The organism is Arsukibacterium perlucidum DSM 18276, from assembly GCF_000382165.1.
GTDB lineage: Bacteria > Pseudomonadota > Gammaproteobacteria > Enterobacterales > Alteromonadaceae > Alishewanella > Alishewanella perlucidum.
The window spans coordinates 1-41,111 of sequence record NZ_KB907733.1; the positions used below are offsets into that span (position 1 = coordinate 1).

The window sequence follows — 41,111 nt, forward strand, 5'->3', positions numbered from 1 at the left end:
TGTTCTTGGCATGATGGGTTGTCATGGTTAGTTTTTGGCGAAAGTAATTATACCAGCCCATCATGCTGTCTAATAATCCATCACGAAAGATCAACAAGCCCTAATAGTTCTGTAATGATTCAAGCAGCTTAAAGGCTCCGCAGCGCGGGGCCTTTTTGTATTTACGATGTTAAGTCTCCTCCCGAATTTTCTATTCAGGTTAATTTATACGGCCCAGTGTTAATTTGCTGTTTTTTATGCTAAACCATGGTTGCAATCAAAGCTGTATCACGCAACGAAAATAACAATAAGGAAGCATATGAACACGTTATTTAAATATTCCCTCTGTGCGCTGGCAGTAAACTCCCTGATTTATAGTGGGATGAGTACAGCTCAGCAGAATAGTGAGCAAGCTACTTCTGAGCAGGTTGAAAGAATAGAAGTTACTGGTTCCCGCATTAAACGGAATGATATGGAAGGCGCTGCGCCAATTGATGTCATTAGCCGGGATGACATTGCCAAGTCGGGTTTCGCAAATTTGCAGCAACTGTTGGAGAGAACCCCAGTTGCCGGTACAGGCACCTTCTCTACCCGCGGTAATAATCAGGATTCTACCGCCAATGGTGGGGCTGCCATTAGTTTGCGTGGCTTTGGATCTGATGCAACGCTGGTGCTAATCAACGGTCGTCGGGTAGCTGTCAGCGCTTTTGCAGAAAACATTGCCAACTCTTTTGTTGATATTAACTCTATACCGGTTGCCGCCATTGAACGCATTGAAATTCTGAAGGATGGTGCGTCAGCTGTTTACGGTTCAGATGCTGTCGCTGGCGTTGTTAACATTATTTTGCGCAAAGATTTTGATGGCGCTGAGCTGAGTGTTAGTCATGGTGGTACTACCGGTCCATCTTATGATGAAACATCGGCAAGTTTAGTCTGGGGCACTGAAACAGATGACGCAAATGCCACCCTTATTCTTGATTACTTTAAAAATACTGTGATTACCGGGGCAGAGATGGGCCGGTTCGGTACCGCTAACCAGGCGCCATATGGCGGAAATGATTTCCGTTCATCGCGCGGTTTTCCTGGTAATTTTATTGTAAATGGCGAAACCCGAATTGATCCGGGCTGCCCGGCAGGTCAGGCATTTGGCCAAACCTGTGTATTTGACTATGGTCCTTTTGGCATGGTTGTGCCTGAAGCTGAAAGGGTTGGTGCAATTTTTCAGGGCAGTCAGCAATTTACTACTGACTTACAGGGTTATGTCGAGCTGGCTGTGCAACATAACCGTTCGCAGGCTTCCGGAGCTGCGACCCCGCTAGACGGTGATGCCGGTTTGACTGTGCCTGGATCTCACCCAAACAACCCTTTTGATGAAGACATCGCAATAAACCGTTTCCGTACAGTAGATGCCGGGCCACGAGTCTGGGATATAGAATCTGATTCATTAAGGCTGGTGGTGGGATTGCGCGGTCAGTTGCAAAACTGGGACTGGGATGTCTCTGCTCAGAAAGGCCGTAGTGAGTCTATGCAGACCGGCAGTAAGCAGCAAGGCTGGGTAAGAACTGACTTCCTGCAAGAACAAATTAATCTTGGTAATTATAATCCGTTTGGTGGCGTGTACAACTCGCCAGAGGTGATTGACGCGATAACCACGTCATTGGTTCGTCGGGGCGAGTCGCATATTACTGCATATGACGCCAGCATTAGTGGTGAAGCCTTTGCACTGGGCGACCAGATGGTTTCACTAGCTGCCGGTTTGGAGTACCGCGAAGAAGATGCGTTTGATCAACCTGATGACCAATTCCAACGAGGTCTTATATTTGGTACCGAGTCTGTTTCTGCCCAGGCCCAGCGGGATCAATATGCAGCATATGTTGAGTTACTTATTCCGATTGATGACACGCTGGAGTTCACCGTCGCGGGCCGATACGACCACTACAGTGATTTTGGATCTACCACAAACCCGCAATTCACCATGAAATGGCGACCAATGGATAATTTTACGTTGCGCGCATCATTTGGTCAGGGTTTCCGGGCGCCTTCTCTGGCTCAAATCGGTCTGGGGCCATCTCAGGAGTCGGTATTTTTTACCGATACATTTCGCTGTCCAACAGCTGACCCGACTAACCCGGCGTGTGCGGCTACTGACTACACTATAGTCTTTGTTGGCAGTGAGGGCCTGCAGCCAGAAGAGTCAGAAACCTTTAACATAGGGGCGGTATGGCAGGTTAATGATGAGTTTGATATCACGGTAGATATCTGGAGCATTACTCAGGACAACAAAATTGATAAGAATGATTTTGAGAATGTGTATAACGCCGAGTGTAATAATCAGAACAGTACTGTATGTGTTCGTTTAGATCCTTTGCCAGGTCAAACTCTGGGTGAACTATCACGTCTTTTTAACAGTTACGTTAATGTCAGTTCGCAGGAAGCGACAGGACTTGATCTTTCTACATCATACCGATTAGCTTTGCAGGATATGGGGCAGGTCCGTTTTAATCTGGATTGGTCATTCATCAGTAAATTTGAAAAGAACGGTATCGACTACGCCGGAGAATATAACTACCCGCAACACCGCTGGTTAGCAGCTGCCGACTGGAGCCATGGGGACTGGGGTGTTGTTACCAGCCTTAGTTACATTGGTGAGTTTGAAGACTATGCCGCGCCAAGTGAAGTTGAAAGCACGTCAACTCGTTCGATTAGTGCACAAATGCTATTGGATGTGCAGCTTCGTTACAATCTGAACGACAAAACGCAACTTGTGCTGGGAATGAATAATGCAATGGATGAAGATCCGCCGTTTGCAATTGGCGATGGTGATGCCGACCTGTATGGTTATGTATCACGTGTTCATAACCCTCGCGGTCAGTTTGTTTACGGCAAGGTCAGCTATCGTTTTTAGTTGTAACTAAAGGTTTAATAACAAAAATAAAAACAGCGCTATAACGCGCTGTTTTCTTGTCAGTTTGCTATCGGTGAATTCTATTCAACAATAGGCTCTATATGAATTTCGACCCGGCGGTTTTGCGCCCGGTTGGCATCAGAGGTATTGGCTACTGCCGGATAGTTAGGACCATAACCCTGGGTCTCCAGTCGGATAGATTGCACGTTTTGGGCCATTAAGTAGTTTTTAACTGCATCAGCGCGGGCCATCGACAGATTCATATTGTATTGGTATGGTCCGGTATCATCAGTATGGCCGGCGATAACCAACATAGTCTTTTCATAATCGCGCAGTACTTTGGCAATATCATTAAATACCGGATACAAATTAGATTTAATATCAGAGCGGTTAATATCAAAAGTAAGCTGGGCCGGAATATCCAGTTTTAATATGTCGCCATCCCGGATAACTTTTACCCCAGAGCCGCTAAGCTCTTCCCGCATGGCCTTTTCCTGATTGTCCATGTAGCTGCCAACAGCTGCACCAGCTAAAGCGCCAACAGCAGCTCCAATCACTAAACGCTTATCTTTATGATTGCCGGTAGCTTTACCGGCAATGGCTCCGGCTACAGCACCAATAGCTGCCCCTCTGGTAGCGTTAGACTGATTAGCACAACCCGCTAATACCAAGCTGGCAACGAGGGTAGTAACTGCAAAAGACATCAATTTCATAACATACTCCTTAGAATTATGAAACGAGCATAACACTGTTCTCTGAATTGCTGCTGAACTTAATAAATTACTCAAGTGTTAGTGAATTCTTTACACTCTTCTAAAAAGATATCATGTAGATTTAATGTAAATAGAATTCCCTTTCGCAGGTTTTTTGGGTAAGGTAACCGGGTTTTGGGTAGCAAGAATGGCTGCCCGCAGTTTAAAACAATCAGGACATACAGTAATGATAATTATAATTCGTTGTTTTTGTTTGTTATTAGGTTTGGGGTTAACTCAGGCAGCGCATGCCAGCGTGTTTAAATGCACTGCAGCAGATGGCAGTGTGGTATTTCAGGGATCGGCTTGTATCACTGGTGACGAAGCGCAAATTGATATGCTGTTCGGCGAACAGAAAAAGCACGAGCCTATGGCAATGCTCGATGGTAGCTGGTGTGAACTGGGTACTTCCAAAGTGCTGGACGGTACCGTATACCGGGATGAGACGTTTAGCAAAACCTGGGTGTTTGCTGAAAATCGGATGACCCAGCATATTCAGCAAGGGCAGCGCCAGGACACGTTTAATTACAATATCCGGCAACGGACGGGCAATTTTGTTATTGACCATCCCGCTTTTGGCAGTGGCCAGGTTAGCTGGCACGTTCGACGTCATAACGAGCGCGAGCTGGTTATTGCGGCTTACGGCAACTTTACCCATCTGACTGCCGGCGAATGTGACGTGGCGATGGCTCGGAATTAAAAATTTATAGACATATAGACGCCTAAATCGTAAGCTGCTGCCATCATTCAGCGGGAGTATGTTATGGCTTTTACGTCCTGGCGTCGTATCGTTATTAAAGTAGGCAGTGCGTTAATTGCCCCGTCAGCACATGGCTGCTCTACCCGCTACCTGTTAACAATTGCCCGCTTTATTGCCGAGTGCCGGTTAGCTGGAAAGGAAGTGGTACTGGTGTCCTCAGGCAGTGTCGCTGCGGGGCGCAACGCCATCACTGCTAAGCAGCAGCCATTACCAATTAATGTTAAACAAGCTATGGCCGCCGTAGGGCAAAGCCGGATGATGGCCAGCTGGAGCCAGCTGTTTGACTTTGACTGTGCCCAAATCCTGCTGACTCATGACGACCTGCAAGACCGCCGCCGTTATCTGAACATCGACAATACCCTGCGTACCCTGCTGGCAAATCAGGTTTTACCCATTGTTAATGAGAACGATTCGGTGGCAACAGCGGAGCTGAAAGTGGGTGACAACGACAACTTAGCCGCTTTAGTGGCGATAGTTGTCGATGCCGATGTGCTGCTAATCTGTTCTGACATTGATGGTTTATATACGGCCAACCCCAGGCTGGAACCGAACGCCCAACATATTGCTGAAGTGGCTCAGGTAACCAGTGCCATATACGCCATGGCTGGCGGCAGTCACCATGCCATTGGCACCGGTGGCATGCAGACCAAAATTCAGGCGGCAGACAAAGCCACTAAAGCGGGTATTGACACTCTAATCATCAATGGCCAGGATGCTGGTAGCTTCGAACGCTTGCTGGCTGGCTTAACAGCGGGAACCCGCTTTGTCCGGCAGCAAGACCGGTTGAGTGCGAAAAAACACTGGTTATTAAATACCTTGAAGCAGCAGGGCGTGGTTGAGGTTGATGCTGGCGCTTGTATTGCTTTACAGCAAAATGGCGCTTCATTGCTTGCCAGTGGTATTGTCAGTAGCAGCGGCAATTTTGATAAGGGCGATGCAGTACTGATTACCGGCGCTTTGCAACAGCCCCTTGCTAAAGGGATTAGTCAGTACAGTTCGCAGGAACTGGCCAAAATTAAGGGCTTGCATAGCAAAGACATCGCTGCAGTGCTTGGTTACTGTCCCAGTGAAGTAGTGGTACACCGAAACGATTTAGTATTGCTTAACAGCTAGTGCTCGCTGTAACGTGGTTATCAGATATGCTGCTACTTAAATAAGTTAAGGAATACTGATGAAGCTGGCGATAGTGGGGGGAGGCATTAATGGCTTATCCAGTGCCTGGCAATTAGCACTGGCCGGTCACCAGGTCACATTGTTTGAACGTGACACCTTAATGGCGGCAACCAGCAGCGCATCTTCTAAGCTGTTGCATGGTGGTTTGCGCTATCTGGAGCAGGGCGAGTTCCGACTGGTGCGTGAAGCGTTGCAGGAGCGGCGCTGGTGGTTGAAGAAAGCCCCGCAGCTTACCAGGCGTCTGCCCATTCTTTACCCTATTTACCGCGATTCCCGTCGACCCCGCTGGCAACTTAAAATTGGCTTATGGCTGTATGATACTTTTGCCGGTCGCAAAGGTATTGGCCGCCATCGCTGGCTCACACCGCAACAGACATTGCGCTGTTCACCTCATTTAGCCGCCGCAGGATTAACCGGCGCTTATCTGTTTTTCGATGGCCAGATGGATGACCGGAAACTGGGGTTGTGGATGGCGCAGCAATGCACTAAAGCCGGGGTGCAACTGGTTGAGCATAGCCCGGTACTAAAAGTAACTGCTGAGGGCAGGGTATTACTTAGCAGCGGCTGGCAGCAATTTGACCGGGTGGTAAACGTTGCCGGGCCCTGGAGCCAGCAATTATTGCAGCAATCAGGCTTACCCCAGCAAGCGCTGGATTTAGTGCGCGGCAGCCATTTACTGTTACCGCCAATCAGTCGTTACGGTCATATGCTGGAAGTGCCGGGTGAAGCGCGCATCGTTTTCGTATTGCCTTATCAGTGTAATACCCTACTTGGTACCACAGAAGTCAGGCAGCAACTGGATGAGGCTATCAAGTGCTCTGCCGCTGAGCGTGAGTATTTACTGAACCTATATAACCATTACTTTCAACCGTCAGCCGACAGTTCCACTGTGCTGGCCGATTTTGCCGGAGTGCGGCCGCTACTCGCTGGCAGTGCCAATGCCAGCAAAGCCAGTCGTGAGTACCAGCTTAACTGGCAAGGCCAGCTGTTGACCGTATCGGGTGGCAAATGGACCACCGCCCGGGCGCTGGGAAAACAGGTTAGCCAGGCGGTTGCCAGCAATTAAAGAGCGTAGCAAACGGCGATAAAAACTCGCTTTGTCATATAAAATCAGTATTATTTTCAATAATTAAATTTACTGACAGGGGTCAGGATGTTTTCAGCTTTTAATAAAATGGCCGTAAAACAACAGTTTGTATTGGTGCTGGTGTTATTGATTTTGCTTAGTTCAGTGTTGAGTGGCGTGCTGGCGTATCGCCAGTCCAAGCAACTGGTACTCGACCGGATGCTGCAACATGAAATGCCGGCAGTGGTGCGGCAGGTTAGCCAGACGCTGGAAGGGCAAATCGTTCAGATGACCACAGCCACCCAGCAACTGGCAGAAAACCCATATATTTTACGTTGGGCTGAACAGGGCTTTGCGGCAGAAGGCGAAGCGTTATTGCTGCAGCAAATTAATCAGGTGAAGCAGCAACTTGGGCTGGATGCAGCGTCGTGGGCCGATCGGCAAACTGGCCGCTACTGGAAATTTGACGGCTTTTTAAGGGTATTGAACCCTGAGCAAGACGGCTGGTTTTTTGCTTTTCGTGATTCTGGTGCGGCGACTAATGTCAGCCTGTACACTGAGCCTGATGGACAGGTACTGATGTTTGTTAACTATCAGCAACTTAATGGCCGTGGGCTTTCCGGTATTGCTGTGTCTCTGGATCAGATGGTGGAGTTTCTGAAAAGTATCCGTATTGCTGACAGCGGTCTGGCTTATCTGGCCGATCGCGATGGCAATATTGCCATTCATCCCGAAAGCAGCTTGATTGGCAAACAAACCATGGCAGAGCTATATGGCAACGAGGTGGCGCAGCGACTGGCAGACGACAATCGTTTGCGCAGCGAGATCACCGACGACTTATTGCTGGTTAGCGTGCCTGTGGCAGGAACCATCTGGTCAGTTGTTGCCCAGGTGCCACTGGCTGAAGTGTTAGCGCCGGTAAAAAAGCTACGCACAACTTTAATTATCACCGGCCTGGTGGCGACCTTGCTGGCTGGTTTACTGGCATGGTTGCTGGCGGGCTCGTTAACCCGTCGTTTGCATTCTGTTGCTGAAACTCTGGCAGATATCGGTGACGGTGATGGTGATTTACGGCAACGGTTGCCAGCCGACGGTGCGTTGGAAGTCAGGCAGATCGGCAGTGGTTTTAACAACTTTGTGGCGAAAATCCATGGCCTGATCACCCAGCTGCATCAGCAAAGTGAACAATTACAGCAGTCAGCTACTCAGGTCAATGACAGCGCCAGCCAGAATCGCGATCTGGCACAGGAGCAGCGCGACAGACTTAATGGCATCGCCACGGCAATAGAGCAGTTGACAGCCACTATCAGTACGGTAGCGGGCAATGCGGCTAAGGCGGCAGATACAGCCGAACATACCAACGAGAATGCCAGCCGCGGCCTGACGGTAATAAGTGATACCAGTCAGAGCCTGCAGCAGCTTACCCGCGAAGTAGATCATATTGCTGCGGTGGTTAGTACCCTTGCCAAGAACAGCGATAAAATCGGCGGCATCCTTAATGTTATCCGGGCTATTTCGGAGCAAACCAACTTACTGGCATTAAACGCGGCCATTGAAGCGGCACGTGCTGGCGAGCATGGTCGCGGTTTTGCGGTCGTGGCAGATGAGGTGCGGCAACTAGCCCAGCGAGCCGCCAGCGCCACCGACGAAATTCAGCAAATGATCAACCAATTGCAAACGGAATCGCAGCAGGCAGTGGGTGCTGCTGAGCAGGGTAAACAGCAGGCCAGCCGCAGTGCCCAGGCCATGCTGGAGGCTACCGCTGAACTACAACATATCGTGGACGGCATCCGGGAGCTGGATCAGCTGAACCGGCAAGTGGCAACGGCTACCGATGAGCAGGCCGCGGTGGTACAGCATTTAGGACAAAGCGTACACAGTGTGGCGCAACTGGTTGACGACAGTACCGGCTCAGCCACTAAGCTGGCTGATTTCAGTGTGCGGTTGCGTCAGTTATCTGGTGAGTTAAACCGGCTGATCGACCGGTTTATCGTCTAGCCGGTTTATAAGGTAATGGCCAGGATTTTTGAGCGACGTTGATAGTTATACAGCTGTTTTTTCTGGCTGGGTAAATCATCCACGGTAACCAGCTCAAAGCCCTGCTCTAAAAACCAGTGGATGCTGCGGGTAGTCAGGGCAAATACCTTATCATAGCGGCGCTGGCGGGCCTGCTGAATAATGTGCTTTAACAGCAGGCTACCCCGGTCTGCATCCCGGTAATCGGGGTGAACCGCTAAACAGGCAAATTCGCCGACATTTTCATCGATAAAGGGATATAAAGCGGCGCAGCCAATCACCAGGCCATCGCGTTCAATTAAGGTAAAGTAGTCAATTTCCATTTCCAGCTGCTCACGTGAGCGGCGTACCAGCAAGCCTTGCTGCTCCAGCGGCCGGATCAAATCTAAAATACCGCCAATGTCGCTGATAGTGGCCCGGCGTAACTTTTCAGCCGACTCGGTTACAATCTGAGTACCGATACCATCGCGGGAGAACAGCTCCTGCAGCAGGGCGCCGTCTTCATCGTAGCTGACTAAATGGCAGCGTGGCACGCCGGCCCGGGTTGCCATAATGGCCGCATGTAAAAATGCCAGGGTACCCGGACAGGCCTCGGTGTTTTCAGACAAATTATCCAGAATCGTTTCGGCTTCATTCGGCATTAATTCGGCAATAATATCTCCGGCTTCATCGGTAATACCGCCTACTTCACTGAAGCCAATCATTTTATCGGCTTTCAGTTTTATTGCGACCTGAGTGGCAATATCTTCAGCAGTCAGGTTAAAACTTTCGCCGGTTACTGAGGCAGCGATGGGCCCCATTAGTACTATGCCGTTATTATCTAACTGGCGGCGGATACCGGCCGCATCAATCCGCCGCACCCGGCCGCTGTGGTGATAATCAATGCCCTCATCCACCCCCAATGGCTGGGCAATAACAAAATTACCGCTAACCACGTTAATTTGCGCGCCCTGCATTGGTGTATTGCTCAAACTCATCGATAGTCTGGCAGTAATGTCCAGCTGTAAGGCGCCGGCTACCTGCTTAATTAATCTAAAAGAGTCATCGTCAGTCACCCGCACCCGGTTGTGATAGGTAGGCTCCAGCCCGGCCAGGCCCAACGCCTGATTAATTTGCGGCCGGGCACCATACACCAGTACAATTTTAATTCCCAGGCTGTTGAGCAGGGCTATATCATTAATAATGCTACGAAAACCCGGCTGGGTAATCGCTTCTCCGCCGAGCATCACCACAAAGGTTTTACCACGGTGAGCATTAACATAGGGGGCAGATTGGCGAAAACCGGAGACAAGTTCAGTAGTACGCACGGGTAAGAGGCTTCCTTTTGCTAAGACATTAACGGTGTAAGCTATAAAGATGGCAGTAAGATGACAAAATGCCAACTTTGGCTACCGCAACGTCGGCATTTTATGTGAATTGTGGGTTAATATCCACTTTTTGAGCATATTTATTCTTTTCGCTGTCGGGGTAGTGTTGCCAGCGAAGGGAATGACTGGCAAAGCTGCGGCAGAAGTTTTGCAAAAGAAGGAGACAGACGTAGCGTTTAACTGACAACAGGCTGCGGCCTGTTGTCATATTGTTAGTCTTTTATTTATTTATATTTTTTATGTAAAAGTAGTTGTTTTTTTATATTAAAGAGTTATTTTAGTCGCGCTTATTTTGGCAAGGAGGCCATGATAAATTCCTATCTTAATCCTGCCAGTATCTGCATTTTTCATAACTAAAAAAATATATCTCAGGTGAAGTTAATGATAAAAAAACTAATTATATTGATTCCGGCCCTATTATTTATGTCTGGCTGTGCTCATCAAATTCAATTGAATCCAAAAATGGACCAATTCACTGAGTCAGCTAATAAATCTGATGCAGTGGTAGGTTACTACATATCAGCAGCCGATAAAGTTAAGCAGGTTAAAACCCCTGGCGGCGGTGGTGATAAAGTCAGTTATGCACCTTATAAAGACACGGAATCTGTTCTGTACACCGTGCTTAATAATAAATTTAAAGATGTTTTTCCTTTAACAACCTTAGGTGATGAAAGCTTTATCGCCAGCAACGATATTAAACTTGTTTTTGTGCCAAAACTAATCACCAACTCCAAATCCAGTAGTCTGTTTACCTGGCCACCTACCAGTTTTACAGTAAAGCTTACTGTAAATGCGCTGAATGCTGATGGTAATACAGTATGGAGTAAGACAGTGGAAAGCGAGGGTGCTGCAGAGTTTGATGAGTTTAAGGCAGATTTTTCGCTGGCTGCTCGGAGGGCAACTGAAGCTGCATTCTTAAAAATGGCTGCTGAACTGGAAAAAGCTGATTTTGATGATTTGGTTAGTTCAGGAGTAACACTGTGATTATTTTACGTACTTTGGTGCTATTGCTGGTTATCACCGTTAGTGGTTGCAGTATGTACACCCCCCCCTATGCCACGTCTATCGATAACAACCAGCTTATTAAGCGCTCAGGCATTCAGCCACTTTCGGTAGGAACTTTCGCCACAGATAAAAAACTTAATAAAATATCATTGCGTGGTTCACCGATGCGTTCATCTGTGGGGGCAGGTTATGGTGAATATTTAAGTGATGCACTGACTCAGGAATTGAAACTGGCCAAACTATGGTCGGCAGTTTCCACTAACGAGGTTAGTGGTGAGATACTGGAAAACGATATCGACATTTCGGGTTTTTCAAAAGGTGATGGCGTTATCAGCGTAAAGTTCATGGTTAAGTCGAATGATGTCATAGTATTTGATAAGGTAGTCTCAGCTAAAACGGACATTGAGTCATCATTTATCGGTGCTATAGCCATTCCAAATGGTCAGGCAAATTATGCGGTATTAATACAGGAACTGATAAAAAATCTGTTTTCTGACCAGGATTTTATTAACGCGTTGCAGTAAGTTGGCGAACCAGACTAGCCGCCAAACATAAAAGCCAACATAAGATGTTGGCTTTTAATTTTTGATTGAATATTAAGATGGCAGCTTATTAATCCAGAATAATATGTGGCAAAAAGCGCGAGCTGTCTTTAGTGATCAGGCTATTGTCTTCGCGGACACAAATGCCGGCTGCACTGTCGCCAACAACCCAACTACCTATCAGGGTATAGTTGTCGCCAAATTTTGGCAGTGGCGCTAACGCCTGGCGGATATAGCCACTGTCGGTGTAGGGGCCGTCTTCGCTCAAACGCTGACCATTGGCAGTAACCAGTTCAATATTGGCACCCTCGCGCGAAAACAATGGCTTTTTCACCCAACCGGCTTCTACCGGCTGCTTATCGGCAAAAAAGGCCGGCAATAAATTGGGGTGGCCCTGATACTTTTGCCATAACAGCGGTAAAATACCTTTGTTTGACAGTAGCAGTTTCCAGCCCGGTTCCAGCCACTGAGTTTTGCTGGTCAGAATGGTGCCGGCAAACTCTTCCTGCAGCATAAACTCCCACGGATACAGCTTAAACAAGCCATTGATCGGAAAACCATCAGTATCCACTAACTGGCCGTCAATATCACCCAGTTGCTCCAGCTGAATGTAGCGGCAATTCAGACCGGCCTGTAACGCAATGTCCATCAGGTAGTCGACAGTACCTTTATCTTCGATGCTTGCAGTGACACTGCTAAAGTAAAAAGGCTGGGCCAATGGTAGCTGAGCAAAAGCTTGTTCCAGCTTATCCTGCAGGGAATTAAACTGATCGGCGCCCTGTGGTAGTTGGCCGCGCATTAGCTGATCTTCGAGCCATACCCACTGGAAAAAACCGGTTTCAAATAGCGAAGTCGGGGTGTCGTAGTTCAGCTCCAGTAACTTCGCCGGGCCATTGCCATCGTAACTGAAGTCCATCCTGCCATATAAATGAGGCTCACCGCTGCGCCAGCTGGCGGCAATGTAATCCCAGAACCGCTCTGGAATAGCCAGCTGCTGCAGCAGTTGCTCGCTGGCCAGAATATCGGGTACCAGATCTAATGCCATCTGGTGCAGTTCTTCAGTTGGCGTTTCCAGGTTCTGCTCAATTTGCTGCAGGCTGAACTGATAATAGGCGCTTTCATCCCAGTAGGGTTCATTGTCGATAGTATGAAATGCAAAACCGACACTGTTGGCAAAGTCCTGCCAGCCTGGCCGGGGCGCGATAGCATGCCGTTTCATTGCTGTTAGCCTCCGTAACTGCGGTTGGCGCTGCGCTGTGCTGCCTGAGCGCCAAAGCCACCACGCCGGGCCAGAGTTGCCGGTTTAGGCTGCACAGCTGAGGGCCGGATAGTGGTAGTACCAGGCTGACTGGCTACTGCGGTGTTAGTGGCGGTACGAAAAGTATTGCGGTCATCCCGCGATTTATACAAAGGCTGGGTCGGTACTGTGTTTCGACCACTGGCCGCCGCTGTTTGCTGGCTGGCCGCCTGGCCTGCAGCCGGGGCTAAGCCGCCGCGGTTAAGCATCTGGCCGGCCATAAAACCCATCATCATTGGCATAAAAAAGCTGCCCTGCTGGTGCTGCTCAGGTGCCGTTTCACATTGGCCTGCACCAAAATCGACTTCACATTCCTGTTTGTTGGCATAGCGCGGTGCTACTTTCGGATGCAATTGCTCGGCTTCGGCAAAAGCAGCCTGACATTGTTCAGGCGGGTTATAAAAAGCGGCACACTCATCTGGTGTGCTGAATACCTGAGCCTCGACCTGCTTTTCGGCACAACCGTTTAATACCAGACCCGCAGCAGGTAACATAAAAATCAGGGCAGCTTTCTGGCTGCGCTTACTGGGACGAACCTTCATACTATGCTCCTTAATAAGTCATACAGGCGGCATTTAACATGCCGACAGTAACGGAACAACCGGCAGAAAAAATACCGGCGGCCAACTCGCCCTGGGTAATACGGTTTGGCAGTTGTTTCAGTGCAGCACTGCTGACCAGAAACGTCAGTACCTGCACTATTAACGCCACGGCGCCCCAGATAGCACAATCGAGTAATGACATAGAATTGGTGATGGCACTGGCCAGTGGCCAGGCAAAGCCAACTAAAGCGCCGGCAAAGGCAATGGCCGCCGCCGGGTTGTTGGCGCGAATAAGCGCAAACTCATCGTGCGGTGTGACCCAGGTATAAAGCCTGATAAATATGAGCAGCAACACTACAGCCAGCGCGAAGTAAGCCAGAAAAGAGGGTATGCCTGCCAGGGAGGTAAAAGCGGTGTCTAACATGGTGCTGTTTGTCATCAAAATATCCTGCGATTAAATGCCAGTACTGATCCTGCTTAAAAAGCCGGCGTAATTCAAGTAAAACCGCTAAGGCTCAGCCACTTTACCTTTTGTCGCAGCCTGGCAGCGGGTTAACCTGCCATGCTTTACAACCAGGGCAGAGCTTTTACACTCGGGTATATTTAAAACAATAATCATCATTATCCAAGGAACCACTATGAATAAAGTATCTGCCCTGGCGTTAGGCGTTGCCTTGTCGCTTGGTCTGGCCGCCTGCAGCAGCCAGCCGGTTGCTAAAAACAGCGCCTCATCATCAACCGAACCGGCTCAGCAACAATCTCAGCAGGGATCGCAACAGACGCTGGGTTCAGGTATTAATCCTGCCAATATGGACACCAGCGTGGCACCGCAGCAAGACTTTTTCCGTTACGTAAACGGCAACTGGTTAGCCAGCACTGATATTCCGGCTGACAAAGCGCGTTGGGGCAGTTTTGATGAACTGCGGGAAAATGCCGAAAAACAGGTACTGGCGATTATTCAGGAACTGGCGGCCGGCGAACACGCAACAGGTTCAGATGCCCAGAAAATGGCTGATTTATATCGCTCGTTTCTGGACGAAGCCAGCATTAATGCGCTGGGGTTAACGCCATTAGCTGGCGAAGTCAGCCGGATTGATAACCTGCAGAGCACGGCCGGCTTAAGCCAGTACTGGGGCGAAAACCAGCGCTATCGCTTCGGCACACCGCTGGCGGTTTATGTCGGGCAGGATCAGCGCCAGTCGGATCAATACATTACCGGTGCCAGTCAGGCCGGTTTAGGGTTGCCGGATCGCGACTATTATTTAAAAGACGATGAACGCAGTAAGGTTTTACTGGCCCAGTATCGCAGCTTTATCGAAAGCCTGTGGCAACTGGCGGGTTGGAGCGACGCTGAACAGGCTGCAGCCAACGTGCTGACAATTGAAACCAAGCTTGCCGCAGCACAGTGGAGCCGGATCCAGAACCGTGACCGCAACGCTACTTATAACAAACTCAGCAAGGCAGAGTTGGCAGAACTGGCCCCGGGTTTTGACTGGAACCAGTTTTTAAGCGCCGCCCAGCTTGGCGACATTGAACATATTGTGGTGCGTCAGCCCAGCTATTTTACCGCCTTTGCCAAAATACAGGCTGAAGTGCCACTGGCTCAGTGGCAGCAATACCTGAAGTTTCACTTATTGCGGGCTAATGCCAATAACCTGAGCGAGCCTTTCGTTAACGCCAGCTTTGATTTTTATGGCCGTATTCTAAGTGGCCTGCAGGAACAGCGCACCCGTGAAAAACGGGCGGTTAGTACCGTGGAAAGCAACCTGGGCTTTATGGTTGGTAAAGAGTACGTGCAGCGGCATTTTCAGCCAGAAGCGAAAGCGCGGATGGATGAAATGATTGAAAATCTGCGGGTCGCTTTCAAAGAGGCAATTGACCAGCTGGAATGGATGAGCCCGGCAACCAAGGTTGAAGCTCAGGCCAAGCTGGCTAAATTTAACACCAAAATTGGTTACCCTGATGTCTGGCGCGATTACCAGTGTGTGACGATTGCCGCCGACGACTTACTGGGTAACCTGCGGCGCAGTGCTGAATGTGAGTACCAGCGGATGGTAGACCGGCTGGGCCAGCCGGTGAATCGGGATGAGTGGGGTATGACGCCGCAAACGGTCAATGCCTACTACAGTTCAACTATGAACGAGATAGTGTTTCCGGCTGCAATTCTGCAACCACCGTTCTTTAATGTCGAGGCAGATGATGCCGTCAACTATGGAGCCATTGGTGGGGTAATTGGTCACGAATTTACTCATGGTTTTGACGATCAGGGTCGGCGTTCTGACGGCGATGGCAACCTGCGCGACTGGTGGGTAGCTGCAGATGAAAGCCAGTTCCGTGAGCGGGCACAGCGGATGATCGATCAGTACAGCAACTTTAATCCGATTGACGATCTGCGTTTACAGGGCGCACTGGGGCTGGGTGAAAACATTGCTGATTTAGGTGGCTTAACGGTGTCTTACAAAGCCTATCAGAATGCGACTAAAGATCAGCCCGCTGCCACTATCGATGGCTTTACCCCGGAGCAACGGTTCTTTATGGGCTGGGCGCAGGTATGGCGGATTAAGTTCCGCGATGAAGCACTGCGCCAGCAAGTGATCACCGGGCCACATTCACCAGGTATGTACCGGGTGCTGGGGGTGCTGTCGAATATGCCGGAGTTTTATCAAGCATTCGAGGTTAAGCCTGGTGATGCGATGTACCGCGAAGAAGATGTCCGGGTAAAAATCTGGTAAGGCGGGATAGCCACTAAGCGCAGGCGGCTTAAGCCGGCCTGCGTGTTTTATCATCTCTAAGGAATTAAACAGTGAACAAATTTTTAGTGATACCACTGAGTCTGATGCTGCTGTTACTAAGCAGCCAACTTAGCGCCACTGCGGTTGAAACGGGCTATCGTCAGCCGGTTGCTGACATCACCGCTATTGTCGATGCGGCGCCCACCCCCAGTGCCAGCTTAAGCCCCGATGGTTTAATGCTGTTAAGCCTGCAGTTCCCTGCCTTACCCAGCCTGGCCGATTTAGCCGCGCCGGAGCACCGTCTGGCCGGTGTAAGGTTAAATCCGGCCAACAATGGCCCGAGCCAGCCGCGCTATATTGCCGGCGTTACCCTGATTGATATTGCCAGTGGTAGCAGTCGGGCGATTAAAGGTTTGCCGGCAAGCTTAAAAGTGATTGCTGCTGAATGGTCTCCCAACAGCCGTTATATCGCCTTGGTGCAACTGGATGATAACGCCAGCAGCCTGTGGCGGATTGATACAAAAAACGCCACTGCCAAACGCTGGGGTAAGCTACAGCCTAATGCTGTACAGGGCGCCCGGCTGGAGTGGGCTGCCGCTAATGATGCGGTATATTTGTTGGCAGTAGACGCTAAGCGGCCCGCTGCCCCGGTTGCAGCGAAAGTACCAGCCGGCCCGGTGGTAACAGAAGCCCGCGGCCGCACAGCCCCGGCCCGCACCTATCAGGATTTATTAAAAGACGCCCATGACGAGGCGTTGTTCAATCATTACTTTAGCAGCCAACTGGTAAAAATAACCCTGAAAAACAAGGTCACTAATATTGGCCAGCCCGCGTTAATCCGCAGCTTTAGCCTGTCGCCTGATAACCAGCATATTCTGGTGAACCGGGTGGTGCCGCCGTTTTCATATGCAGTACCCATCTTCCGCTTTGCCAATAACACAGAAGTGTGGAACCTGGAGGGAAAGGTCAGCTACACCGTTGCTGAGCAGCCGGTGGCTGACAACCTGCCGATTGCCTTTGATGCGGTAGTTACCGGCCCCCGCAGTGTCAGCTGGCGCAACGATGCACCGGCTACCCTGCACTGGGCACAGGCTGCCGATGGTGGCGATCCGGCAAACGAAGCAGAGGTTCGCGACCAGTTATGGCAACTGGCAGCGCCCTTTAGCGCCGAACCGGTAAAACTGTTGGATATGGCATTTCGCTTCCGCAATTTACTGGCTGCCAACGCCAACACCGCCCTGGTTTACGAAGGTTGGTGGCAGGAGCGGCAGGAAAAAGTCTGGTTAATCAGCCCGGATGGCAGCACTGCACCGCGTTTATTATGGCAGCGTTCTACTGAAGATCGTTACGCTGATCCTGGCCGGCCATTACTGACTACTGCCGCTAACGGCCAGCGTTTGCTGCGCTTAGAACAGGGCCATGTGTACCTGACGGCAGCAGGGGCGTCGGAAGAAGGCAACCGGCCGTTTATCGATAAATATCAGCTGGCAAGTGGCGATACCGAACGGTTATGGCGCTCAGAAGCACCTTATTATGAGTACCCTATTACCTTGCTGCCCAGCGGCAAGTTGCTGACTCAGCGCGAAGCCCCAACCGAGCCGGCCGATTTTTATCTGCGCGACTTGCAAAGCGGTGAGCTGACAGCACTAACCGATACCCCACACCCGATGCCGCATACGCTGGGCATTAGCCGCGAGTTAATTAATTACCAGCGCGGCGACGGTGTGCCTATGTCGGCTAACCTGATTTTACCTGCAGGTTACGACGCCAAACGCGATGGCCCCTTGCCAACAGTGATCTGGGCTTACCCGCGGGAGTTTCGCAATGCGGCTGCTGCGGGCCAGGTGTCTGATTCACCGTACCGCTTTAACCGGGTAAGTTACTGGACCCCGCAGTTCCTGGCGACTCAGGGCTATGCGGTGCTGGACAACGCCACTATGCCGATTGTTGGTGAGGGTGAAGTAGAACCGAATGATAACTTTATCGAACAGCTGGTATTAAATGCTGAAGCCGCCATTGCAGCCGGGGTAAGCCGTGGCGTCACCGACCCACAGCGGGTTGCCATCGGCGGCCACTCTTACGGCGCCTTTATGACAGCCAACCTGCTGGCCCATACCAATTTATTTAAAGCCGGTATTGCCAGAAGCGGCGCCTACAACCGCAGCTTAACGCCGTTTGGCTTTCAGCGGGAGCAACGTACCCTGTGGGATGACCCGGACCTGTATCTGGCGATGTCACCGTTTTTCCATGCCGATAAGCTGAAAACGCCACTGCTGATGATCCACGGCACCGACGACAACAACTCGGGTACTTTCCCGATGCAAAGCGAGCGTTTATACCAGGCCGTTAAAGGCCATGGCGGCACTGTGCGTTTAGTGATGCTGCCACTGGAGTCGCACGGCTACCGCGCCCGCGAATCAGTGTTGCATATGCTATGGGAAACCCAGCAATGGCTGGATGAGTTTGTGAAAAACACCGCGCCAACCGAGGCGGAATAACCCCGCTTAACGCTATGCTACTGATAACCAAAGGGCTGCATTCGCAGCCCTTTTTAATTCAGCAGCATAGGTACCAGAAACCACACCATAAATAGGTTGATATACCAAGAGCTATTGGGTAACTTCAATTTATTTACAAAAGATAGAATGTAATTTACACGTCAGGAAAGCGTGGACGTTACAAAATATTAAGCTGTTATAAGCTAGAGGAATACCGATGTCATTTTTCAAGACGCTCGGCAAAGGTTTAAAGGGAGCAGCGGCAGCTTTAAAAGTTGATCAATATACAGTCAATGGTGTAAACGCAAAGTGCAACCATTGCGGACATCAGCATTTTGAAACTGGAGAAGCGCAATTAAATACCGCAGGCCTAACATTTATAAATTTAGATTGGGCAAATAGAAGTGCATCAATTCTTATTTGTAAAAAATGCACATTAATTATGTGGTTTTTAGAGGAACCTAAAAAAGTTGTTAAGTGAAGCTTATAACAAATGCCTTAAACATCGCGGCCTAAGGCCGCTCGACTCGCAACAAGTTGCTCGCGTGTGTGGCGGTCGTTAGCTGCACGTTGAGATTTACTGCTGTTACAAAAATGGTTTAAAAGTCAGAAAATTTAAGTGAATTAGAAATTTAAACCGTCCATAGAAAACGGGTTAACTAAATCAATATGCGGGCATAACGTACAATTCAAATAACAAGGAACAACAGTATGGAAGTATTTGGTATTATTGGAATGAGCTTTGGCATTATCGGTATGACCTTTGGCATAATAGCGTTCACTAAACAGATGAAGCTTGAAAAACACCTCAAAGAATCAGGTGTCGTGGAAAAAGATTACAAATAAAATCATCCTGTTCTGAAAGAAACGACAAATCTTGATGAATTACACCGTGAATTAAAAGTACTTTAACATCAGTAATATAGTGTAGCTATCAAGGCGATTATAGCGCAAAAATTTTACTGTGTCGCTTTTTGCTAATCCGCTGCGCGGCTTTCCGCGCTAAATTTGGGCGTTAGCACTATTTAAACGAAGTTATCAATTCAATCATGAGAGGCAGAAATGAAGTTAAAAACCAATTTTTTAGTTGCGTTTGCGCTTGGGTGCGTCTTTGCTTCATCTTCTATGCCAGCCTTTGCGTGTACCGGCATTTCTCTATCTAGTGACGACGGAGGTGTTGTCGTTGCCCGGACGGTTGAGTGGGCTTTGGGCGATGCAAAACATAATCAGATCGTCGTTTTTCCTCGTGGAAAAGCATTTCGTGCACAAACACCAGACGGAATGAACGGAAAAGCGTGGACGGGTAAGTTCGGATTGGTTTCAGTCGGGGCATATGATCAACCACATGGCCCGGACGCTATGAATGAGATGGGGCTCTATGTCGGGGCCTATTATTTTCCTGGGTATGCCGACTACACGAAATATGACAAAAAACATGCTGCTCGGTCGATGAGTGTCGGCGATTTTATGCAGTGGATGCTTTCATCGTTCGCATCTGTAGAGGAAGTGAAAAAGAATCTGGACAAGGTGCGCGTTGTTGATGTCCGAGATGCTCGTTTTGGCGGTGTTCCACTCCCTTTCCACTGGAAGATCGCTGATTCGACAGGGGCTGGCATTGTTGTAGAAATAATCAACGGCGGTGAAGTTAAAGTTTACGATATATTCAAGGGTGTGATTACTAATTCACCAACTTATGATTGGCATCTAACGAATCTACGAAATTATCTTAACCTAAGTACACAACCTGCAGCTGCCTTAACCATTGAAGGCGAATTAATAACTCCATTTGGCGCCGGCTCCGGCCTTGTTGGTCTTCCCGGAGACTTTACGCCGCCATCACGTTTTGTCCGTGCCTCTTTACTTACTGCGACCGCACGATCATTGCCAAGTTCTGTCGATGCTGTATTCGAGGCGTTTAGAATCCTTGATGGCTTTAACATCCCTTTAGGAGTAACAGGTAAGCCTGACAAAATCGCGTCAGATATTGAGAGTGCAACTCAGATTACCACAGCTGCTGATCTGACAAATAAACGGTACTACTTCCATACAATGAATAATCGCGAGGTTCGAATGATCGATCTCTCGAAAATCGACTTTGCAATGGTTACAGAACATATGATTGATGTTGATGCTGGCAAGAAACACACGGTACACGAGCTGTTCGTCACGGAGCCTGACACGGGTCGCTAACAAGGCCAGGCAAGGCAACGTCTTTTTCGGGGTAACAACATTAAGGAAGAACAAGCTTGAAGTACAAAAAGGAAATTCTGGTCGGTCTACTAATTTTTGCAGTACTTTACCCTGTGGTAATTTTACTTGTCGGCATTGCCGCTGCCGCTCCTACACCAGCAGGGTACTTTGATTGGTATCGTTCCAACGATCTTATTTGGTTAGGTTTGTTTATTTGGAATCTATGTACCATATATCCAGCGTCTGCTTTACCGTCCTTGATCATTACGTTTGTCGGCATCAAAATTAGTGCTGCAAAATGGTTACCTGTGAGTTGTGTCGTCACTGTTTTGTATCTTGGGGAGACTATTTATCGCGAAATCTCATTCGCCTTGCAATTTCCGCAATATGCAGAGCTAATTAGCTATAAGACGTATATTTCAGTGTGGGTGCTCCCGGCGTTTGTTTTTCTTGGTGGCTTCTTAACCACTAAATACTTTACAAAAAATTCAACAAGGACACAGTAACCTTTGCTGCGCTAATGCGCTGCTGGTATTAGATGTCATTTCAAACCCAGAAACTACACCATAAATATGGTGAACAACTGAGCGTTTTAGGCTCACTTAAGCAGCTTGCATTACCTCAAGGTAGCCGGGGTTTTCTGCCGCTGTGTGGCAAAACACCGGATATTGGCTGGCATGCTTATTCTCTGTTAACGGCCGTCATCATTAGCAAACCTTCTAACTTTCCCGCCGTTTTTCTGCCATAGCTGTTATTAGTCCGCGCACGTCAGCCAGGTTTAACAATTGCTCAAACTCAACCGGCAATTTGCGCCGCCAGTTTGGGTACTCGGTGCTGGTGCCCGGGATATTAACCGGAGTGGCAACCAGTAATAAATCTTCCAGCTGGTAGGCCATTAAGCGGGCCGGAGTGGCCGCCAGGTAGACGTGGCTGTTATACACCAGTTGCTGCACATTACCGTGCTCCAGTTTAAGTTCGTTACACAATAGCTGCTTTTCATCTTTACGCAGTTGTTCCAGATTGGCGGCAATCTCAGCGCTGGGGAATAAATCCAGCTGATGGCGCAGCGCTAAATCATGTTCGTGCCAGTAACCCACTAAAGTAGGCATATCATGGGTGGTAACCGTTGCCAGCGACAGTGCCGGATAGGTTTGGTCGCGGTGCTGGTAGCTACCGGCCTTTTGCTCCAGCATAAATACCCGGTATGACAACACCTGGTACTTTGCCATTAACCGGCTAATTTCTACCGGCACTGTACCTAAGTCTTCACCAATTACCACGCAATGGTTGCGCTGGCTTTCCAACGCCATAATGGCAAATAAATCTTCAGCCGGCATGCCGATATAGCCACCGGCTGTGGCATCTGCGCCCGGCGGGCAACACCATAGCCGCAGTAAGGCCATAACATGGTCCAGCCGTAAGGCGCCGGCATAGCGCATATTGGCGCGGATCAGCTGAATAAAGGGCTGATATGCCTTCTGGCGCAGCGTCTGTGGGTTATAAGCCAGCAAGCCCCAGTTCTGGCCTTTCGGTGCCATAATATCCGGCGGTGCGCCAACGCTCAGTTGCATCAGAAAATCTTCCGGTGCGCCCCAGCTTTCAGCACTGTTACTGTTGGCACCCACTGCCACATCACAATACAGGCCAATTGCCATGCCCTGTTGCTGACACTCTTGTTTAACCTCGGCCAGTTGCTGCTGGGCCAGCCACTGCAGGTATAACTGCTGATTGATAGCATCGCTGTGCTCGCTGGCAAATTGCTGCACTGCCGCGCTTTGCGGGTTCTGGTACTCTGACGGGAAATTCTGCCAGCAGGCCATCTGCATATCGCGCTGAAACAATACCGCCTGCAGCACCTGATAGCGGGCCAGATCAAGCAGGCTGGGGTCACTTTGCTCAACAAACTGGTGAAAATCCCGGGCCCGCTGGCTGTTAATAGCCAGATGCTGCTGTTTAAAATGCTGATATAGCAATTCAGCCATTTCTGCTTTCAGGCTACTGACCGCATGATAATCGACATCGGCGGCAGCCCGGCAACGCTGTAAACGTGATTGAAATTGCTGGCTTTGCAGTAACTGCTGTGCCGCGGCGCAGCCGGCAAACTCAGGGCTGCACTCCAGCGCGACATAAAGCGTATTCAGCCACAGCCGGCTATTCGGGCTGTAGGGGCTGCAATCTTGCGGCAAGCCGGGATACAGTGCATGTAACGGGTTTAAGCCTATAAAATCGTTGCCCAGCGCCGCTAAAGGCGCCACCATATTTTTTAAATCGACAAAATCGCCAATGCCCCAGTTGCGACTGGAACGCAGTGCATACAGCTGCACCGCCGGGCCCATGGTTTTATGCAGTACCGCTTGATCCTGCAACTGAAAGCAGCGGCCCGGGGTAACAATAATTTGTTGGCTGTAACCTTGGGTAACAGCCGGAGTGGCCGTTTCTGCAGCGCCGGTTTCAGGCGTTAATGTCAGTTGGTGATATCCTGGCTCGAGCGCAACGTCAATGCTCAGGTTAAAGGCCAGGTAGTCGGCGCCTGAGAGCTGCTGGCGTTCGATAATATCGCTGGTGGCAACTTGCAGTCGCCCGGAAATTGTTTGCTGCTGCTCAGTCAACAGTTGCCATTGCCAATGGCTATGGGCAGTAGCAGCAGGTTGCTGCACCCGAACCTGCAGCGGTTGCTGCGCGGTCAGTACCTGCACCGGTGCAACTATTTCGGCCCACGGCTGCTGTTGCAGTTGCTGGATTTGCCGGGCAATAACGTCGTCACTGCCCAGATCGTAACCCATTGCCGTAAGAACGGCTTGCTGATCAGCCAGGGCAATATGCTCAATATGCCCCTGGGCGTGCACATAACTGTCTTGCAGGCCTGCTAATGCCGCGAGTTGCTTAATTGGTTCCATACATCACCTGTCGGCTGGCCAGAGTTTGCCCTGGATAAGATCGGCTTATTGTGGTGCTGCTACGCTGGCGGTATACACCGGGCGAACAGCCTTGCCAGCTTTTAAATGCTTTTTGAAAACTACTTTGTTCTTCAAAACCCAGCTGGGTAGCAATTTGTTGAATGTTAAACGTATTTTCTTGCAAATATTGCTGAGCCAGCTGGTGGCGGCATTCGTTTACCAACTGACGAAAGCTGGTATTGTTCGCCTGTAAATAACGCTGCAATGAGCGGCTGCTGATATTCAGTGCTTTGGCTGTATCTTTTAATCTGGGTAGCTGTGGTAACTGCCGGCAAATCTGCTGCCTTAAGAACGTTAAATGGCTGTTACGCCTGCCGTTCCCATCATCACTGGTTGTCCGATAACACCAAAAAGCATGGCTTTCGATAGTCATTGTGCTGTGCTCCAAATTGGCAGCAAAGCAAAATCCCGGCTTTGCCCATCACTGCCATTAATTGGTGCAAGCATAAAACAACGTTGGACTATAGTTAAACATACTGCATACGTATGCAGCGAAAATAGCCGTAAATGCCTTGTCGGAAAAGCTTGTCGGTAGCTTGGTTTTCAGGCGTAGCCAGCAATAAAACCAGTGGTTGATTGCCAGGTTGGTCGCTTTATACACAAGGCCCGCACCACATTTGTGCGCAGATTAACCGCTTTGCCCCGGCATTGTGCAATAACGGGCTTATGAATACGTATTCATGTTGAGCTCTAGCCCGAATAAGTTTAATAAATGAGCATAGTAAAAGTTGGTTGGTAAGCTTTCACCGATGAATGGTTAAAAAATTCAGGCGACAGCAACTACCACAAAATAACAATCACACCGGGGATAAAGGGTAATGAAAAATTTTAAACTGAATATGCTGACTGTCGCGCTGATCGCAGCCGGCGCCAGTTCTGCCGCCATGGCACAGCAAACTGCTGACGCCCGCGAGCAAGCAAAGCAAGACGATATCGAAGTTATTGCGGTAACAGGTTATCGCGGTAGCCTGCAAAAAGCGCAAGCGATAAAAATGAGCGAAAGCTCTGTGGTTGAGGTTTTATCGGCAGAAGACATCGGTAAGCTGCCAGACACCAGTATTGCTGAATCGCTGGCGCGTTTACCTGGCCTGGCCGGTGAGCGCCGCAATGGCCGTACCAGCGGTTTGTCGGTACGTGGCTTTAATGAAAACTACGTTGGCACCTCATTAAACGGCCGTGAGCTGTTAGGTATGGGTGACAACCGTGGTGTGGAATACGATCTGTATCCGTCAGAAATCGTTTCTACTGCTGTGGTGTATAAAACGCCAGACGCGACTGTTATGGCTCAAGGCATCGGTGGCACCATCGACTTACAAACTATTCGGCCATTAACAGCTGAATCAACCCTGACGTTTAACGCTAACTTTGAGCAAAATGACTACTCTGCCGGCAACCCGGATTTTGATAACAAAGGTCACCGTTTCTCAATTAACTTTGTCGACAAGTTTTTAGATGATACCGTCGGCGTAGCGCTGGTTGTATCATCAATGGAAACGCCACGCCAGGAGCAGCAGTTCCGCGGTTGGGGTTATGCCGGCGTTAATTTAAGTCTTGATGATAACGGTGATTTTATTAATGATCGGCGTAATTCTGATACGGTAAATGTACCAGCAGGTACGGTAGTACTAGGTGGTCATGACTCATTCACCCGTTCGGCGATGCTGGAGCGTGACTCGTTCGCCGCCATTATTGAATATACGCCAACTGACAAACTGACCTTAAAGTTCGACGCCTTGTATATCGACTTTACCGAAAACGACGTACGTCGTGGTCTGGAAGAAGGTGGCGCTGAGTGGGGTACTGGCGATTACACCATTACCGGCGTTGAAAACGGTCTGGTAACCTCTGGTTATTATGATGGTTTTTACTCAGTAGTGCGTAACGACGCTCGTAGCCAGGAAGCCGACTTAATGACGTTTGGCTTAAACCTTGAGTATGAGCTGAGCGACGACTGGACTGCACAGCTGGACATTTCCAGCGGTAAAGTAGAAAAAACCATTACCGACGTAGAAAGTTACTCTGGTGTGGGTCGCGCTGGTATTGATGGTCGGCCATTGGCTGCCCGAAGCTGGACTATGACGCCAACTGGTGTGATGTATAGTGACCATCCGACTCTGCCATCAGTAGATTATACCGATGCCAGTCTGATGCGTTTAGCCGGGCCGCAAGCCTGGGGTGGTGCGTTAAACCCTATCGAACGATTCCAAGAGCAGAATGGTTTTGGCCCGAGCACTGCACAGGATGGTTTTGTTAACCAACCGGTATTTGAAGAAACTTTAGATAGTCTTCGTCTGCAATTTAATGGCTTTGTAAACTGGGGCATTATTACTGGCGTTGAAACCGGCCTGGTGTATCAGGAACGTTCAAAAACCAAGATTAACAACGGTGCATTTTTAACCGCGCCAAGTTGGCCGGGTGATGTGGCTATCCCTAACCCATTAGGTGTAGCCGATTTAAGCTTTATTGGCATTGCTGGTGTTACCGCGTACGACAGCTTAGGCTTATACAACAGCGGTTACTACATTGAAACTGACGCCGCCCTGCTGGAGAACGGTCGTTTTGGCGATACTTACAAAATTGATGAAGAGCTGACAACCGCCTTTGCTAAGTTTGATTTAAACACCGAAGTGGCAGGCATGATGGTGCAGGGTAACTTTGGCTTGCAAGTGGTAAACGCCAAGCAAAGTGGCGACGGTTTTAGTACTACCAGTAATGCCCAGGGTTTTACCGTGGCCACCCCTGTTAGTGACAGCGACAGTTACACCGATATTTTACCAACCTTAAACTTAAGTGTTGAAGTGGCAGACCGTCAATACGTGCGTACTGCGTTGTCTAAAGTCATCAGCCGGCCGCGGATGGATGATATGCGGCCAAATGCCCAGGTTACCTTCCAGTTCAATGATGCTAATATTCGCAGCAGTGACCCGGAAAACAGCCCCTGGGGTGGTAACTCCGGTAATACCCGGTTAAAACCGTTAGAGGCCAATCAGTTTGATTTAGCTTATGAGAATTACTATCACGACAACGGTTTTGTTGCTGTTAGTTTCTTCTTTAAGGATCTGAAAAACTGGCACCGTAATGAAACGGTAATTGCCGATTTCTCGAATGTTTATATTCCAGGCTTTCACCAAACGTCTGGTGAGGAAAATAATGGCGTACCGCAGGAGCCATTATTATTTGTTGGCGGTATTTCGCAGGTAACAGATGGCTTACAGGGCTTTGTGCGTGGTTACGAATTCCAGGCCAGCGTACCGTTCGAAATTGTTCATGAAGCGTTAGATGGTTTTGGTGTTGTCGCCAGCGCAACCTTTATGGATGGCAAGTTGGATAACGGCACTCCTGAAGGCGGCAAGGTGCCGGGCTTATCTAATGAAATCTATACCTTAACTGCTTACTACGAGTACAAGGGCTTTGAGTTCCGGATTTCCGGCACCAAGCGTGATGAGTTCTTAAGCGAAACCCGTGGTTTAAGTTTGTCACTGGCTACCATTGAAGACCGCGGTGCTGAGCTGTGGGATGCGCAACTTGGTTATGACTTCAGTGAATCTAACATTGAAGGACTTGACGGCTTGCGGGTAACCTTCCAGGTGCAAAACATTACTGATGAGCCAACCTTAAGAACCAACGGCGCCGATGCCCGTCAGGTTACGGATTATCAGAGTTTTGGCCGGAACTTTATGTTAGGTCTGAACTATAAGTTTTGATGCTTAAGTTTGAGAAGTAAGTTCTGATAATTCTGCCAGGCCCGACCTGCTATAGTAATTAGCAAGCCGGGCTATTGGCAGAACAGGTTCTCCCTGGTAAAAGCCCGGCCTGGTTTAAGGGCCGGGTTTTTTTTGAGTACTGAAATATGACAAATGCAGTAAAGAAGGTAGTGGTATTAGGCGGCGGTACTGCCGGCTGGATGGCAGCAGCGTTGCTGAAAAAAGTGTTGGCCAGTGCGGTCGATATTGAATTGGTGGAGTCAGAAGACATCGGTACCGTCGGTGTCGGAGAAGCTACAATACCGCCTATTCGGTTATTTAATAATGTGATGGGCATTAATGAAGCCGAGTTTTTACGTGAAACCAAAGCGACGATAAAGCTGGCGATTAAATTTGATAACTGGCGGGTACCTGGCGAAGGGTATTTTCATACCTTTGGTGCCCCGGGCAAAAGCCTGGCATTTTGTCATTTTCATCATTTGTGGCTGCGGGCGCGCCAGCAGGGCGATAAAACCGATTTATGGCAATACGATTTGAACTACCTGTGCGCCATGGCAGGCAAGTTTGCGCCAATCAACGCCAAAGACAGCATCCTGGAACTGCCGTACGCCTATCACTTTGATGCTGGCCTGTATGCCCGCTACTTAAGAAAGCTTAGCGAGCAAATGGGCGTGGTGCGCCATGAAGGTAAAGTGCAGCAGGTATTTCAGCACACCAACGGTGATATTAAATGCCTGGTGCTGGAAGATGGCCGCGAGCTTAGTGGCGATTTATTTATCGACTGCTCAGGCTTTCGTGGTTTGCTTATTCAGGACAAACTCAACGCCGGCTATGACGACTGGAGCCACTTTTTACCGTGCGATCGGGCGGTAGCCGTGCCATCAGAGCGCTTTGAAAAAACCGTGCCGTACACCCGCTCTATTGCCCACAGCGCCGGCTGGCAATGGCGTATTCCGCTGCAGCATCGCAATGGCAATGGCCTGGTGTATAGCAGCTCGCACTATACCGACGAGCAGGCCAGTGATTTACTGCTGGCTAACTTAGAGCATAAAGCGCTGGCCGAGCCAAAGTTTATTCGTTTTAAAACCGGTCGTCGCCGTCAGCAATGGCAACGTAATGTGGTGGCTGTGGGGCTGGCCAGTGGCTTTTTAGAACCGCTGGAGTCAACCAGTATTCACCTGATCCAGTCAGCCGTTGTACGGTTGATCCAGTTGTTTCCGCACAATGGCATTTGTCAGAGTGCTGTCAATGAATATAACCGGCAATCAGAGCTGGAATATACTCAAATCCGCGATTTTCTGATTTTGCACTACCACGTTAATCAGCGCAGCGACAGCCAGTTCTGGCGCGATATGCAGCAGTTAGCTATTCCCGACAGTCTGCGCCAGAAAATGGCCATATTCGCCGATAACGGCCAGCTGTTCCGTGAGCAAAACGATTTATTTCTGGAAAGCTCCTGGCTGCAGGTCATGTTAGGCCAGGGTATTGAACCAAAAGATTACCACCCTATCGCCGATAATTTCAGCCCGGAAAAACTGCGCGAGATGCTGGCCAATATTCAGGCCATTAAGCAGGAACCACTAAGTAAGCTGCCGGATCACGATACCTATATTGAAACCATGCTAAGCCGCAGTTAACCATCTGAGGATTAAAAAGTACTGTTTACAACTAAAAAAATAAAATCAAAAATTTAGCCAGCCATTGTCATCAGGAAACCGTACTTTCCCCACTGCTTGCAGATGGTTTCCTGATACTGGCTGGCCCTGGCAAACTCAGTCTGAATACTTAACGCTTTGCGCTTTAAATTTACCTGACTTTACAAAACGTTCTAACCATTTTGTAAATTTCACATTTGCTGCACTTTGCTCCTGATAAAACGGGTGAGGCATGTCTGGCGTGGCAAAGGCATCTGTCAGGATAGTATGGATATTGCCGCTGCCAATATAGTACTGATAGTTGGTTGTTGTTTCAGATAAAAAGGCTAATGTCGCTTCCATTCTGGCATTCCACTCGGCGAAGTATAAATAGTCAGACTCGTTTAATCCCCAGGAGAAAGGATTGCTGTTACCCAGATCATTTTGGTCCATCATTTTTAGAAACTGCACTTGCACCCAATCGAATTGCGTCGTGTATTGCGCGAATCGACTTTGCGGGTAGGCCTCACTTAATTTTGTGAAAATGGCAGAGTTAAAATCCAGTGCGGAATAAGTCGTTAATGCTTCACTAAACAGCAAAGGCAGGCTTGCTTCCACATTCCAGACCTTATCGAAATCAAACACGTTATCAATGAAACCCTGGGTTACTATAGCCTCTGAAGCATCGGCAAATAACGCGCTATCTGCTTTGGGGAAGGCAGCCTGTAAATAAGGGAAATTTAAGGTGGCACCATAACCACCGGCGCTGGAACCCGTTACTAAGAGCTTGTTAATTTTTTTCTGTTTTTTACCATCTAAATTTTGTTTCAACCATTCTCTGACGGCCATAAAATTGTCAAAACCCCGGTGTTTAACGGTTAGCGGAGCACCTGGATAGCCGGTGATAGAGCCGTCTGCATCTGTATACACCGTATCAACCGATCCAATGTGAATATCACCGGTACAATAAGGAATAAATACCTTACTCCAGTCTTTGAATGGGTTATCTTTTTCGTTATCGTTAAAAATTCCGCCTGCGTCTATCGGCGAATTTTCGGCCAATATTGAAGGGTTATAAGCCGGGCGGGCTGCGGGCACACCAGCCAGAGCCAGCGAGGCAACACAGGTTGCATCATTCCAGCAAGCACCACCACCATTGAAATAAACCAGCAGGTTTTTACTTTTGCCTTGTTTAAAGTAAAAGTGAAATGCGTTATCCAGCGGTTCGCCGCTAACCGGGTTTGGTACTGTGTCAAAAGCACAGCCCGGATTAATAGTTTTACTGATGCCCTGATCATCAGTTATGTCCATTTGGGCATCCACCGGGATCACTTGCCACTCAGATGATCCGGTTTTGCCCTGCGCACCAGCCGTTACAATGTTTAAAGATAATACTGCAACAAGCCATAAAGTTCTTTTCATATCAGCGTCCATTTCAATATTAAGAATTGCCGGGCGTTATTGCCTCGATTAAAAGATAGTTTAACTTTATGAATAAACAACTAACATTTGTTAAATTTAGTGGGGTGGAAGCTCTGGCTCTGCACAGCGCTGATATTTAGACTCGGCCGGAAATTTTTACAATTTAGCGCTGCCAGCGTGAACTACTTACCATGCCAGCCGAAGCCAGATCAGGCTAAACATAGTGCTGGCGTAGCCTGCGCAAAGTGGAACAGCTTTTGCTGACTATCATTAAGGTGTCAGTGTCATAGTGGCGCTGAAGATAGTCGAAATAAAACACACTGCTGTTAGCAATAAAAGGAGAACGACATGGCAATTATCAATTGGGCAACAGCCAAATATGAAGGCCTGGGCAAAGATGGTAAAGGACATGTTTCCACCCAGTCAGGCGCACTGAAAGACCAACCTTACGGTTTTAATACCCGGTTTGAAGATAAAGAAGGCACCAACCCCGAGGAGCAAATTGCCGCCGCGCATGCTTCTTGTTTTACCATGGCGTTATCGTTCGGTCTGGCTAAGCTTGGCTACAGCAAAGGGTCTTTAAATTCCAAAGCCAGCATCACTCTGGTTAAAGACGGCGACGGTTTTACCATCACCAAATCTGAAATCAAGTTAGACGCCAAAGTACCAGGTATAAGTGGTGAAGATTTTGAAAAAGCCGCAGTTGAAGCAAAGTTAACCTGCCCGATTTCCAGGTTACTGAACTGCGACACTACGCTGGATATTATGTCCTTTGACGGTAATTAGTTTCAGCTTTTTGCCCGGGCAGAGCTCTGTTGATCTGGATCAGTCCATGGGCGCTGGCTTTGCGTTAAAGTAGTGGCATCACCAACACATACCGTCAGGGGTACTGTTAATGTTAAACGAAAAGCACGATTTAATTCATGAATTGCCAGAGCACAAAGAGTTGATTCATACCTTGAAAATGGAAAATCATCATTTCGCCCGTTTATTTGATGAGTATCATGAGATTGATCATGAAGTACGGCGCATTGAAACCGGCGTGGAAGCCACGTCAGATGATCATCTGGAGCAACGCAAGAAGCAAAGACTGCTGCTAAAAGACCAGCTGTTTGAAATGATTCAAAAAGAGCTTACTGCTTAATTTACCCGAACTTAATAAAAATCGCTGATTGGCTTTCGCCATCAGCGATTTTTTATTAGAAGTACCTGGTATTTTCGCCACGCGCGTCTTGCAGCGTCGCTGTTAAACATCTAAAAGCTGGGCATAAAATACTAGTTTTGCTTCATCGTGGCGTTTTGCCACAAATTCTGGTGGGCCGGCTCAGTGAAAAACTGCTCTGGCTGCCAGCAGCGGGGCAGTAGTTTTCTGAGGTAACGCTCCTCACCATCCTGATACAAGGCGTTCAGTAGCGCCTTTAACCGATGCTCCGGCAATACAGCCAGCCGCTCGCGGGCGGCTTTAAAGTACAGGTTGTAATCGGTTTGCAGGCTGATATCCAGCCCGGTGTTGCGGTACTGCTGCTGGCGACTGACTACCCGGCAATTCGGCTGCTCTGGCTTTTGTGGGTACAGGCCGTTAACAATGGCAAATTCATAGCGGTCCTGCGGTTGATTATCCGCACCGAGCGGGGTAAATACCACGCCATAACCTTGTGGAAATAAACCGGTTATCCGCAGCAGCTGATCGACCAGCAGACCATTGTATTCGTTCTTTTTCGCGCCCTCGCGCATTAACAATGCCGCTTTGGGTAATAGCGCATAGTTAAAACGTTGCCGGCCCGGCAATACGATAGATGCATACACCTGTGGCACTTTTAGCAAACCGCCAAACAGGGTTTTATCAGCGGGTTTCAGCTGCAACAGCTGGCTAAGCCAGTGCAAACGTTGTTGCTGGGCGGCAAAGTACTGTTCGCGCTCAATTTTATCATTGCCTTTGTACGGCGCAATGCCAAAACCCTGCTGTAACAATGCCAGGCTGGCTTCGCTGCTCACTTTTAACAGCCGCTCGCGCTCGTCCAGATTCAACGGCCGGTCCGGGTCGAACTGGGCTAATTCACCCTGAACAATGCCCAGTGCCTCAGGGTGCAGCAGGCCGATATCCTGCAACAAAACTGCCATCACTATTGGTAATTGCACATGCTGCCGGTACGGGCAGTCGTCCGGTGCCTGGCGGTTACGCAGCTGGTAATGGCTGACCAGTGCCGGCTCGTCGAGCAACTGCTGGGCCAGTAAGTGATCCAGCAAGCGCAGGCTCAGCACAGCCCGGTATAGTGGTTTATAGGCAAACTGCACCAGTTCCCGCTGGCGTTTAGCGGTAGGCACCATAATTTGCAGACACCCCAGTAAACGGGCACTGAATGCCAGGGTTTCACTGTTGCTTTCGCCCTCTGACAACTTCAACAGCTGCTCGGCCAGCATTTGTAAGTCGGCCCAACGCATCAGCCGTGCCCGTTCGTCCTGATACTGTAATTCGCTGTAATACTGCCGGGCTTGCTTTTTTGCAGCCTGGCTGACATTGCTGGCTTGTTGCAACTGTTGCCAGCGATGTTCTGCTTGTTTCAGTTCAGTCTGTTGCTGGCGGTAACTGGCAAAAAACGCTTTGCTGCGCTGAAAAAAACAGTTGGGCTCGCCGGAGTACAGTACATCCAGCAAACGTTCCAGCCGGTACACCATTACCGAACTTTTGGCAGTTTTTTTCACCTTACGGTTTCCTTATTGCTTAGCAAATTGGCAAAGCTTCTTGCTGGCTAACATAGCCTGAGTTTGCGCTAATGGGAAGTCAGAAACCGGTTGCACCATTTTGGTTACCGGCAAATGACTGCTGCGCCATTTTAGCGCTTGTGAATACGTATTCATATTGCCAGTTGCCCCAAATAGGTTAATAACTAACCTTACAACAATTATGGCTGCATTATTTCGTGCCCGAACCGGCTGGTCCGAATTGCATGGAAAGCGCAACCAACAATAAAAACAAAACGGGGACGAAAGTATGAATAAGTTTAAGCTTAGTCTGCTTAGCCTTGCTGTGAGTACAGCAGGGCTAAGTTCGTTGGCGGCTGCTCAGCAACAGCCACCAGCAGAAGAGCCCGCTGCCGAAGAGCAGCAGGTTGAAGTAATACAGGTACGGGGCTTTGCCAGCAGCCTGTTCCGTTCACTTGACAGCAAGCGCTTTGGCGATGTGGTGTCTGAAACCATTTCAGCAGATGATTTAGGGGCATTGCCCGATGTGTCGATAGCCGATGCATTAACCCGCTTGCCCGGTATTTCGGCAGTACGCACCGGCGGCCAGGCCGCTGAAATTAATATTCGGGGTATGTCAGGTGGCTTTGTATTTTCCACCTTAAACGGCCGTGAGCAGGTATCAACCAGCGGTAAGCGGAATATCGAGTTTGATCAATACCCCTCTGAGTTAATTAATTCTGCAGCGGTATACAAATCACCGAAGGCCTCGTTAATTGAAGGCGGGGTGGCCGGTACGGTTGAGCTGAAAACCACCAGTGTGCTGCAGAACGATAAAGACCACAGCTTTAACGTCAATCTTCGTGGCATGTTTAACGACCGCGCTGATGAAGTGCCGGATGGTCAGGATACCGGCCACCGCTTTAGTTTTTCTTATCAGGGTAAGTTTCTGGACAATACCTTAGGCCTGGCTCTGGGCTACGCCCGCTTGTATCAACCCAGTGTTGCTACCCAGTTTATCGGCCTGGCTTATAATGGCCAGAAAGATGTAACCGGTGATGAGCAAAATGAATTTATCAGTGAAGGTTTTGAAATTCAGCACTTAGGCGGCGAAGAAACCCGCAATGGTTATCTGGGGTCTGTTGAATGGCAACCACACGATGCCTTTAGTTTAAAAGCCGATGCGTTTATTTCTCAGTTTGATAAAGAGTCATTTGCCCGCGGTTTCAGGGTTAAGTTTGGCGGCGATGCGGCAGTGGTCGGCAACCCGGTATTGAACAACCGCTCGGTGATTGGCGGCACCTTTAACCGCACATCGCAAAGTTTTACCCGGGTAGAAATTGTTAACGACGATAACCGCGACTATGACGAAGTGAAAAGTTTCGGGGTTGCGGCTGACTGGGATATTAATGATAGTGCTAACCTGGTATTTGACGTATCGCACTCCACCGCCAGCAGCGACTTCAGAAACGGTTTGCTATGGGCGCTGGTGGCCGAAGATGCCAATGCGGCGACACCACAGTTTGATACCAATGTGTCTATTTCGTACCTGTTAAATGGCATGAACCTGCCAAGCATTGGCTTTAATCAGGCTGATGCTTTTTCGGATATCGACCGGGTAATGGTCAGTAAGTACGGCATTTACCCCTTTGTTAACAGCGATGAAGTCAATGCTGTAAAACTGGATCTGAGTTACGACCTCGATTTACCAGTCATCCGGTCTTTTGAAGTGGGAGTGCGTTATTCAGAGCGGACCTACAGCAATGATCGCTCAGTATTTGAATATGGCAGTGATGGTGCTTTTTTAAACTCGCAGCCGCCACTGCGCTTAACTGCAGATATGGCAAAAGTGGTCGATTTTAAAGGCGACTTTGCCAACTATCCCAGCTATCTGGCCATCGACCTGGATAAAGCTCTGAGCGCCTGGTTCCCGCAAGGGGTACCGCAGCCAGTGCAAACCTGGGGTGCTGGTAATGTCGGCGTGGTTAACCGCGACCCGGCCTCTAATACTGATACCAGCTGGTCAGTACTGCAAAGTGGCGAGGTATATGAAGATGTGCTGGCCGCTTACCTGATGGCTAACCTGGATACTGAAATTTTCGATTTGCCATTAACCGGTAATGTCGGCGTGCGGCGGGTTACTACTGATCAATCTGCTACTGATTTAACCGATGTTGGTGGTGATGTATTGCGGGGTGCCCAGAATATTACCGACGAAGCTGGTCTGGTTAATAACCAGTATGCGCAAAGTATCCTGGGTGAAAAATACACGCATTACCTGCCCAGCATTAATTTAAATTTAAACCTGACTGAAAACACCTATCTGCGTTTTGCCGCTGCCAAAGTGATTTCGCGGCCACCAATTAACCGGCTGGCGTCCAATACCTCAATCAATATCAGTGATGATGGTGAAATTAATGGTTCCAGCTCGAACAGCCCGTTTTTACGGCCGTTCGAAGCCAATCAGTACGACTTATCCTATGAATATTATTTTGGCAGTGGCGCCGTAGTCGCAGCATTGTTTTATAAAGATATTCAAAACTTTATCAACGATTTTACCATTCAGGAATTTGACTTCGCCGGCGCAGGATTTGCCGTGCCGGATGTCATTGTTAATGAAGATGGCGTACCGCGCACTACCTTTAACGGCGCTTTTTCTACGGCGGTTAATAACGACCGCGGTGGCTATATCCGTGGCCTGGAACTGGCTTACACCCACGTGTTCGACTTTTTACCTGATTTCTGGTCAGGCCTGGGCGTCAGCGGCAGTTACTCCTATACCGAAAGTGAAGTAGAACTGATTAACACCCTCGGCGGGGAAGCAATAACCACCACCTTTGAAGGCTTATCGAAGAATGTCTTTAACGGCACCCTGTTCTGGGAGCACGAAGGGGTAGAGGCCCGGGTCAATGCCCGTTACCGCTCGCCCTTTGTCTCCAGCCAGGTTGGCATTGATGAACAAATTACTAACTTTGATAGTGAGCTGGTAGTTGATATGCAATTTGGTTACGAGTTTAACGACAACCTGAAGCTGTTATTCCAGGTAAATAACCTGACTGACGAGCCGACCAAAAGTTATTTTGGCCAGCAGGCCCAAACCGGTACCTTGCAGTTTTTTGGCAGGCAGTACTTTGTCGGCGCCGTGTACTCGTTTTAACCCGGCATAAGGTCACAGCGCAGGCATGGCCCGCTGTGACGGGAAACAGAATAATCTGGAGTAACTGAACAATGCGTAATACAAAAAGGTTTAATTCAATACCTTTAAATTTGAAAAAGATGCTCAGACTAAGTGCGCTGGCTGTTACGGTGAGTGTATTGGCAGGCTGTGGTGATTCAACCGAACCGGGCGAAGTACTGTTAACCTGTAATGTGCCGTTAATACCCAATGCTACTGGCAGTGCCTGTATTGATCCGCCCCCCATTTCCTGCCCGACCGGCACCTTCCCTGATGCCAACAACGAAAGTTGTGTCAGTGGCCGCGACCCGAATGCGCCAGATCCGGTAGTGTTTGCCGGTGAAAACCAGGCGGTATTATTTTACAACCGGCCACAGGACGATGCCTACGATGGTTATCGCCTGCACACCTGGAACAACGAAGCCTGTGATGCTTATCAGCCATCGTCAATTGCTGCGGCCTGGTCGAATGGCCTGATCCACGACGGAGTTGATCCGAATTATGGCGCGTACTGGATCCTGGATTTAAAACCTGGCTATGCAGGTACGGCAGAAGCCTGTGGTAATTTTATTATCCACATTGGTACCGATGATGCAGGTAAAGATCCTGGCCCGGATATGAAAATGCCGTTGTCGCAGGATGACCCGGATTTTGCCCGGATGAACTGGGTATTTTCCGGCGTAAATGGCGTATTTGAGTTCCCGATTTTATCGTTGGGTGTCAGTATTCAGGGCGCTTCCGGTCACTGGCTAGACACCAACACCTTTATCTGGAACAGCGCGGTTGCCGATACTGCACCGGTTGTTAAGTTGTTCTATGCAGCGGATGCCGATCTGGCTGTCAACAATAATGACCGGCTGGAAGGCAGCAATATTGAGCTGACCCCGGTTGAGCTGAGCGATGAGCAAAAAGCTCTGGTGCCACACCTGGCCAATGCTGCCGCGTTCAGTGTTGACTTCGATACCGCTGAAGCCAAAGCCATGGCCAAAAACCAGCTGGCACTGGCGGCTTATAACAGCGATGGTGAGCTGGTTGCCGCCAGTTATGTTCAGGTAGCCAAGGTGCTGGATGCCTTGTACGCCAGTGGTGATAACAGCGCACTGGACGCCAGTTTAGGTGTGCATTATAGCGACAGTAATATTACTGCCGCCGTATGGGGCCCGACCGCCCGCAGCATGACCTTAAAAGTGTACAACGCCGATAAAACCCTGACCGCCAGCCATCCGATGAGCCTGGACGAGCAAACCGGTGTCTGGTCGTACAGTGCTGCCAGCAGTGCGCTGGACCGTAAGTTTTATCGCTATGAAGTGACCGTATACCACCCGTTAACCCGGGCAGTGGAAACCATTGAAAGCACCGACCCTTATTCAGTCAGTGTTTCTACCAATGGCCGTTACAGCCAGTTTGTCAATCTGGCAGATGCCGATTTAGCGCCAGAGGGCTGGAGTGAGCGTAATGTGCCGGTGGTGGCTAACCCGGAAGATATTGTGATTTACGAAGGTCATGTCCGCGATTTCAGTATTCGCGATATGAGCACCAGTGCCGCTAACCGGGGTAAGTATCTGGCGTTTACGGAAATGGAGTCGGCGCCGGTAAGCCATCTGAAAAAACTGGCTGATAATGGCTTAACTCACTTTCATGTGTTGCCGTTAAACGATCAGGCCAATATTGAAGAGCGTGCTAACCGCCGGATTAACTTAACCGACACCGTAGCACAGCTGTGTGCGTTGAATGCCGATGCACCGGTCTGTGGCGTGGAAAGTGCTAATGCTACCTTGTTGTCATTACTGGAAGGCTATCTGCCATACAGTGATGATGCTCAGGCATTGGTTGAGTCTATCCGCCGGATTGATGGCTTTAACTGGGGCTACGACCCACATCACTTTATTGCGGTAGAGGGCAGTTATGCCTCTGATCCAGAAGGTGCGGTGCGGATTAAAGAAGTGCGGGCCATGGTTAAAGCGTTAAACGACATTGGCTTGCGGGTAGCGCTGGACGTGGTATACAACCATACCAGTAGCTCTGGCCTGTTTGATAACTCGGTATTCGATAAACTGGTGCCGGGCTATTACCACCGTTATAACGAAGTCAGCGGTAATATCGAGCGTTCTACCTGCTGCGAAAACACCGCGACTGAACATAAAATGTTCGACAAGTTTATTAAAGACTCGTTAGTTATTTTAGCCCGCGACTTTGGCTTTAACGACTTCCGCTTCGACATTATGGGCCATCACCCGAAAGATAACCTGTTAGCCGCGCGTGAAGCGGTGCGGGCTGTTGATGCTAACACCTACTTCTACGGTGAAGGCTGGAACTTTGGCGAAGTGGCCAACAACCGTTTATTTACTCAGGCCAAACAACAGGATATGGCCGGCAGCGAAGTGGGCAGTTTTAACGACCGCATTCGCGAGGGTGTGCGCAGTGCTGCCATTTTCAGTGGTGTAAATGATGATGGTAATCTGGCTGAGCAGGATATTATCCGGATCAGCTTAGCCGGTACTTTAAAAGACTATGTCCTGAAAAACTATCGGGATATTACCGGCCCGGCGTCCAGTGCCAACTGGAATGGTCAGGCGGCAGGTTATGCTGAAGATCCGGCAGATGTGATTAACTATGTCTCTAAGCACGATAACGAAACGCTGTGGGATATTCTGCAAAGCCGTTTACCGGCAACCCTGAGTGTAATGGAGCGGGTACGGGCGCAAAATATGGCCATTGCTATCCCGCTGATGAGCCAGGGTATCCCGTTTTTGCAAATGGGTGGCGACTTCCTGCGCTCGAAATCTATGGACCGTGACAGCTATGATTCAGGCGACTGGTTCAACCTGGTTGATTTCACCATGCAAACCAACAACTGGGCTGTGGGCTTGCCGACTGCCGAGAAAAACCGGGATAACTGGGACAGCATTGCCGCTTTATTCCTGAACCCTAATACTCAGGTAACTGATACCGATATTATGTTTGCTTCCGACGTGTTTGCTGAGTTCCTGGCAATTCGCAGTGGCAGCCCATTGTTCCGCTTAACAACGGCGCAGGATGTAATGGACCGGGTTGGTTTCCATAATATCGGTAGTAATCAGACTCAGGGCGTTATCGTTATGTCAATTGACGATGGCACTGGCCTGACTGACCTGGACCCTATGCATGACGCCTTAGTGGTGATGATTAACGGCAGCCCGCAGGAGCAGTCGCATACTGTTCGCACCGCTACCGGTTTTGACCTGCATCCGATGCAACAGGCTTCTGCAGATAGCACTGTGGCGATGGCCAGCTTCACTGCAGGTACCAATGAAGGCACCTTTACCGTGCCAGCCTATAGTATGGCGGTATTTGTTAAAGCGCAGATGGGTGATCAGGGTGCTGGCTTAGCGGCGGATGCTACTCTGGGTGCACCGGATATTCCTCCGTACCAGGCCACTACCGTGTTTGTTCGCGGTGGAATGAATGGCTGGGGTGAGGCCGATGCGTTCAACTATGCTGGTGCCGGTATTTACACTGCCACACTAAATATAGATGCGGGTAGCTACGAGTTTAAAGTTGCGTCAGGTGACTGGTCTACGGTTAACCTGGGGGCAGGTGCAGCGGGTAACCAGGTTGCGGTTGAGACGCCTATTGTTATTGAGCCAAGTAATGACAACCTGCGCATAGACATACCAAGCACCTCCGCTTATGTATTTACTTTAAATGCGGTAAACCCGTCAGCACCTACGCTGACCGTCAGCGAGTATGTACCTTATGGTTCTACTACGGTCTTCCTGCGTGGCGGTATGAATGGTTGGGGTGAAGCCGATGCCTTTGAGTATCTGGGGGCTAACCTGTATAGCGTGGATATCAGCATTACGGCAGGCAGCTATGAGTTTAAAGTAGCGTCCAGCGACTGGGCCACAGTAAATATGGGCGCTGGTGCTGCCGGTGCAACGGTAACAGAGGGCGCACCACTACGTATTGAAGGAAGTAACGACAACCTTAATATGAACTTTGCCGATGACGCGGTGTATAAGTTTCTGTTGGATGCTACGTTAACTGAAACACCAGAGCTGACGGTTACCAAACAATAAGCAGGTAACCCAATAAAAAAGCTGCAGCCAGTCTGCAGCTTTTTTGTTTTTAATTAAAAATCTAATACATTGGATATGCTGTATTACAATAAGTAGGTTTGTATTAGTTGCGACTGAAAGGTATTAACCCGGATAGTTTTTAGGAGGCTACGCTGATGTTCGGACAAAATAAGGCACTTACAGAAAAAGTCGCCATGCAATCTGAAATGATTGAAGCACATAGCAATAATCTCCTCGCTATTCGTACAAATGTAGGTTACATCGAGTTTACGCCCGGAGGCGAAATAATTGATGCTAATCAACTATTTCTTTCGTTAACAGGCTATACCGCAAGTGAAATAAAAGGTGCACATCACCTAATGCCGATCAGATAAGAGTTTTTCAGATCGGTTGACCGATCCAAGGGCTGGTATATAAAGGCTTACAGAATAAACCCTGTAGGCCTTTTTTATGCACATTAGCCAAGCTCTTGAGACCGTTTTAGTAAACAGCCATACCATTAGTTTCGACAGTCTGTCGGATGTTCTAGACCCTGCACTTATTGAGACAGGACTTGGTATTGCAGGCGTATCAACCATCCGGACCCGTCGGCTGCCTATGGAGCAAATGGTATGGGCCGTATTGGGAATGGCTCTGTTCCGTAATATATCGATAA

31 protein-coding genes are annotated in these 41,111 nt (G+C 49.2%); 21 read left to right on the plus strand and 10 right to left on the minus strand.

Going from position 1 to position 41,111, the window contains the following annotated elements; genetic code table 11:
- Window positions 1-298: 298 nt before the first annotated feature.
- On the plus strand, window positions 299-2,884 hold the full coding sequence (locus H141_RS0117350) for a TonB-dependent receptor plug domain-containing protein (RefSeq protein ID WP_019677558.1): 2,586 nt from the start codon (window positions 299-301) through the stop codon (window positions 2,882-2,884).
- Window positions 2,885-2,964: 80 nt separating this feature from the next.
- Here the strand turns inward: H141_RS0117350 and H141_RS0117355 are convergent, their stop codons facing one another.
- The gene (locus H141_RS0117355) at window positions 2,965-3,597 is read right to left on the minus strand and encodes a YiaD family glycine zipper/OmpA-like lipoprotein (protein WP_019677559.1); all 633 of its coding nucleotides are present in this window, start codon (window positions 3,595-3,597) and stop codon (window positions 2,965-2,967) included.
- Window positions 3,598-3,823: 226 nt separating this feature from the next.
- On the opposite strand from H141_RS0117355, the gene H141_RS0117360 reads away from it, so the two are divergent.
- From H141_RS0117360 to H141_RS0117375, 4 genes are all read left to right on the plus strand, one after another.
- Window positions 3,824-4,336, plus strand: coding sequence for a DUF4124 domain-containing protein (locus H141_RS0117360; RefSeq protein ID WP_033425635.1), 513 nt, complete (start codon window positions 3,824-3,826; stop codon window positions 4,334-4,336).
- A gap of 63 nt (window positions 4,337-4,399) precedes the next feature.
- Window positions 4,400-5,509, plus strand: coding sequence for a glutamate 5-kinase (gene proB, locus H141_RS0117365; protein WP_019677561.1), 1,110 nt, complete (start codon window positions 4,400-4,402; stop codon window positions 5,507-5,509).
- A gap of 58 nt (window positions 5,510-5,567) precedes the next feature.
- Window positions 5,568-6,635, plus strand: a complete 1,068-nt coding sequence (locus tag H141_RS0117370; RefSeq protein WP_019677562.1) for a glycerol-3-phosphate dehydrogenase/oxidase — start codon at window positions 5,568-5,570, stop codon at window positions 6,633-6,635.
- Window positions 6,636-6,722: 87 nt separating this feature from the next.
- Window positions 6,723-8,633 (plus strand): methyl-accepting chemotaxis protein, encoded by a 1,911-nt coding sequence (locus tag H141_RS0117375; RefSeq protein ID WP_019677563.1) that lies wholly within the window; start codon window positions 6,723-6,725, stop codon window positions 8,631-8,633.
- Between the two features lie 5 nt (window positions 8,634-8,638).
- Here H141_RS0117375 and argA read toward each other — a convergent pair whose 3' ends face one another.
- Window positions 8,639-9,958, minus strand: coding sequence for an amino-acid N-acetyltransferase (gene argA, locus H141_RS0117380; RefSeq protein ID WP_019677564.1), 1,320 nt, complete (start codon window positions 9,956-9,958; stop codon window positions 8,639-8,641).
- A gap of 441 nt (window positions 9,959-10,399) precedes the next feature.
- Here argA and H141_RS20570 point away from each other — a divergent pair, with 441 nt between their 5' ends.
- Entirely contained in the window at window positions 10,400-11,002 is a 603-nt protein-coding gene (locus tag H141_RS20570; protein ID WP_019677566.1) for a hypothetical protein, read from the plus strand.
- The gene (locus H141_RS0117390; RefSeq protein WP_019677567.1) at window positions 10,999-11,547 is read left to right on the plus strand and encodes a YdgH/BhsA/McbA family protein; all 549 of its coding nucleotides are present in this window, start codon (window positions 10,999-11,001) and stop codon (window positions 11,545-11,547) included. The genes H141_RS20570 and H141_RS0117390 overlap by 4 nt, the downstream gene beginning before the upstream one ends.
- 88 nt (window positions 11,548-11,635) lie before the next feature.
- On the opposite strand, the gene H141_RS0117395 is transcribed toward H141_RS0117390, so the two are convergent.
- Genes H141_RS0117395 through H141_RS0117405 form a run of 3 tightly spaced genes read right to left on the minus strand, consistent with a single transcriptional unit; the run spans window position 11,636 to window position 13,843 of the window.
- A complete protein-coding gene (locus H141_RS0117395; protein WP_019677568.1) occupies window positions 11,636-12,784 on the minus strand; it encodes a glutathionylspermidine synthase family protein in 1,149 nt (382 codons plus the stop codon).
- 5 nt (window positions 12,785-12,789) lie between these two features.
- Complete coding sequence (locus H141_RS0117400; RefSeq protein ID WP_019677569.1) at window positions 12,790-13,404, minus strand: DUF1190 domain-containing protein; 615 nt, start codon at window positions 13,402-13,404, stop codon at window positions 12,790-12,792.
- A 10-nt stretch (window positions 13,405-13,414) separates the two neighbouring features.
- Complete coding sequence (locus H141_RS0117405) at window positions 13,415-13,843, minus strand: DUF350 domain-containing protein (RefSeq protein ID WP_019677570.1); 429 nt, start codon at window positions 13,841-13,843, stop codon at window positions 13,415-13,417.
- Between the two features lie 199 nt (window positions 13,844-14,042).
- Here H141_RS0117405 and H141_RS0117415 point away from each other — a divergent pair, with 199 nt between their 5' ends.
- From H141_RS0117415 to H141_RS0117440, 6 genes are all read left to right on the plus strand, one after another.
- Complete coding sequence (locus tag H141_RS0117415) at window positions 14,043-16,136, plus strand: M13 family metallopeptidase (protein ID WP_019677572.1); 2,094 nt, start codon at window positions 14,043-14,045, stop codon at window positions 16,134-16,136.
- A 71-nt stretch (window positions 16,137-16,207) separates the two neighbouring features.
- Complete coding sequence (locus H141_RS0117420) at window positions 16,208-18,634, plus strand: alpha/beta hydrolase family protein (RefSeq protein WP_019677573.1); 2,427 nt, start codon at window positions 16,208-16,210, stop codon at window positions 18,632-18,634.
- A 217-nt stretch (window positions 18,635-18,851) separates the two neighbouring features.
- The gene (locus tag H141_RS0117425; protein ID WP_019677574.1) at window positions 18,852-19,115 is read left to right on the plus strand and encodes a hypothetical protein; all 264 of its coding nucleotides are present in this window, start codon (window positions 18,852-18,854) and stop codon (window positions 19,113-19,115) included.
- A 230-nt stretch (window positions 19,116-19,345) separates the two neighbouring features.
- The gene (locus H141_RS21940; RefSeq protein ID WP_019677575.1) at window positions 19,346-19,480 is read left to right on the plus strand and encodes a hypothetical protein; all 135 of its coding nucleotides are present in this window, start codon (window positions 19,346-19,348) and stop codon (window positions 19,478-19,480) included.
- Window positions 19,481-19,696: 216 nt separating this feature from the next.
- Window positions 19,697-20,824, plus strand: a complete 1,128-nt coding sequence (locus tag H141_RS0117435) for a linear amide C-N hydrolase (RefSeq protein ID WP_019677576.1) — start codon at window positions 19,697-19,699, stop codon at window positions 20,822-20,824.
- A 56-nt stretch (window positions 20,825-20,880) separates the two neighbouring features.
- Complete coding sequence (locus tag H141_RS0117440) at window positions 20,881-21,330, plus strand: hypothetical protein (RefSeq protein ID WP_019677577.1); 450 nt, start codon at window positions 20,881-20,883, stop codon at window positions 21,328-21,330.
- 213 nt (window positions 21,331-21,543) lie between these two features.
- Here the strand turns inward: H141_RS0117440 and malQ are convergent, their stop codons facing one another.
- Window positions 21,544-23,721 carry a 4-alpha-glucanotransferase gene (gene malQ, locus H141_RS0117450; protein WP_019677579.1) on the minus strand — a complete coding sequence of 726 codons (2,178 nt, stop codon included), beginning with the start codon at window positions 23,719-23,721 and terminating at the stop codon, window positions 21,544-21,546.
- Window positions 23,708-24,154 (minus strand): helix-turn-helix domain-containing protein, encoded by a 447-nt coding sequence (locus tag H141_RS0117455; protein WP_019677580.1) that lies wholly within the window; start codon window positions 24,152-24,154, stop codon window positions 23,708-23,710. Before H141_RS0117455 ends, malQ begins: the two co-directional genes overlap by 14 nt.
- A 445-nt stretch (window positions 24,155-24,599) precedes the next feature.
- On the opposite strand from H141_RS0117455, the gene H141_RS0117460 reads away from it, so the two are divergent.
- On the plus strand, window positions 24,600-27,485 hold the full coding sequence (locus H141_RS0117460; RefSeq protein WP_019677581.1) for a TonB-dependent receptor: 2,886 nt from the start codon (window positions 24,600-24,602) through the stop codon (window positions 27,483-27,485).
- A gap of 146 nt (window positions 27,486-27,631) precedes the next feature.
- Window positions 27,632-29,122, plus strand: a complete 1,491-nt coding sequence (locus H141_RS0117465; RefSeq protein WP_019677582.1) for a tryptophan halogenase family protein — start codon at window positions 27,632-27,634, stop codon at window positions 29,120-29,122.
- A 135-nt stretch (window positions 29,123-29,257) separates the two neighbouring features.
- On the opposite strand, the gene H141_RS0117470 is transcribed toward H141_RS0117465, so the two are convergent.
- Window positions 29,258-30,541 carry a pectin acetylesterase-family hydrolase gene (locus H141_RS0117470; protein ID WP_026349536.1) on the minus strand — a complete coding sequence of 428 codons (1,284 nt, stop codon included), beginning with the start codon at window positions 30,539-30,541 and terminating at the stop codon, window positions 29,258-29,260.
- Window positions 30,542-30,889: 348 nt separating this feature from the next.
- On the opposite strand from H141_RS0117470, the gene H141_RS0117475 reads away from it, so the two are divergent.
- Window positions 30,890-31,327, plus strand: coding sequence for an OsmC family protein (locus H141_RS0117475; RefSeq protein ID WP_019677584.1), 438 nt, complete (start codon window positions 30,890-30,892; stop codon window positions 31,325-31,327).
- Between the two features lie 109 nt (window positions 31,328-31,436).
- Complete coding sequence (locus tag H141_RS0117480) at window positions 31,437-31,685, plus strand: HP1242/YdcH family protein (protein WP_019677585.1); 249 nt, start codon at window positions 31,437-31,439, stop codon at window positions 31,683-31,685.
- 131 nt (window positions 31,686-31,816) lie between these two features.
- Here the strand turns inward: H141_RS0117480 and H141_RS0117485 are convergent, their stop codons facing one another.
- Together H141_RS0117485 and H141_RS21560 are read right to left on the minus strand one after the other, a co-directional pair.
- Window positions 31,817-33,244, minus strand: a complete 1,428-nt coding sequence (locus tag H141_RS0117485) for a hypothetical protein (RefSeq protein WP_019677586.1) — start codon at window positions 33,242-33,244, stop codon at window positions 31,817-31,819.
- 12 nt (window positions 33,245-33,256) lie between these two features.
- On the minus strand, window positions 33,257-33,400 hold the full coding sequence (locus tag H141_RS21560) for a hypothetical protein (protein ID WP_019677587.1): 144 nt from the start codon (window positions 33,398-33,400) through the stop codon (window positions 33,257-33,259).
- A 133-nt stretch (window positions 33,401-33,533) separates the two neighbouring features.
- Here H141_RS21560 and H141_RS0117495 point away from each other — a divergent pair, with 133 nt between their 5' ends.
- From H141_RS0117495 to H141_RS21250, 4 genes are all read left to right on the plus strand, one after another.
- A complete protein-coding gene (locus tag H141_RS0117495) occupies window positions 33,534-36,380 on the plus strand; it encodes a TonB-dependent receptor (protein WP_019677588.1) in 2,847 nt (948 codons plus the stop codon).
- Window positions 36,381-36,451: 71 nt separating this feature from the next.
- The gene (locus H141_RS0117500) at window positions 36,452-40,456 is read left to right on the plus strand and encodes an alpha-1,6-glucosidase domain-containing protein (protein WP_019677589.1); all 4,005 of its coding nucleotides are present in this window, start codon (window positions 36,452-36,454) and stop codon (window positions 40,454-40,456) included.
- 155 nt (window positions 40,457-40,611) lie between these two features.
- On the plus strand, window positions 40,612-40,830 hold the full coding sequence (locus tag H141_RS0117505) for a PAS domain S-box protein (RefSeq protein ID WP_019677590.1): 219 nt from the start codon (window positions 40,612-40,614) through the stop codon (window positions 40,828-40,830).
- 76 nt (window positions 40,831-40,906) lie between these two features.
- A partial coding sequence (locus H141_RS21250) for a transposase domain-containing protein (protein WP_019676476.1) occupies window positions 40,907-41,111 on the plus strand: 205 nt, incomplete at its 3' end.

Coding starts and splice junctions, on each gene's coding strand:
- proB (WP_019677561.1), top strand. CDS start 4,400: ATGGCTTTTACGTCCTGGCGTCGTATCGTTATTAAAGTAGGCAGTGCG.
- H141_RS0117500 (WP_019677589.1), top strand. CDS start 36,452: ATGCGTAATACAAAAAGGTTTAATTCAATACCTTTAAATTTGAAAAAG.
- H141_RS21940 (WP_019677575.1), top strand. CDS start 19,346: ATGGAAGTATTTGGTATTATTGGAATGAGCTTTGGCATTATCGGTATG.
- H141_RS0117495 (WP_019677588.1), top strand. CDS start 33,534: ATGAATAAGTTTAAGCTTAGTCTGCTTAGCCTTGCTGTGAGTACAGCA.
- H141_RS0117455 (WP_019677580.1), bottom strand. CDS start 24,154: ATGACTATCGAAAGCCATGCTTTTTGGTGTTATCGGACAACCAGTGAT.
- H141_RS0117460 (WP_019677581.1), top strand. CDS start 24,600: ATGAAAAATTTTAAACTGAATATGCTGACTGTCGCGCTGATCGCAGCC.
- H141_RS0117435 (WP_019677576.1), top strand. CDS start 19,697: ATGAAGTTAAAAACCAATTTTTTAGTTGCGTTTGCGCTTGGGTGCGTC.
- H141_RS0117360 (WP_033425635.1), top strand. CDS start 3,824: ATGATAATTATAATTCGTTGTTTTTGTTTGTTATTAGGTTTGGGGTTA.
- H141_RS0117480 (WP_019677585.1), top strand. CDS start 31,437: ATGTTAAACGAAAAGCACGATTTAATTCATGAATTGCCAGAGCACAAA.
- H141_RS0117415 (WP_019677572.1), top strand. CDS start 14,043: ATGAATAAAGTATCTGCCCTGGCGTTAGGCGTTGCCTTGTCGCTTGGT.
- H141_RS0117350 (WP_019677558.1), top strand. CDS start 299: ATGAACACGTTATTTAAATATTCCCTCTGTGCGCTGGCAGTAAACTCC.
- H141_RS0117425 (WP_019677574.1), top strand. CDS start 18,852: ATGTCATTTTTCAAGACGCTCGGCAAAGGTTTAAAGGGAGCAGCGGCA.
- H141_RS0117405 (WP_019677570.1), bottom strand. CDS start 13,843: ATGACAAACAGCACCATGTTAGACACCGCTTTTACCTCCCTGGCAGGC.
- H141_RS0117475 (WP_019677584.1), top strand. CDS start 30,890: ATGGCAATTATCAATTGGGCAACAGCCAAATATGAAGGCCTGGGCAAA.
- H141_RS20570 (WP_019677566.1), top strand. CDS start 10,400: ATGATAAAAAAACTAATTATATTGATTCCGGCCCTATTATTTATGTCT.
- H141_RS0117400 (WP_019677569.1), bottom strand. CDS start 13,404: ATGAAGGTTCGTCCCAGTAAGCGCAGCCAGAAAGCTGCCCTGATTTTT.
- H141_RS0117370 (WP_019677562.1), top strand. CDS start 5,568: ATGAAGCTGGCGATAGTGGGGGGAGGCATTAATGGCTTATCCAGTGCC.
- malQ (WP_019677579.1), bottom strand. CDS start 23,721: ATGGAACCAATTAAGCAACTCGCGGCATTAGCAGGCCTGCAAGACAGT.
- H141_RS0117505 (WP_019677590.1), top strand. CDS start 40,612: ATGTTCGGACAAAATAAGGCACTTACAGAAAAAGTCGCCATGCAATCT.
- H141_RS0117470 (WP_026349536.1), bottom strand. CDS start 30,541: ATGAAAAGAACTTTATGGCTTGTTGCAGTATTATCTTTAAACATTGTA.
- H141_RS21560 (WP_019677587.1), bottom strand. CDS start 33,400: ATGAATACGTATTCACAAGCGCTAAAATGGCGCAGCAGTCATTTGCCG.
- H141_RS0117395 (WP_019677568.1), bottom strand. CDS start 12,784: ATGAAACGGCATGCTATCGCGCCCCGGCCAGGCTGGCAGGACTTTGCC.
- H141_RS0117375 (WP_019677563.1), top strand. CDS start 6,723: ATGTTTTCAGCTTTTAATAAAATGGCCGTAAAACAACAGTTTGTATTG.
- H141_RS0117465 (WP_019677582.1), top strand. CDS start 27,632: ATGACAAATGCAGTAAAGAAGGTAGTGGTATTAGGCGGCGGTACTGCC.
- H141_RS0117355 (WP_019677559.1), bottom strand. CDS start 3,597: ATGAAATTGATGTCTTTTGCAGTTACTACCCTCGTTGCCAGCTTGGTA.